50 protein-coding genes and 1 pseudogene are annotated in these 53783 nt (G+C 65.9%); 16 read left to right on the forward strand and 35 right to left on the reverse strand.

Annotated features, from left to right (window positions below; genetic code table 11):
- Positions 1-56: 56 nt before the first annotated feature.
- Complete coding sequence (locus ACFTZB_RS07965) at positions 57-254, reverse strand: hypothetical protein (RefSeq protein WP_378430923.1); 198 nt, start codon at positions 252-254, stop codon at positions 57-59.
- 664 nt (positions 255-918) lie between these two features.
- Positions 919-1275 carry a hypothetical protein gene (locus ACFTZB_RS07970; protein WP_378430924.1) on the reverse strand — a complete coding sequence of 119 codons (357 nt, stop codon included), beginning with the start codon at positions 1273-1275 and terminating at the stop codon, positions 919-921.
- Positions 1276-1733: 458 nt separating this feature from the next.
- On the opposite strand from ACFTZB_RS07970, the gene ACFTZB_RS07975 reads away from it, so the two are divergent.
- The 3 genes from ACFTZB_RS07975 to ACFTZB_RS07985 are packed head-to-tail and all read left to right on the forward strand — an operon-like array spanning position 1734 to position 5389.
- Complete coding sequence (locus ACFTZB_RS07975) at positions 1734-2072, forward strand: plasmid mobilization protein (protein WP_378430999.1); 339 nt, start codon at positions 1734-1736, stop codon at positions 2070-2072.
- Positions 2069-3763 carry a relaxase/mobilization nuclease domain-containing protein gene (locus tag ACFTZB_RS07980; RefSeq protein ID WP_378430925.1) on the forward strand — a complete coding sequence of 565 codons (1695 nt, stop codon included), beginning with the start codon at positions 2069-2071 and terminating at the stop codon, positions 3761-3763. Before ACFTZB_RS07975 ends, ACFTZB_RS07980 begins: the two co-directional genes overlap by 4 nt.
- A gap of 57 nt (positions 3764-3820) precedes the next feature.
- Positions 3821-5389: a hypothetical protein gene (locus ACFTZB_RS07985; RefSeq protein WP_378430928.1), complete on the forward strand. Its 1569-nt coding sequence runs from the start codon at positions 3821-3823 to the stop codon at positions 5387-5389.
- A 156-nt stretch (positions 5390-5545) separates the two neighbouring features.
- On the opposite strand, the gene ACFTZB_RS07990 is transcribed toward ACFTZB_RS07985, so the two are convergent.
- From ACFTZB_RS07990 to ACFTZB_RS08060, 15 genes are all read right to left on the reverse strand, one after another.
- The gene (locus tag ACFTZB_RS07990; protein WP_378430930.1) at positions 5546-6082 is read right to left on the reverse strand and encodes a hypothetical protein; all 537 of its coding nucleotides are present in this window, start codon (positions 6080-6082) and stop codon (positions 5546-5548) included.
- A 1117-nt stretch (positions 6083-7199) separates the two neighbouring features.
- A complete protein-coding gene (locus ACFTZB_RS07995) occupies positions 7200-7772 on the reverse strand; it encodes a DUF4913 domain-containing protein (protein WP_378430932.1) in 573 nt (190 codons plus the stop codon).
- Entirely contained in the window at positions 7769-9496 is a 1728-nt protein-coding gene (locus ACFTZB_RS08000) for a type IV secretory system conjugative DNA transfer family protein (RefSeq protein ID WP_378430934.1), read from the reverse strand. The genes ACFTZB_RS07995 and ACFTZB_RS08000 overlap by 4 nt, the downstream gene beginning before the upstream one ends.
- Positions 9497-9512: 16 nt before the next feature.
- The gene (locus ACFTZB_RS08005) at positions 9513-11114 is read right to left on the reverse strand and encodes a hypothetical protein (protein ID WP_378430936.1); all 1602 of its coding nucleotides are present in this window, start codon (positions 11112-11114) and stop codon (positions 9513-9515) included.
- A 3-nt stretch (positions 11115-11117) separates the two neighbouring features.
- Complete coding sequence (locus tag ACFTZB_RS08010) at positions 11118-12605, reverse strand: SCO6880 family protein (protein ID WP_378431000.1); 1488 nt, start codon at positions 12603-12605, stop codon at positions 11118-11120.
- A gap of 68 nt (positions 12606-12673) precedes the next feature.
- The gene (locus tag ACFTZB_RS08015) at positions 12674-12961 is read right to left on the reverse strand and encodes a transposase (protein ID WP_378430938.1); all 288 of its coding nucleotides are present in this window, start codon (positions 12959-12961) and stop codon (positions 12674-12676) included.
- A 93-nt stretch (positions 12962-13054) separates the two neighbouring features.
- On the reverse strand, positions 13055-14518 hold the full coding sequence (locus tag ACFTZB_RS08020) for a hypothetical protein (RefSeq protein WP_378430940.1): 1464 nt from the start codon (positions 14516-14518) through the stop codon (positions 13055-13057).
- Between the two features lie 35 nt (positions 14519-14553).
- Complete coding sequence (locus ACFTZB_RS08025) at positions 14554-15318, reverse strand: hypothetical protein (RefSeq protein WP_378430942.1); 765 nt, start codon at positions 15316-15318, stop codon at positions 14554-14556.
- Positions 15319-15327: 9 nt separating this feature from the next.
- Positions 15328-15681: a hypothetical protein gene (locus ACFTZB_RS08030; RefSeq protein WP_378430944.1), complete on the reverse strand. Its 354-nt coding sequence runs from the start codon at positions 15679-15681 to the stop codon at positions 15328-15330.
- A 101-nt stretch (positions 15682-15782) separates the two neighbouring features.
- Positions 15783-16265 (reverse strand): hypothetical protein, encoded by a 483-nt coding sequence (locus tag ACFTZB_RS08035; protein ID WP_378430946.1) that lies wholly within the window; start codon positions 16263-16265, stop codon positions 15783-15785.
- Positions 16262-16867, reverse strand: a complete 606-nt coding sequence (locus ACFTZB_RS08040; protein ID WP_378430948.1) for a hypothetical protein — start codon at positions 16865-16867, stop codon at positions 16262-16264. Before ACFTZB_RS08040 ends, ACFTZB_RS08035 begins: the two co-directional genes overlap by 4 nt.
- On the reverse strand, positions 16864-17916 hold the full coding sequence (locus ACFTZB_RS08045) for an NlpC/P60 family protein (RefSeq protein WP_378430950.1): 1053 nt from the start codon (positions 17914-17916) through the stop codon (positions 16864-16866). The genes ACFTZB_RS08040 and ACFTZB_RS08045 overlap by 4 nt, the downstream gene beginning before the upstream one ends.
- A 27-nt stretch (positions 17917-17943) precedes the next feature.
- Positions 17944-19905, reverse strand: coding sequence for a cutinase family protein (locus ACFTZB_RS08050; RefSeq protein ID WP_378430952.1), 1962 nt, complete (start codon positions 19903-19905; stop codon positions 17944-17946).
- Positions 19906-19916: 11 nt separating this feature from the next.
- Positions 19917-20621: a hypothetical protein gene (locus tag ACFTZB_RS08055; protein WP_378430954.1), complete on the reverse strand. Its 705-nt coding sequence runs from the start codon at positions 20619-20621 to the stop codon at positions 19917-19919.
- Positions 20622-20710: 89 nt separating this feature from the next.
- Positions 20711-21796, reverse strand: coding sequence for a hypothetical protein (locus ACFTZB_RS08060; RefSeq protein ID WP_378430956.1), 1086 nt, complete (start codon positions 21794-21796; stop codon positions 20711-20713).
- Positions 21797-22374: 578 nt separating this feature from the next.
- Between ACFTZB_RS08060 and ACFTZB_RS08065 the strand changes: the two genes are divergently transcribed.
- Both ACFTZB_RS08065 and ACFTZB_RS08070 read left to right on the forward strand, forming a co-directional pair.
- On the forward strand, positions 22375-22968 hold the full coding sequence (locus tag ACFTZB_RS08065) for a helix-turn-helix domain-containing protein (RefSeq protein WP_378430958.1): 594 nt from the start codon (positions 22375-22377) through the stop codon (positions 22966-22968).
- Entirely contained in the window at positions 22961-23329 is a 369-nt protein-coding gene (locus tag ACFTZB_RS08070) for a hypothetical protein (protein WP_378430960.1), read from the forward strand. The genes ACFTZB_RS08065 and ACFTZB_RS08070 overlap by 8 nt, the downstream gene beginning before the upstream one ends.
- Here the strand turns inward: ACFTZB_RS08070 and ACFTZB_RS08075 are convergent.
- From ACFTZB_RS08075 to ACFTZB_RS08100, 6 genes are all read right to left on the reverse strand, one after another.
- Complete coding sequence (locus ACFTZB_RS08075; protein WP_378430962.1) at positions 23286-24305, reverse strand: hypothetical protein; 1020 nt, start codon at positions 24303-24305, stop codon at positions 23286-23288. The two genes, ACFTZB_RS08070 and ACFTZB_RS08075, sit on opposite strands and share 44 nt — an antisense overlap.
- Positions 24302-24766: a hypothetical protein gene (locus ACFTZB_RS08080; RefSeq protein ID WP_378430964.1), complete on the reverse strand. Its 465-nt coding sequence runs from the start codon at positions 24764-24766 to the stop codon at positions 24302-24304. The genes ACFTZB_RS08075 and ACFTZB_RS08080 overlap by 4 nt, the downstream gene beginning before the upstream one ends.
- Before the next feature lie 71 nt (positions 24767-24837).
- Entirely contained in the window at positions 24838-25722 is an 885-nt protein-coding gene (locus ACFTZB_RS08085; protein WP_378430967.1) for a nucleoside hydrolase, read from the reverse strand.
- Between the two features lie 3266 nt (positions 25723-28988).
- Complete coding sequence (locus ACFTZB_RS08090) at positions 28989-30080, reverse strand: hypothetical protein (protein ID WP_378430968.1); 1092 nt, start codon at positions 30078-30080, stop codon at positions 28989-28991.
- Positions 30081-30200: 120 nt separating this feature from the next.
- Positions 30201-30575, reverse strand: coding sequence for a hypothetical protein (locus ACFTZB_RS08095; protein ID WP_378430970.1), 375 nt, complete (start codon positions 30573-30575; stop codon positions 30201-30203).
- Complete coding sequence (locus ACFTZB_RS08100; RefSeq protein WP_378430971.1) at positions 30572-31210, reverse strand: AAA family ATPase; 639 nt, start codon at positions 31208-31210, stop codon at positions 30572-30574. The genes ACFTZB_RS08095 and ACFTZB_RS08100 overlap by 4 nt, the downstream gene beginning before the upstream one ends.
- 1393 nt (positions 31211-32603) lie before the next feature.
- Between ACFTZB_RS08100 and ACFTZB_RS08105 the strand changes: the two genes are divergently transcribed.
- Positions 32604-33110: a hypothetical protein gene (locus ACFTZB_RS08105; RefSeq protein WP_378430972.1), complete on the forward strand. Its 507-nt coding sequence runs from the start codon at positions 32604-32606 to the stop codon at positions 33108-33110.
- Positions 33111-33279: 169 nt separating this feature from the next.
- On the forward strand, positions 33280-33522 hold the full coding sequence (locus tag ACFTZB_RS08110) for a hypothetical protein (RefSeq protein ID WP_378430973.1): 243 nt from the start codon (positions 33280-33282) through the stop codon (positions 33520-33522).
- 421 nt (positions 33523-33943) lie between these two features.
- Here the strand turns inward: ACFTZB_RS08110 and ACFTZB_RS08115 are convergent, their stop codons facing one another.
- The 3 genes from ACFTZB_RS08115 to ACFTZB_RS08125 form a co-directional block, all read right to left on the reverse strand.
- Positions 33944-34816 carry a ParB/RepB/Spo0J family partition protein gene (locus tag ACFTZB_RS08115; protein ID WP_378430975.1) on the reverse strand — a complete coding sequence of 291 codons (873 nt, stop codon included), beginning with the start codon at positions 34814-34816 and terminating at the stop codon, positions 33944-33946.
- Complete coding sequence (locus ACFTZB_RS08120; protein WP_378430976.1) at positions 34816-35529, reverse strand: ParA family protein; 714 nt, start codon at positions 35527-35529, stop codon at positions 34816-34818. The genes ACFTZB_RS08115 and ACFTZB_RS08120 overlap by 1 nt, the downstream gene beginning before the upstream one ends.
- Before the next feature lie 731 nt (positions 35530-36260).
- Positions 36261-36572, reverse strand: coding sequence for a hypothetical protein (locus tag ACFTZB_RS08125; RefSeq protein ID WP_378430978.1), 312 nt, complete (start codon positions 36570-36572; stop codon positions 36261-36263).
- Between the two features lie 321 nt (positions 36573-36893).
- Here ACFTZB_RS08125 and ACFTZB_RS08130 point away from each other — a divergent pair, with 321 nt between their 5' ends.
- Positions 36894-37229: a hypothetical protein gene (locus ACFTZB_RS08130; protein ID WP_378430980.1), complete on the forward strand. Its 336-nt coding sequence runs from the start codon at positions 36894-36896 to the stop codon at positions 37227-37229.
- 319 nt (positions 37230-37548) lie between these two features.
- Here the strand turns inward: ACFTZB_RS08130 and ACFTZB_RS08135 are convergent, their stop codons facing one another.
- A complete protein-coding gene (locus ACFTZB_RS08135; RefSeq protein WP_378430981.1) occupies positions 37549-39423 on the reverse strand; it encodes an RNB domain-containing ribonuclease in 1875 nt (624 codons plus the stop codon).
- 319 nt (positions 39424-39742) lie between these two features.
- On the opposite strand from ACFTZB_RS08135, the gene ACFTZB_RS08140 reads away from it, so the two are divergent.
- Positions 39743-40390, forward strand: coding sequence for a TetR/AcrR family transcriptional regulator (locus ACFTZB_RS08140; protein WP_378430982.1), 648 nt, complete (start codon positions 39743-39745; stop codon positions 40388-40390).
- A 283-nt stretch (positions 40391-40673) separates the two neighbouring features.
- On the forward strand, positions 40674-41186 hold the full coding sequence (gene hadA, locus ACFTZB_RS08145; RefSeq protein WP_378431001.1) for a (3R)-hydroxyacyl-ACP dehydratase subunit HadA: 513 nt from the start codon (positions 40674-40676) through the stop codon (positions 41184-41186).
- An 887-nt stretch (positions 41187-42073) separates the two neighbouring features.
- Here hadA and ACFTZB_RS08150 read toward each other — a convergent pair.
- Entirely contained in the window at positions 42074-43036 is a 963-nt protein-coding gene (locus ACFTZB_RS08150) for a ferritin-like domain-containing protein (RefSeq protein WP_378430983.1), read from the reverse strand.
- 377 nt (positions 43037-43413) lie between these two features.
- Positions 43414-43899 carry a hypothetical protein gene (locus ACFTZB_RS08155; RefSeq protein ID WP_378430984.1) on the reverse strand — a complete coding sequence of 162 codons (486 nt, stop codon included), beginning with the start codon at positions 43897-43899 and terminating at the stop codon, positions 43414-43416.
- Between the two features lie 210 nt (positions 43900-44109).
- Here ACFTZB_RS08155 and ACFTZB_RS08160 point away from each other — a divergent pair, with 210 nt between their 5' ends.
- The 3 genes from ACFTZB_RS08160 to ACFTZB_RS08170 all read left to right on the forward strand — a co-directional run bounded on the left by ACFTZB_RS08160 (position 44110) and on the right by ACFTZB_RS08170 (position 46185).
- Positions 44110-44607: a serine/threonine protein kinase gene (locus ACFTZB_RS08160; protein ID WP_378430986.1), complete on the forward strand. Its 498-nt coding sequence runs from the start codon at positions 44110-44112 to the stop codon at positions 44605-44607.
- A 481-nt stretch (positions 44608-45088) separates the two neighbouring features.
- Entirely contained in the window at positions 45089-45259 is a 171-nt protein-coding gene (locus ACFTZB_RS08165; protein WP_378430987.1) for a three-helix bundle dimerization domain-containing protein, read from the forward strand.
- Positions 45260-45900: 641 nt separating this feature from the next.
- Positions 45901-46185, forward strand: coding sequence for a hypothetical protein (locus ACFTZB_RS08170; protein ID WP_378430989.1), 285 nt, complete (start codon positions 45901-45903; stop codon positions 46183-46185).
- Positions 46186-46578: 393 nt separating this feature from the next.
- On the opposite strand, the gene ACFTZB_RS08175 is transcribed toward ACFTZB_RS08170, so the two are convergent.
- Entirely contained in the window at positions 46579-46803 is a 225-nt protein-coding gene (locus ACFTZB_RS08175) for a hypothetical protein (protein ID WP_378430991.1), read from the reverse strand.
- 493 nt (positions 46804-47296) lie between these two features.
- Between ACFTZB_RS08175 and ACFTZB_RS08180 the strand changes: the two genes are divergently transcribed.
- Positions 47297-47746 carry a DUF4190 domain-containing protein gene (locus ACFTZB_RS08180; protein ID WP_378430992.1) on the forward strand — a complete coding sequence of 150 codons (450 nt, stop codon included), beginning with the start codon at positions 47297-47299 and terminating at the stop codon, positions 47744-47746.
- A 170-nt stretch (positions 47747-47916) separates the two neighbouring features.
- On the opposite strand, the gene ACFTZB_RS08185 is transcribed toward ACFTZB_RS08180, so the two are convergent.
- From ACFTZB_RS08185 to ACFTZB_RS08195, 3 genes are all read right to left on the reverse strand, one after another.
- Positions 47917-48225, reverse strand: coding sequence for a hypothetical protein (locus ACFTZB_RS08185; protein WP_378430994.1), 309 nt, complete (start codon positions 48223-48225; stop codon positions 47917-47919).
- A 101-nt stretch (positions 48226-48326) separates the two neighbouring features.
- A complete protein-coding gene (locus ACFTZB_RS08190; protein ID WP_378430995.1) occupies positions 48327-49103 on the reverse strand; it encodes a TetR family transcriptional regulator in 777 nt (258 codons plus the stop codon).
- A gap of 261 nt (positions 49104-49364) precedes the next feature.
- On the reverse strand, positions 49365-49493 hold the full coding sequence (locus ACFTZB_RS08195; RefSeq protein ID WP_378430996.1) for a DUF6131 family protein: 129 nt from the start codon (positions 49491-49493) through the stop codon (positions 49365-49367).
- Between the two features lie 269 nt (positions 49494-49762).
- Here ACFTZB_RS08195 and ACFTZB_RS08200 point away from each other — a divergent pair, with 269 nt between their 5' ends.
- Positions 49763-50017, forward strand: a complete 255-nt coding sequence (locus ACFTZB_RS08200; protein WP_378430997.1) for a hypothetical protein — start codon at positions 49763-49765, stop codon at positions 50015-50017.
- 22 nt (positions 50018-50039) lie between these two features.
- Here ACFTZB_RS08200 and ACFTZB_RS08205 read toward each other — a convergent pair.
- Positions 50040-50337, reverse strand: a pseudogene (locus ACFTZB_RS08205) (hypothetical protein).
- A gap of 480 nt (positions 50338-50817) precedes the next feature.
- Between ACFTZB_RS08205 and ACFTZB_RS08210 the strand changes: the two are divergent.
- A complete protein-coding gene (locus ACFTZB_RS08210) occupies positions 50818-52008 on the forward strand; it encodes a lipase family protein (RefSeq protein WP_378431002.1) in 1191 nt (396 codons plus the stop codon).
- A gap of 73 nt (positions 52009-52081) precedes the next feature.
- Here ACFTZB_RS08210 and ACFTZB_RS08215 read toward each other — a convergent pair whose 3' ends face one another.
- Positions 52082-53653 carry a hypothetical protein gene (locus tag ACFTZB_RS08215; RefSeq protein ID WP_378430998.1) on the reverse strand — a complete coding sequence of 524 codons (1572 nt, stop codon included), beginning with the start codon at positions 53651-53653 and terminating at the stop codon, positions 52082-52084.
- Between the last annotated feature and the right edge of the window lie 130 nt (positions 53654-53783).

The raw sequence follows: 53783 nt of genomic DNA on the forward strand, positions 1-53783 counted from the left end.
AACACCCTCCGCGCCTGCGTCCCGCACGACACACCTCGTGTCGCGCGGGCCGCGGTCTAGAGCAGACCGCGCAGCGCGTCCGGGTTCGGAAACGTGATGTCGACGCCGGCGGCGGTGCGGTGCAACGGGCCGGCGGACTCGCCCGCAACGATCGCTTCCAGATCTGCATCCGACACCGACCAGGTGTGCTTGGTCGCCTGATACAACGCGGCCTCGACCGTCGAACGTGGTACGACTGCTTCGTTCTCGCTCATGCTCTTCCCTTCTCACCTAACGCTTCCGACGTCGGTCGGGTGCGTGTCGTTCAGAACAATGTCGGGACGTCGCTGTGCAAGAGGGCTTCCTGCACCTTTTCGTCGTCCCATCCGTTTCGCACTGCCTCCCGCAATGCTCGCGACCGGGCGGCCCGTGCGGCGCGGTCGGGTCCGTACCAACGCCATGTCTGGCCGCGGCCACCGCCGCGGCCCTTTGCCCCCATCCCCGCGAGGTTTTGTGCTTGCGTCCCGAGCACTACGTGCGGGCGCCCCGATGCTCCCGAGGCGCGCACACAGATCGGGTTGTCACACACTTCGTGCAACGCCACCTCGTCCTCCAGGAGGGGTCGGCCGAGTTCGATTGCCAACGCGTATCTGTGGGGGCGCACCACCCGTTGCTTGCCGTTGCGCGAGATCCAAAAGCGTCCGTACGAATCCGTTGATATAGCTCCGGAAAACAGCCAGCAGTCAGTATCGCGCGGTCCGCGGACAATGAACTTCTCGAAGCGTAACCGTTCCGCGCTGCCCGGGCCGGGAACCGTTAGGGACTGCGCTGACACGGCTCCGCCTCCTCGCTGTTCACGCCACCGCCAGGGGATTCCGCGGGGATGACAGCGAACGCTAGCGGTGCCCACCGACATGTCAGCGGTTACCGGGTACGCGCCTATGTGTTGGAGACCGCCTTGAGCGCGGGCTCGCCCGTCTCGGCCGTGCTCCGATTGTCATTGGTGGCGCGCTTCGTCCGGCGGGTCCCGGTCTTGCGGGCTGCACGCTTGGGTTCGTCGTCGGCCCGCCACTCCTTCAGCTCGGCGTCCGTGAATCCGGCCGCCTTGGCTTCGGCGAGTGCGGCACCGAGCGCCCGCGAGTTCTCGGCATCGGTGCGTGCGAAGTCTTCCCGCGCGGAGGTCAGCGTGCGGTGCGCGGTGGCGACGCTACGAATGGTCTTCATCTTCTGTTCCGCCTGCTGTCGGATCTGTGCGTCGAGAGCGGCGAACACGTCATCGAGCGGCTGTGTTTCCATGCCCCGATCGTATCGGTCGCAACCGCGAATCTCGAGCCGTACACGCGGGCTCGTCGCCAACGGAACGCGCGCTCGATTCCGTTGTCCCCAGGTGAGTGTCCGGGTAGGCGTTGTGTGCACACGACACAGCGGAGCGGAGAGATGTCGTGTGTGCCCAAGGCCGTCAAGCCCGGTGCCCACCTGGGAACAACCTCCACGGGGTCGAGTCGAGTGACACGCGGTGCCCTCCCAACACACCCTTGTCGGTGCCCTCCCAACACACCCTTGTCGGAGCAAGCTAGAACTTACCTATGGTAAGTGAGGAGATGGGTGGACTCCGGCGGCGGAGTCCAGCACACTGTGGATGACCGGTGCGGCGGCGCACCGGATTTGACGGGGAGGGGAAATCGGTGCCGGACGACGCTGCACCTGGTGCGAGCAACGCTGCGCGATCCGCGCGTCGACGTCGCCGGAAGAATGTGGCCGGCGGCCGCACTCATTCACATCAGATTGTTGTCTCTCCCGAGGAAGAACTGGCGCTGCGTCGGCGCGCTGACGCGCTGGGGGTGACGATCCCCCGGCTGCTGGTGGAGTCGGCGTTGACTCCGGCGGTGCAGACACTCCCGGAGCGGCGCGCGAACGCGGCCGCGTTGTTGTCGGCGATGGGTTTGCTCGGGGCGGTATCACGGAATATCAACCAGATCGCCAAGGCCACGAACGCATCCGGTGAGGTGTCCGAGGACCTGAGTGCGACACTCGCTGCCGTGCGCCGGATCGGTGACCGGATGAACCAGCACGCCGAGGACCTCATGCGATGATGCCGAACATCACCAAGGGTGCGCGGATGAGTGGTCTGCTCGTGTATCTCGCCGGTCCCGGCGATTCGAACGAGCACACCAATCAGCACGTCATCGCCGGGCACTCCGCGATCCTGGGACGTGACGATTTCCTCGGCCAGTTGGACCGTGCCACGGCGCTGGCAATCGCACACGAAGTGGACCTCCCTCGGAAGATGTTCGGCACGAAGGTCGAACGGATCGTGAAGGGAAAGGCGCAGCACGCCTACGACTCCGGCACGTCCAGTTCGGTCGCCGTGCTCGAGGCGACCGAGGACATCAATGTCTGGCACTGCTCCCTCTCGCTGCGAGCGGAAGAAGGACAGCTCACCGACGAGCAGTGGGCGCAGATCACCGGTGACTTCATGGCGAAGATGGGGTTTGCGGCAACGGCCTCCGGTGCCCCGGGGGCGCGGTGGGTCGCGATCCGTCACGGCCGGTCCACTGACGGCAACGATCACGTCCACATCGCTGCCTCACGAGTACGGGAAGACGGCACGATCGTGTCAGACTTCCGGGACTATCCACGGGCCCAGGCGGTCTGCGGCGAACTCGAGAAGAAGTACGGCCTGGAGGTCCTCGAGTCACGTCAGCTCAGCCGCCAGGACCGACGCACCAGCGCCAGCGTCCCGACGCGGGCGGAAGTCGAGAAGGCCGCGGCGCGTCGCGGACAGCCCTCACCATTCCAACGCGGCGCTGCCAAGCCGCCGAAGCGACGCGGCGGCACCGACGATCCCGGCCCGGAACGCGCGGAGCCGAACCAAGCCGCACGCGTGCAACTACGTCAAGTGGTGGCCGAAACCGCGGCAACCACCGACTGTCCCGAAGCCTTCCTCCGCGAACTCGACGGCCAGGGAATCCTGGTGTACCGCCGCGTCGACGAGACCGGGCGCATGACCGGCTATGCCGTCGCGGACCGCAATGACACCAGCTGCAAAGGCAACCCGATCTTCTTTGCGGGAAGTACGCTCGCGCCGGAGCTGTCCTGGCCGAAACTCAACGCCGAGTGGCGGGTCCGGGCGACACCGGAGCCGGTGCCGGCAGGCCACCGCGAACGCACCGACGCCGTTGTTGCACGCCTGGAAAGTACGACCGATGTGGTCAAGGACGCCACCGCCGCGGTCCGTGACCGCACCGAGGATCCAGCCCCGATCGCGGCCGCCACGCAGGCGTTGCTGTCGCAATGGGCGAGAGCCAGTGAACGGCAGAGCGACCGCCGCGACCTCGCGCAGGTGTCCTGGCGGCATGCCGACGCGGCACGTTGCGCCGGCGCCTACGGTGACCCCACCGCGGCCGGGCGCTGCGCCACAGCGTTGCGGCAGGCGTCGTGGTCGCTGAGCGTGCTGCGCACCTTCACGGCGGCAGGCCGCGTGCACGCGCCCACGATGGACCTGGCGCTGGCGGTTGGCGCGTTGCTGATGGAACTGGCCGCATGGCATGAGCAATCACGACGCGGCGCCCACGCCCGAGCCACCCGTTCCGCCGCCGACGGCTGCCAGCAGTTCACCCGCACCTACCGCACCGTCGATCTGCACGGGCAGCCCAAGGCGGTCCCGTCCTTGGCGGTGGCACCGAGTCGGACGACCTCGGCATCACCGATGCCAGGGCTCAGGATCGATCCCGCACCGAGATCGGACGACGGCAGGGGCAAGGGCCGCGGACCGATCCGCTAACGGACATCCGACCGCGCAACGCGCGCGGTCGAGGGGAGGAAGAAGGGGGTGGCCCCGGTGGCCGAACCGCACGAGGCACCAGCGTTGACGGTGCCACGGGAAGACATCTTCAAGGCAGCGATCTCACTGCGTCTGATGGCCGGCGCTCTTTCGCGAATCCGCGAGCGACACGGCCGCGCCGCTTTCGACGACAGCGAGAGCGCCGCCCGCAAGACCGAGGCGTCGCGGTTGAACGTCCTGCACTGGTTCACCCACCGCGACGCTCGGGACTGGTCCCGTGCGGCGGAGTCCGGTCGAGTGTTCACCGACCGTGACCCGGCCTCCGGAATGACGGTGCGGGTCGCGCCACTCGACGCGGGCCGATTCGGGGTGCAGGCCGGATGGCCCGACAACCACGCCGACGTCGTGACAGGATCACGCGAAACCGCCCAAGACCTCCACCGGTGGCTGCTCGACCAACCCACCCCCGAGCGCGTCGCGGGACTGCGGGAATGGATCACCGCCCGGCACGCCGAGGCGCAACGCGGTGCCGAAGTCGAGCAGGCGAAGGCGTGGGCCACCGAACACGACCCGGACTGGTACAGCTCCTGGCAGGTGGCGCACACGATGTCGGGCGCCGCGACCCAGATTCGGGCCGAGGGTGTGCTGGTCGACCGCATGCACGCCCACCACGCCGCCGCACGAGAGCAAGCCGCTGCCGACGGCGGGCACGCACTGATCGCCGCCGCCGACCGCGACTGGGCCGACTTCGTCTCCGGACTCGCGGACAACGGGGCCGCCGTACAAGACGCGTGGGTACCGCTCTTCGGCCGCGACGTCAGCCTGGCCGACCGCGTGCGCGGCCGTGTCCCGGAGACCATCCTCGACAATCCGCGGTGGCCCACGGTCGAGACCCGATTCCGCGAACTTGTCGACGCCGGCGCCGACCCCACCCGACTGGCCGGCGCAGTGCGGGAACTCGACTGGGCGGGCACCCGCTCGCCCAGCGGCTACGCGATCTGGGCCCTCGACGACGCCGACACCCGTGCACGCACCGAGCGCCGCGAGCTCGCCACCGAATGGTTGCTGAACACCGACCCGACCGACCCCCGCGACCGCGCGGAAGCCGCCGAGCTGCTCGGCCAGATCGACGACACGTTCGACGCCCAACTCGGCCACCGGTTCCCCGGCCTGCTCGACCCGACCGCGACAATGCTCGAGCGCCGGGCAGCAGCCGAACTCGCCGCTGCACAGTCGGACGAAACCCTGGCCGTGCACGTCGACGCCGAATCCGACCACACCGACACGATCGCGTCCCTCGCCCAACGCGCAATGAGCTGGCACAGCACCGATGACGTCGACGAAGAACCCATCGCAAACCTGTGGTCCGAGCTGTCGGTGTTCGCGTATCCCAACGACCAGCAATCCGCAGATCAACTGCAGGCCGACGACGACGACCGTGCACACGCCGACCAAGACGAGGCGCAGGCCGACTCAATCGCCGCAGACATGCTGGCCTCTGCGCAAGCCCCGCTCACTCCCCCGCGCAACGGAAACACCCGATCGAACATCCGACGAACACCCCGGAAAGCCGCAACACCCGCCGCTCAACGTAACCACAACCTCCACCGCGGGCGCGGGCGATAGAAGGATGCGGAAGCGATAGGAGAGGATCTTCACTCGGTCCTGTGGGGTGCCACTATGAAACGGCTGGGTGCTAACATGTAGGCGTCTTGGTGAAGAGCCAAGAAAGTGAGGCCGGGAGCCCGCACGCTTTGCGTGGTCGCCCGGCCTTTGCGCTATCTACCCAAGGTTGTGCACCTGGACGACTGGCATCACCATGTCGCGGTTGCGACCCCCATCTGCATAAGCCCACACCACGAGATCCGCTGCCCAAAGCATCTCGTTGGACGTTGGTACGTCGATAGCGACTCGGACCTGTTGCAATGCCCCCACTCCTTTCAGTGAGTCGGTCAGAATCCGAAAATCCTGCCGATCCTGTGAGCAGGATTCGACCAAGATTCGGTTAGCTCCGAGTGCGGCGGACGTACGGGCGAGTTCTGCCAGGCAATCGTCACGTACTGCCCGTTCTCGCCGCCCAGCAATCGGGGCGATGAAGATGTGAGCCGCATCGATCGGGCACACGCGCATGAATTCTTTGACAAGCCGTGCTCGGTTCGCGGGCCGCTCGTCATGCATGTGGAGACGGTCACGGTTCTTTGGCTTGAGATCCCGCATTGCCTTCTTGCTCTGTGTCAGCCTCTGGGAAGCCACGACCGCCCCACAAAGCAGGTACCCGCGTTCCTTCGTTTCATCGACGAAGACCTCGACCGCTGCCACTAGCTGGACCCTTTCGATTGCTGCGCCCGAGTCCGTGCGGCCGTGGCGTCTTGGAGTTGCTTTCGAGAATCCGTCGCGAATGGTCCACGGAGGGCACGATGGTAGATCTTTCGGTACACGCCGGGTCCGAGCCGAGCCGAGGGCACCTTTTGGATGTGCGTCTGTATGAGCCCCTGATCGAGCAACTCGGCGTAACCGCGCTCTGCTGTGCGTTCGGATATGCCGTACCAAGCTGGGGCGCGCTCGACCGGCATGGTGAAGACGGGTGTCCCCTGGGTTTCCTTCAACATGATGAGCAACATGGCTTTCCCTGGGAGGCGTAGACGGTCCGCGTACCCGTCCGTCCAATACTGATGAGGTATTACGAAGAATCCGCCGGTATCGCTACTTCGGCTTCGTGGTCTGGTCCACTCTCGGCCGTCCCCACTCTCATGCAGCGGCGTCACTACCAGCTTCCGTCCTTCTCGACGGCGAGTAATGAGCTTGAGGTCCTCGAGAACTCCAAACGACTTCGATGCCGTGGTAGGGCCACACTTCTTGCGTGTGCTGAGGAGGTGGGCCCAGGCGGCCAGTGGAATTGGGTCGTTGGCGAGTACCGGCCACGTCGCGTGGAGAACGAGTAGGGCATCGACTGAACGCTCGTATCTACCCGAGACCAGTTTCGATAACGCCGCCGCGCGCTCGGGTGCTGTCGGCGGATGCTGTACCACGTCATTCCGTATCGGAACGAACCCACGCTTGGCGCTGTCGAGCAACTCTTTGAGCGCGTCGCTCGAGGTAAGGGACGGCTTGTCCTCAAGGCCTGCGAATGGATCCGTCGTCATGGCGCATACGCTACACGGTCAGGCGGACCCACCAGATCTGATGCACCTCGATACCCATGACCTGCCAGGTGCCACTATGAAATGGCGTGATACATCGATGAAACGTCCAATGATACGTAATGAAATCGCCTAGCTACGGGCGATCGGGCGGTCGCGAAAACCATCGCGCCTGAAGGAACGGTCGATCTGGTGACAGCTCATTGCGCTACTTTTTGGTGAACATTGCCCCGTCGGGGCGAAGCCGCTACAGCGGCTGGCCCCGGAGTCGTGGTGACAGCACCGCCATTCGCGGACTAAGGACCCTCTGGCTCGTTCTCCCAAGGTGCCGTCGCGATGGGAACGAACTCGGGTTCCCGGTGGCTGGCGGGGCTGCACGCGTGGAACGGGCCGGTCTCGCTGGTCAGTGCATCCAGGGTGCGGTCGTAGAAGTCGCGGAAGTACACCGCCATTGCGGTCGGGTCTTTCGCCGCGACGTAGGCGGTCCAGGCGCGGCGGAGGGCCTCGAATCGGCTGACTGCCTCGGGGTGATGAAACCACCAGGGGCACCACCGAACACCGGATGTGCCGGTGGCTGACCTTGGGATCTTACGTTGAGCCCACTGTCCGACGTGGGTGTGGACCCAGTCGTAGAGCACCGCCATGTCGATCTTCTCGGGCTGGCGATCCTGCTCCGTGTCGTCCGTGTCGTCAGCTGTCGGCGCCGTGATATCGACTGCGGCGGCCGAGTGGACGGCATCCTCGAATGCGTCCAGGGCCTGGGCGAACATGTCCTGGCGGTCGCCCGTGGCTGCCAGGCGTTTTTCGAGGTCCGCGATCCGGTCGAGTAGTTCGGCGACGTCGACCGGGGTGGGGCCGTCGGCGGTCACAGGGCCTTCTCGACCTCGGCGGCGTTGACCGGTATTGCGTCGGACAGGTGCCTGGCGACCGGGTTGGCCGGTCCGAGTGCCTCGACCGCGGCGATCCGGACCTGCTCGAGCGCATCGGCGTTGGTGGAGGCGATCTCGTCGCGGTCGTTCTCGCGGTACCAGGGTAGGAGGTTCATCAGGACCGGCCGATGGCTGGTGACGTGCCAGATCGCCTTGGTGCGGACGAGGTTGATGATCTCGTCGACGGGCATGATCGGTTCGCGGATCTGCGCCACCGACGTCGACGTACCACCGGGCCCGTAGCTGTCGGTGGTGCGTTTGACCAGGTGCTCCCCGATCGAGGTCGACAGGGTGCGTGCGAAATTGACGTCCTTGGTGCCGGCGCCAACGATGTTCAGCGTCGAGGCGCTGTAGAGCGTTTCCATCCCGGTCTTGCCCCACACCCCTTCGCCTTGGGCGTAGGACTGCAGCAGCGTGGTCACCGAGACGCCGACGGATCCGAACCAGGAGTAGTACGCCGGAAGGTCGGCGATCCGGCAGATGTTGGCGGCCTCGTCGAGCATGGCCGTCAGGACCGGGTCGAGGCGACCGCCCATTGCGGTCGCCGCCTGCTTCGCGATCCGGAACAGCCGGTCGACGAGCGCGGCCACGACCGGCCCGGCGGTCCCGGCACCTTCCTGGGTGAGCAGATACAGCGTCGGGTATTGCCCGTCCTCGCGTGGTGCGACGAACTCCCACAGGTCGAGCTGGTCGATCTTCTCCCCCGCCTTGGGCGGTGTCCGCCACGTCGTCGGAGGGGTGACCCAGCGCAGCACCTTCTCGCTGGTCAGGCAGGACACCGCTTCGGAGGCGGTGAGCACGAACCCGGACCGGGTTTCGGCGGCGCCCTCGAGGGTTGTGGCGAGCTTGGCGGCCTCGAGCAGGTGGCCGGAGCGTTCGAGGATGCCGATCGGCTCGTCGGATCCGGTGTAGAGCCAGTTCAGTGAATCCCGCAGGCTCCTGCCAGATACGGCGGCCGCCAGGAACAACTGCCCGAGCAACGATTTCGCGGCCGGCCCCCAGATGTCACGGTTGTTGCCGGCATCGACGGTGGAGACGAAGTGCCCGGCCAGCTTCTGCGCGTCCTCCGGTTCTTTGACGTCGGCGAGGGGATTCCACCACCAGGTCTGCCGCACGTAGGCGATGGCGAACGGGTCGAAGGTGAAGACCCGCCCGACCCGGGCCCGCAGGCCCGCGGTGAGCATCCACAGGTCGGGTTTGTTGCTGGTGGCCACCACCGGTCCCGGCGCGGACAGGACCGTGGGCACGGCGATCGCGCTGGTCTTGTTCGACCGGGGCCCCATGAACACCAGGCAGACGTCCTCCCAGGACTTCCAGAGGGTGGTCCGCCCGACCCGGCCCATCCGCACGGCCAACTCACGCATCTCGACGTTCATGGTGTCGGTGAGCGAACTGCGTAGGCCGCGGCCTTTTTCGGCGGCACCCTTGCCGGTGTAGTCGTTAAGAGCGCGTACATCGGTGAGTTTCTGCTTGGCCGAGGTGTGACGGACCGTGCGCCACATCCACCAGCCCAGCCCGGCGACCGCGGATACGGCGAGGAGTATCCCGGTGATCAGCGCCCACCACGGCCAGCCCTGCTGGTGCAGGTCCTGCAGTTTGCCCACCCCGAGGAAGATCCCGATTGCCGCGCACATCAGTAGCGGCGCAAACGCTTCCCGTCCCATCGTGTTTCCCTTCTGGTCAGGCCGCGGCGGCGGGGCGGAGCCGGTTGACGACGTCGCTGCGGGTGATGTCGCTGAATGCCTGGTCGGTGTCGTAGAGCACCTTCTCGGTCTCGGTCAGGGTGACCGCCACCGGAAGGCCCAGGCGGGAGCCGGATTTGATGACGTACTTCCCGCGGCCGGGATGCGCCTGGCCGGGCACCCAGGTGGGCGGTGCCTGCCAGGAGGCGAGCAGGGCCCGTTCCCGGCTGGTCAGCGGGCTGATCTCGTGCACGCGTTTGAGCTCGGCGTGGTCCATGCCGCCGTAGACCTTGATGCCGTTGCGGGCGGCCAAGCCCTTAGCCTTGGCCCGGTCGGACTCGGTCGGTAGGGCGTCGAGGTCGGTGAGCGAGTGGGTGAAGTACCCGGTGACGACGCCGTCGTTGCGGTCCATGCGCGAGCCGCGGTCCATCAGCTCCACCAGGCCCGACCCGGCGCGCAGCGCCCGCCACATCTCATCGCGTGGCATGTAGATGTTGCGGCGCTTGCCGACCGCCTGCTGGGCGTCAATCACCGACGAGCACCAGGACTGGGCGCAGAGCATCGCGGCGGCGACGACGTCGGCCGAGTCCCGCTCGATTGCCTGCAGCCCGAGGGAGATCGCCGGGGTGTCCCGGGTGATGTCGAAGCTCGAATGCCGGTCGAAGATACCGCGGATGGGGCCTTCGACCATCAACTGCAGGGTGTTGCGGAAGTCGCGGGTCTCGCGCAGATAGGCGAAGTCGTCGTCGGTGACCACGACGTCGTGCAGGGCCTGCGGGCCGACGTTCATCACCCGGAGCACATCGGGGATGACCGGGCCGCGGGGATCGGTCGCTGCCTGGTCGGCGAGGTCGACGGCACGGGCGAGGTAGAGCCGCCACGTCGGGTCCAGGCGTTTCGATCCGCCGATCACCAGCAGCGCTTCGACCAGGTCCAGGCGGCGGCTGCGGGCGGTTTCGAGGAGCTGTTCCTTACGGGCGCCGGAGGCGGCGGCGATCGCCTCCCGCAGCACCCCGAGGTCGAGGGGATTGACCGAGTGCAGGCCGCGGCCAAGTTCGAACACGTCGCCGCCCATGGCGGTGACCAGGGCGGTGTATTCGTTCTTCAGATCGCCGGGAACGAGCATCATGAACCCGTAGCCGACCAGCCCCATGCCGAGCCGTTTGGAGAAGGCGGATTTCCCGGCGCCGGGCTGCATCTGGCACCAGATGCCGGTGTTGGTGACCAGGCCGTCCTTGAGCCACTGGGCGGGGTCGATGCCGATGGGTTCGGCGGTGTGCAGGTGCCGGCCGAACGGGACACCCCGCACTTGGGCGCCGGCGGCCGCCGCAAACGGGTACAGGCCCGCGAGCTGGGCCGTGGTGCCCTGCCAGAGTGCGCCGCGGTCGATGTTCGGTTGGTGGCCGCCGAACGGTTCGTTGTAGCCCTTGGCCGGCGGCACCTCGCCGTGCAGATAGCCGGCGGGCAGGTGGTCGAAGATCGCGCTGTCGTCGCTCAGGTCCCGGGCGGCCTGGTTGTGCTTGCGGAACTCCGGTATCACCCCGATCCGGGCGAGAAGCCGCTCCACCAGTGGGGCACCGGCATGGTGATCTGCTCGCATGGCCTAGCCGTCCCATCTGTCGCCGGCCGGGCGGCCGAGGGCTTGGGTGGGGTCGATCCCCCAGCCGAGGGACACCGCGAACATCGCCGCCTGCGAGCCGCGGGCGCGGCGCAGACGGATCTTCGACGATCCGGCCCGCTCCTCCACGTCGGCGACGGCCGCGTCGAGCAACTCCGGGTTGGTCACGGTGGTGGTGATGTACAGGGTGAATCGGCCGACACCGGCACCCATGGATTCGTCGCGGGTGTCCGCTCGGGCCTTGGCCCGGTCGTCGCGTTCGCGTTGGGTTTCGTCGACGTGGGTCTTGCGGGCCCACAACGCGCGCAGGGTGCCACCGGTGACTTCGTTCTCGAGGACCTCGGCGGCCTCCGACGCTGGGTACGGCCGGTAGACCATCGACACCCGCCGGTAGAACGGCCCCGGAGCGAGCAGCGGCAGCAGCACCGATGCGGTGAACACCCCTTGCGGCGGTGCCTCGAGCACCCAGGACACGTGGTGACCGGAGTCGGTGCGATACACGTGATCGTCGCCGCCGGTGCGGATCGGCCCGGCATCCCGCCAGGTCAGCAGCTCCCCGTCGGAGTCGTGTGGGGAGTCGCTGGAGAGGACTTCACCGCGAACGGCGGGGTCGTACTGGGCGCGCAGGCGGCGGATCACCCACGGTGTGCTGGCCCGCCCGAGCACGGCAGCTCCGGAGGACGCCAGCGCGGACTCGATCCCCGGCAACCATCGCACCACCTGAGTGCCGACCTCGCTCAGATCAGCGGGCTGCGGAGTGAACTGGGCCGGATCGAAATGCACGGTGACACAGGTGGAGACGTCCGCGGTGGTGGCACCCCGCTTGGGCACCAGCTCGTGCAGGATCTCCTTGCAGACCTGCGGGGCCGACGGTGAGATCCGGTCGAGGGTGTAGTCGCGCTGGTTGACTCCACCGGTCGGTGAGGACTCGATGTCGAAGCTGACATGGTCGATGAAGCGCTTGTAGCCGAAGTCGGCGAGCATCGCCCCGTACGAGGCGATCCAGGTGTTCTGATCGGCCTCGTCGGCCAGCGCGAGCCCGACAGGTGAGACCCGCAGCCGTGCAGAGACCAGACCGGTGCGGCGATTCCACATCAGGTTCTGCCGACCCCCGCGACCGTTCTCGATGTCCAACGGCATCAGGGCACCGGCGACGCCCGGCAGGTTGTCACCACGATCGACCGTGGTCAGGGGCCCGGCGGCGTACTCGTCGCTGCCGGAGGAATGGGCGAGCCACCCGCGCACGTGCCAGATCCCCCGGTCGGTCAGGGTGCGGTTCGACTTGCCGAACGGGACCACCGCGACCGCCAGGATCGGCACCGACACCAGCGACAGCACCAGCGCACCGATCCACGAAACCTGCAGGACCGCAAGAATCAGCACCAAGGAGACGATGACGATGCTGGTCTGTCTTCCCGTCCAATTACTGATGAACGACCGGCCCCTTGCCTGCCGGAGTCGCCCGAACGACATCGCGCTCACCGGTTGCTCCTCTCACTGCACTGTGTCCTGGTCATGGCTCTCCTGAGGTTGTCGGGTCGCTATCGGTCGAGCAGGGCGCGGGCGAGAGCCGAGTTGGCGGTCTGCGCGGCGACGAGCTCGGCGCGCAAGCGGGCGATCTCGGCGTCTTGTTCGGCGGGCAGCAGCGGCCGGGGATCGGCGGTGCCGTGGGCTGCCCGCACCCAGCCACGCACCGAGTTCGGGTGAACGCCGAAGTGCGCCGCGACGGCCTCGATCGCCGCCCATTGACTGCTGGCCGAATCCAGCCGGTCGGCGACCATCTGCACTGCGGCGGCACGGGTCTCGGCCGGATAGCCGCGACCGCTCATGCCCGCTCCCCGGTCCGGGCCGGGCGGGGTCGTGCCGATCGCTGCCCCTTCTCACGCTTACGCATCTTCTGTCCTCCGCGTTCTGTCGTGTACTCAGTTCTGATCGGGGTCGGAGCCGGTCATCGCCTGGGCTCCGGCGTTGGCGGCCTCACCGACCCGCTGCGTGGCCTCGCCGATCGCGGCAGCTCCTTCTTTGGCGGCGACCGCGACACCACCGGTCGCCGCGCCGGCCGCCGCCTCGGTACCGGCCGCAGCGGCCGTGGTGCCCCCGGATCCCGCTGCCGAGCCGACGTTCTCGGCGTCCTGGGCCCCGGTTCCCGCCGCGGGTGCTCCATGGGGTCCGAGTTGCTCGGAGGTGGCCGGGTTCTCCATGCCCGGGTCGGTTCCGGAACCGGGTGCCCCGGCGTCGGGGGCTGCCCCACCGGGGGTTTCCCAGGGCTGCGGGTCGGGCAGGTTGTGCGCTCCCGGCCCCGGGTCGATGTCGTTCGGGCCGCTGCCCGGTCCGGTGTTGTGCATGTACGACGCCAGCGGATCGGATCCGCCGGTCATCGCCTCCCCACCGGCGCCGCCCCAGGAATTCATCTTGCTCATCAAGTCCGCACCGCCGACGCCGACCGCGCCCAGCTCCGCAGCCGTGGCCGCCGACGAGACACCCGGCGAGCTCGGCGATCCCACCCAGGCGAAGAACGCCATCATGCCGGGTAGGGAGATCACCGCGATGACCAGGACCATCGCCCCGACCATCACCGATTCGAGGACGTTGTCGGTGCCGGCGGCCCCCATCAACTTGAACCCGACGGTGTAGATGATCGCGGCCATCGGCTTGTAGAGCACCAGCGCGACGAGCATCGAGGCGATCCGCGGGAACCACTGCCGCCCCCACGGAAACAGTTGCCCCGCCGCGGCGATCGAGATCATCCCCGCCAGCACCGCGATCCCGCCCTGCCGCAGGAACCCGAACACCCACTGAACGAGCGAGAGGAACCAGCAGACCATCGCGACCAGAGCCAGCATCGCCGGATTCGAGATGGCCTGTAGCCCCAGCATCTCCGACACCCGCGGACCGAAATTCTCGGCCCCGTTCGCGACCAGGGCGGCGGCCGCGACGTCCCCCCACCGCAACGCCTGGGACAGCACCAGCAACGCCAGCGACTGGATGATCATGTACTTCGCGGCACCGGTGAGCATGTCGACCAGCGGTTTCCCGCGTCGGGTCAACGACATCATGATCGCGGTGCACAGCACCCCGGCCATCAGAATGAAGGTCACCAGCACCTGGACCGGCCGCTCACCGGCGAGGACCTTGCCCGCGTCGATGTTGATCGAGTCCGTCGACAGCCACCACGTCATCGACGAGACCAACAGATCCCCCGCCGCCTGCCCGACCCAGGCCGCGAACTTCTCGAAGACGCCGTCGGCGGCAGCGACCGCGGGGGCCGCCGCCGCGTCCGCGGCCTTCTCGATCGCGGCTCCGGCCGCGTCCCTGCAGGCGCCGAGATTGGTGCCGAAACTGCCGCCGCACACGGCGCCGTTTCCGATGGTGTCCCACCAGCTCACGAATGATCACCCCTTGAGGATTGGTTGCGTCGCGGTCAGAACGGGGTGAACCCGTCGATGCTCGACAGCGCCTTGGCGGACGCGGTGTCGTTGGGCGCGACAAGCTTCCAGTCGCCGTCCACCCACACCACCGTGAATTGATAGGAGTTGTAGGTGCCGTTCATCGGGTTCGGCATGGCGTACTGCACGGTGGCCTGGGTGGGCAGGTAGGCCAGCACCTTGAACGCCGACGAGTGCGTGGAGCCGTCGAGGGCGGACGGATCCGGGGTGCCGCGGTGCGCCTTGACGTCCGCGGCCGCGGCACTGTCGAAGACCGTCTGCGCGTCGACGACCCTCGCGTAGTCCGGTCCGAGGGCGATGCGATTGCCGATCTGGTACGCGGCCAGCACCGCGCCCTGCGGGGTGTGGCTGTATCCGGCGGCGGTCCCCGCGTCCTCGTCGATCGTCCACGGCCCGTCCGCTGCGCCGAACGGCAACGCAATCTTGTCGACCTGCCGCCACACCAGACCGGCGGGTGCTCCGGTCATCCACTCCGGGTCGGTCGGTGCGTGCTGCCTGCTCGGATCACGCTCGGGGATCTGCGGATTCACCGGCTCGGCCGCCGGAGGTTCCGGCGCCGGACCCGGCGTCTGCTCGTCGGTCCCCGTGCCGGTGAACAGGGCCACCAGCAGGGTGATCACCAGCAGGAGGGCGCCGGCGCCGCCGAGGAGAACCGGGCCGCGGCGAAGCCACGGCGCCTGGGGTTTCGTGGCGAACTCCTTCGTCATGAGGGGATTGTTGCGACCGATCAGCTTGGTCATCGTCTTCCCCTAGGAGACCTGGACGATGAGGGCCGCGGCACTGCCGGCAAGGACGGCGCCGCCCAACGCCCACGGGGCGTGCCCGAGGGCCCACTTCGCGGCGTCCGAACGGCCGCGGATTCCCACGCCCATCATGATTGCGGCGCACAGTATCCCGACGAATGCGGAGATCCCGCAGGCCCACTTGAGGTAGCCCAGCCACTCGTTGACCGGCTCCTCCAGGCCGGGAATCGGCTTCGGCGGCGGGTTCGGAACCACCAAGTCCTGCGCGAGGACGGCGGTGTCGTCGGTGAGATGGAGCGGCCCGGCGGACCCTGCCGGGGGCAGGTTGGCTGCCATCTCGGCGAACGTGTGCAGCATCATCGGTGTTCCTCCTGGTTGTTTCTGTCTGGAATCGAAGAACGGGGTCGTGGGTCGGGTGATTGCCCGGGAACGGTCGGCGTGTGCCGCGGTCGAATACGCGGTCACGGTGATGCGTTCGGGTCGGTGAGCAGACCGGTCACCGCGGTCACCAGCTCCTGCGCCGCCTTCTGCGCCGGCATCGCCCACCGGGGCACCTCGTCGAGATAGTCATGCCCGTGCAGGGCCTCGGCGAGCAGCAGGTGCGGGTCGTCGACCGATCTCAGCTGCTCGATCCACGGCACCCGCACCACCGCAGGCAAATTGGGCCGCGCCATCTCCACCCGCTGGCGGGCGGTCTTCGGCCAGCTCTGCCCGCAGTCGTCGACGACGACCAGCACCGGCGGGACGGGCATCGCCATCGTGGTGGCGATCGCGCGAGCGACCTGCCCGGTCACCGACCGGCACACCAGCACGTCCACCTGCTCGGCGGGCGCGCGTGTGCCGCCGTCGAACGGAACTGCGAGCATCGTGGCCACGAGCGATGTGCCCACTCCCCCATCGATCCCGGCGATCCGGGGCACCGGGAACCCGACCGCGGCGCTCATCGGGCCACCACCGATTCCGCCCGCCACCCGTCGAAGGTGCGGCGCAGCACCACCGACACGATCCGCTGGGTGCGGGGCGGCGGCGGGGTTCCAATGAACTCCTGGGTGACCTCCCGCAGCCGATAGGCGCGCAGGTCGGTATCGGCCGGTGCCCCCGCTTCGTGGGCCGGGGTGCTGCTCACGTGCGCGATCGCCCCCGCCGCAGCCAGTGCGAGCCAATCCGCGCCGGGCCCGGAGATCGGCGGGTGTGTCACCAGATCGGTCACCGTGGCAGGGTCCAACAGCGGCAGGGCCCGCAGCTTGGCGTCGTACGGGCCGGAATCGCGGGTGGTGTCCCAGCCGTACCAGAGCTCGGTGACCGCGGCCGCCACCGCGTCCGGCGAGGACCGATCCACCTCCCGGTACGGTGCAGGCAGCTCGGACGGCGGCGACACCGGCGGTGAGGTCGGCACCGTCTCGGCGGCTCCGGGCGCTGCCGGCACGAGGACCCCCGGCACCGCTCCAGTGCCGTCCTCACCGTCGTGCCCGCAGGCGGCGACCGTCAGTGCTGCCACGGCCGCAGCCGCGACCAGCAGTGGTCTGCGCAATCCGGTCGGGATCATCCGAACCTCCTCGCGTCGGGATTTGATCCGACGGCCTCGGCCATCGGCTGGATCTTCACCACATCCCCGGATTCCGGGGCGGCAACGACCAGGCCGTCGCCGATGTAGATCGCCACATGCTGCGGGGCACCCCCGGCCGGGAAGACCACATCGCCGGGTGCGAGGGCATTGACCGGGACCGTTTGCCCGCGGGGGTCGGTGAGTTGATAGCCGGTGAAATGCGGCAGCACGACCTGGTGATTCGACGCCTGCGCGACCGCGTAGATCACCAGCCCCGAACAGTCGAAGCCGACCTTGTCGAAGTCCCGGTGCGCATCCGCCGCACCGCCCCCGTCGCTGACGCCGCGTGTCGGCCCGTCCGCGTTCCCGCCACCCCACGCATACGGCAGCCCCTGTTGCGCCACCGCGGCAGCCACCACGTTGTTTCCGAACGGTCCGTCCGGCACGAAGCCCGGCGCCGACGGCGCGGTGAGCGTGAGAATGTACTTCGGCAGTGCAGCTTTCACCTTGGCCGGATACGAGTCCGACTCCGCTCCGCCGGAGGTGCCGTAGGGGCTGCCCCGATCCAGGATGCAGCCGTACCCGCAGTTGTAGGACACCAACATGATGTCCGTCAGGTCGCCGGTGATCCGCCTGGCCTCGAGGTCCTTCTTGCCCTGCTCGGCCGCCGCGCAGTCGAATCGGCCCTGCGCCATGATCGCGTCGGCCGGGTCGAACGGACTGATCCGGCCGTTGCCGTCCTCGTCGCGCCCGTACGTCGGCCAGGTGTAGGGCATGAACTGGCTGAATCCCTCGGCGCCCGCCGGGGACACCGCCTGCGGATTCCAACCCGATTCGACCTCGATCTGAGCGGCGATCAACGGTGGACTGACCTCCGCGCACATCGACCCGGCCTTGATCACCCAGGCCTCGTACTCCGGCGGCACCGACCCCGGCAGCAACTGCCCCGCATCGAATTTCGGTGGCGGATTCGATCCCATAGCCGCGGCGAACAGCACGAACATCGCCACCATCGCGGCCGCGAAGCCCGCGATCAGCCACTTGCCCATTCACGTTCCCCTCCACAAGTGCGCGGGTCATGTCAGGGCCTGCACCTTCGCCGCAGCCCACTCGGTCAGCCACGACACGGCGGTGTGGCCGGCGGCGTCGACGGGCTTGTCGGTGTACGCACTCACATGCACCCCGGAGGTCAGGAACGCGGCAGCGTCGAGTCCCTCGGCGGCGACGTCGGCGAGGGTGTCCGCACCGGAAGACCCGGCCAGGGACACGAACTGCGACGCCAACGACGTCAGATCTGCCGAACCCGCGGAGGGCACATTGAGTGCCGACGTCGGGGTCTTCTCCCCCGAACCGAGCGCCCGCAATCCCACCGACACGACGCCCAGACCGGCCCCGGCGGCGCGGCCAGCGGCCCCGAGCCAGTCGTTCGTTTCGATGCCGTGCCACAACGCTTCCTGCAGATCCCCCACACTCTTGGCCAGGCCGACCACATCGACCTGGGAGAGGAGGTCGACGATCAGTGCCGCGATCAGGGAGGCACCGGATGGGTCGGGGATCATCCGCAGCAACCCAGACGCCAGTTTCAGGTCCGCATCGGCGGCGAGTACCACGAGCGGGCGGAACAAATTGTTGAGATCGCCGCTGAGTCGGTGCGCCTCCCGGATCAGCAGTTGCTGGGCCGGACCCGGCACCAACAGCGCCGGATTGGTCAGAACTTCCCCGAGCCGCCGCAGTGCGTCGCCGATGGCTGGCACATTGCGGGCCAGAGCAAGCCCGTTCGTCCCGACATTCGTGATCTGGTCGATCACCACAGACGGCTTGAGGATCGAGAGCACCTGCCCCGCCTGCGAAAGAACATCGGCGGGACTGGCTGCGATCGGTGCAGTGACCGCGGCGAGGTCCTGTGCGGGCTGAGCGAGCACCCCGGCGGGTGGCCTACCCCCGGCGGCGATGGCCTGGGCAGTGTTCGCGATCGACGCCGCACCGTTGACCGCGCCGCCGAGATCGAGCTCGGACAACGTCCCCAGGAAGGAGTTCGCGCTCTGCTGCACAGATCCGGGGCCCCCTGCGGCGAGCTGCTTTTGGGCTGCCGGGTTCTGCCGCACCCACGACGCCGTGTCCTCCAAGCCCTGCAACGTTTGCCCGGTCCGCGCTGCAGCTTCGGCCAATCGCGGCATGTCAGCAGACCCGCTACCAGCGGTAAGGTTGGTGATCGTCGACAGATCACCCGGCAGTTGGGTGAGCTGACTGCTCGAGAGCCCGGAGGTCATAGCGTCGGTCAGCGCCGCAGATCCGGTCGCCCCCAGTGGCTGGGTCACCAAGCGGCCGATCGAGCTCAGCAACGGATTCTTCGTCGCGTTTGTCGAGCAGTACATGTCCGAGTCGTCGCACTGCTGCGCCACTCGGGAGGTCAGCTTGCAGAATCCCTGTACCCGGCCACCGGCAATGCCTTGACCGGATACCTTGGGGCCCACCACCTGGCCACCGGTATTGGCTTGCTGCGGATCGGCAATCAGCCCGACTCCGAGCACCCGGTCCGCCGGTATCGGCGAATCGTTGCAGCCGATCTGCGAGGCCACGTCGCCGGCAATGTCCCCACCCTGGGAGTACCCGAAGATCAGCCACCGAGTGTTCGCGCACCCCGCCAATGAGGCGATGTCGTCTGTCAACGCCTGCTTACCGGCGGCGGCGGAGGTGCCGTATGCGAGCCCGCCGGTAAAGGCCTGCGCCGGATACGCCGGAAAACGGACCCGGATCTTTCCCGGGAACCGCCGGTTCAGCTCATCCGCGATCGGCCTGAGTAGCCCCACCGCCACCGAGGGATCCGCGTTCGCATTCGTCTCCCAGGTGCCCGGAACGAATTCGGCGGCGACCTGCGGGCACCCACCCGCGGGAGTTGAACTGGGTGCCGCTAATGCTGGTGCCGCCGCGACGGTTCCCGTCCCCACCGCAAGAGTGAGCGCGGCGGTGAAACCGATCCCAGCGGCCCGCCCGCAGCGGCCGCCGTTCATGCGGCGACCTGCGACTTTTGTCCTCACGCTGTCCCCTTTCATGCCTTGGATATCCCTGTGATCCACACGTGCCCCGTCTCGTCGGTGCGTGTGGTGACGAACTGGTTGTGGACCTTCCGCACCCCCGCGGGCTGAAGTTCCGTCACGGTCACCGCGAAGCGGCCATCACCCACCGCGACGACCGTCACGCAATGGGTCGTGCCGACAGGAACCTTTTTGTCGATTCCGGCCTGGAGGCTGTCTGCCGCGAAATCCGGAACCTCCGGAGCGACGAACGCCCGCGCGGCAGCCCCGGACCGGGCCACGTAATACGCGTGCTGGAACCCGAAAATCGCAGCGGACCCCGAATCCGTGCCGCCCGCCCCGTCGCCCTGAATCACGGGCCCGTCGGATTTCGCCTCACACGAACCGGTCGGGTTCGCCTGCGCAGCGATCGCCGTCGACGACGGGGACGAAGTGGACGGCTCCTCGCGCCCGGTCATCGTTGCCACGCCGACGCCGATAACTGCCAACGCCACCAAGCTGAACGCGCCCACCCGAACTGATCGCGGCAGAGTCGCCCCCGAACGAGCCTCGGCGACCGCCCGAGCGGACTTGCGTTCGATCTTCGCCTTCGGCTCCGGCGGGGGACGCTGCGGCCAGGACGGCGGAACCCACATCGGCCCCGTCTCGTACAGTCCCCCCTCGAACTCCACCATCGGGGCCTCATCGAAGTGCCCCTCTCCGGGTTCGTGGTCGCCCATCGGTGCTTCCTGGCCCGGAATCGGGGCCCCGGCCGGGGGCCGTGAACCCGAGTGCGGAACTCGTATGGCAGTCATCGGCACCAGGCCTCCTAGCTTGTGGTTGCGGCGGGGGTCAGACCCGCGTGTGCCGCCGCGAGGACGTCACCGACCTGAGTCGCGATCGGGGCCACCGCCTGCTCGACCATCGGGGCAGCATGAGCGACCGCAGCATCGACCGCGGCCACCGCATCGGAACCACCCGGACCCGCAAGCGCCGCCGTGCGAACGGCCGACATCTGCTCGGCCGCCACAACATTGGTGTGCTCAACCATGGCGGGTGCCTGATCAGCTGCCGCCCGGACGGACTCAATCGCGGCGGAACCACCCGGCATGGACTCGACCTGCTCGACCACCGCAGCAGTACCCGCGGTAACCGCGGCAGTGTCGAACGGTGCAGGTGCAGGTTCCGGTGCGGTCGCTTCCGGAGCCGGTCCCGTTCCCTCGGACGGCAGCGCAGGCAGGTCCAGTTCGATCGGATCCGGCCGGGTGTCACCGGCACCGAATGCGGTTCCTGCCGCACCACCCAGCGCGCCGCCGACGATCGCACCCCCGATCGCGAACGGGATGCCCACCGCTGCCGCTCCCGCCGCTGCGCCGGTAGCGGCGCCAACCGCCGCGCCTGCGGCGATGCCGGGTACGGCACCGATGACGGGGACGGTGACCGCACCCATTCCGGCCCCCACCGTGGCGCCGATACCCGCACCCGCTCCGCCACCTAACGTGCCTCCGATCAGCGCAGCGGGGACACCCGCCGCCGTGGCTCCGACCAGGCCGCCGCCGACGACACCGGCGATGGTTGCGCCGGCCACTCGATCAGACCTGCTCGCCTCGATACCAACGGAGCGGTAAACGGTTCCGACCCCGGCCTCGGCGGCCGCGAGGGTGTTGTTGGTCCTGTCGAGGACCGGTTTGCTCATCCCCGGGTTGTCGAGGATGAAATCGCCGGCCCGCAACTTGTCCGCCGGCGCAATGATCGGTGCGACCGGCTCGACCGGTACCGGCGCGTGCAGCTCCTCGACCCGCACCGAAGGGGCCGGTTCCTCGTACACCGGCACCTGCCGACGCGGAGCATTCCGAATCTCCGGAGTGGGTTCGATCCAGTACGTCTGCTCGCTCGGAGTCGGCTCCGTGTACACCGGTGCCGACGGTTCCGGCTCCGAAGGGGCTGGCACCGGTGCTGGTTCCGGGGCAGACGGAGTGGTAACACCCGCCTGACCGGAATCATCAGAAACTGTGGGCTCAGGAGTATCCGTGACCCCGGCCTGCCCAGAGTCGGGGTCAGTGACACCCGCCTGACCGGAATCCGATGTCGACGCAGCCGGCGACGATCCCGGCGCGGCAGCAGCAACACCTCCACCCGCCATCAGCACCATCGCCGTAGCGGGCACCATCGCGGCCCCCGCTATCACTCGACACCGGGCCCTTCTGTGATCTGCCATCAGTCGTTCTCCTCTCGATACGTCGTGGTCCCCTGAAGTTGGAAAGACGGAGCGCCGCTGGTTTGCGCCGGTAGGTCGCAGGAACTATGTCGAGGCAAGACAGGTCCGCCACTTGCTTCAAGCGCTGGCGACACTTACGTAGAGTACATACATTAGCGGTATGAAGGTACAGAACACTTCTGTGTTTGCGCAACGCTTATATAGCATGGGTGTTTGTGACGTGTCGTGAGCTTGCGGTTCGAAGAAGCCCTGCGCGCTTTCAGTACGCTGCCTTCATGCCCGACATGCAGCAGTTCGCCGATGTGGTCAATCTGCGTCGACGTCAGTTGGGGCTGAGTCTCGCCGCGGTAGCTACCCAGGGCGGCCCCTCTGAGCCGACGATGGTGCGGATTGAAAGCGGGGAGTCACCGCCACTGCGTGTCGCGACGTTCAAGAAGCTCGACCACGTGCTGCGGTGGGCTGAGGGAAGTGCTGCGACCGCGTATGAGGGCGGTGAACCAACACCCTTGGGCTCCGATGAGGTCGGTGCCCCAGCTGGTGAAGTCTCGATTACTTACTCAGCATTGGGCGAACTTGTCGAGGTGAGCGCTGAGCTTCGTCGGCTTGCCAACGATATTGACGAGCCAGAGCTGTCTGCTGCTGTCGACCGTTTACGGACTTTGATCTCACCGCACATAGGCAGAGTCGCATCGGCCATGCTCCGAGACCGAGGAGAACAAGGGCACATGAGCCCGACATGGGTTGCGCAAGCGCTTGAAGAATTTTGGTCCGTCCCTCCGGACGACATCACCCCGGCCCGAACGAAGGCCAATATACGACGACGTTCTCTGGCCCACGACCTGACAAAGGATGATGATGCAGATGTCTGAGGAAGTCACCGACCACCAAAAAGTTGAGTTGCTTCTCAGCGTCACGGCGCTGAGTAGTGGTGAAGTTGCGGCGACGCTCGGTTGCAGCGAGCAGGCTCTCTTGGCTGGCGAGCTCACAGCGGACCAGCAGCAACGTTTCGTTGAGATCAGTGGCGTCTTCAACGACAGAAGCACCGCTCACGCCACGTACTTCGGAACTCCTGGCGAGAATGACGCCTACACCGAACTCCGGCTGTTGAAGGTGCTGGTCGCTGCGGGGCCCGAGTGCGTGATGTTGCGCGGGTCTGCTGACGCGAGTCAGCGTAAAGCCCTGCTAGTCAGTCTCGAAGAGATTGGGACTCCCAGCGTCGCGCAAGATTGATGACATCAGTTGCGGTGACGCGGGAATCAGTGAGGGTCTTCAGGCTCGGCGCGCTAGGGCTGGAGTGTAGATCTGTAATGGTGACTGTCGCTGGGTCTAGTCCGAGGTCATAAAGGGTGTCAATGCACTCCGTGATCATTCGAACTGTGCGCGCGTCTGGGTCGAGGTCCTTCATATCGAGCTTCACGTGCGGCGCGGCATCGGTCAGGTCTCCCCACAGAACTTGAAGTTCGGTGACGTTGACGGATGAACGGTTGACGGCACTTTCACCACTCGTTCGTCGAATCACCGCTGCTGCACCGACCAACGCCACAACCAACGTGAAATACGCGAAGAGGTTTCCGTTTGAGTTCCGCTGGAATTGCTCTACCGGTCCAATCTCGCCAGCGGCGGCACGAATTGCATACCACAACAACGTGAACGCATTGAGACCTGTGGCCAGGAAGAGGGCAACGACCGTAGCCGAAGGCGCGAGCAGCCCGCGGTTCGGCCTATCGGTTCGGATCGCGGCGGCGAGAACTGTCGCGGCATACGCTTCGAACACGACGATCGAGCCTGCATAGATTGTGAAATAAGCGACCGCGATGCCCTGCGGATGCACCGCTTCAATGACATGGTCACGTTGACCAGCCAGACCATCGAGAGCGATCAGGCCAGCTGATGCAGCGACTACCCCGGACATGAGGCGGCCAGGTCGTAGACGTTTCGCTGCACTTGCGGCTGCCCAAGCTGCAACCGCGGCTGCTACTACGCACAGGACGTGTGCAGCCAACCGGACCGTGCGGGCATCGAGGTAGAAGGTGAGCGCGTCGTTGATGGGGCCAGCCTTGAGGGTGTCTACCGCGGTGAAGCACAGGATGAGCACGGTGACGATCCGTGCATGTCGGCTGCGGACCAGGCAGAAGCGGGAGATCACAACGATCCAGGCAAAGATGAGTATGCCCAGATCGAGAGCGAGTGGCAGGTGGTTTCTCATCGGCTCGCGTAGGCCTGAATCATGTTGTTGGCACACACGATCTGTAAAGAGCTACGCAACGCTTTGAAGTCCAGATCATCGAGTAGGGTCAGAATCAGCAGTTTGGTAGCCAAGTACTCGGCTCCGTACTCGGCGATGGTGTCGTATTCGGTTCGTTTGAGTGCGTCCTTGAGAAGTTCCGGAGACAGTGACGGGAACCAAGCGGTCAGCATTTGGTCGTCCAGTACTTCGGTCATTCCGCAGCTGTGGTCCAGAAGAATATGTGCTAGTTCGTGGCAGATGATCAGTGTGGCCCGCCACGATCCTGCTCTGTGATCGTAAAACACGTAATCGGTGTTGTTTCGGGCTCGCAAGAGGAAGCCGGAAGGACGATCCTCCAGACCGGAGACCGGGAAGGGGACGAGCAAAACGCGCCTGCCGGTGCGGTCGGAGCAGAATTGGCGCAGGTCCTCGACGGTCACTGCGTGGTGGCTGAGGGCCTGCGCCACAATGCGCCGCGCCTTCAATCGAGTGAGATACCGTCTCAGCCCGATCATTGAGTCCCCCGCCGCAACATCGTGCGGACTGCTTCTCCATCAATTCCTGTCGCGATCTGGTGAGGACCCGGTCCTACAACCTTCAGTACAGGTCCGGAATCAGATCCGTCGACCACGCTCAGCCGGCCGGACTCCGTCACAAGGCCAGCTGCCGCCGCGTCCACCAAGCACGCGGCAGTGACGCCATCGTGTGCCGGAACCCGCCAGCACTCCTGAGGGTCGTACCCGTAGGCCGCTCCTCGGCTGACCCCGTAGTCCTGATGGACTCGGCGAAGAATTCTTCCGGACGCACCACCGCCGAAGTCCCCGTTTGCGAGCAGCACGGTGCGAGTGACATCGATTCCTATCCAGAGTGCATGCAGTTCCGAGGACGCGACATGCTGGGAGGCAACCGGATCATGTCGAGTATTGGTATCTCCGACCTGCCGCAACCATTCACTATTGCTCGCACCGTGACCACCCATGATCACTACGCGTTTGAGCATCTCGGGTAACCGTGGCTCACGCGTGAGAGCTGCTGCCAAGTTCGTCAAGGGCCCGATACATAGCAATTCACCTTCACCCCCAAGGTCACGAGCGAACCGGACGATCATTTCTACTGCATTCGTGGGACCGGCCCACCGCGGCCGAGGCGCTTCGGTCCCACCGAGGCCGTCCGGCCCGTGAGCGTCGCCGCGCCGCCATGAAGTGTGTGGATGAGACCCGCTGGTCACCGGTATGTGGTTTGCGTCCACCGCATCGAGCACGTATCGGGCATTCGCTGCCGCTTCTTCTGCCGTGCAATTTCCCCAGGTCGACGTGACACCTACTAGCTCGATGTCTGTCGAGCCGGCGAGAAAGGCCAACGCCAGTGCGTCGTCCACACCGCAGTCGCTGTCCACGAGAACGTGTCGCAAATCGAGTCTCCCAGATATAGATAAGTGCCATATCGCTCATGTACCGCTAACATAGGTAGAGGAACGGAACGACTTGCTCGGATATGACGGCAACAATATCTGGATTTACCCAGCGTGTCGGAGCGCCTTGGCGGTCCAATCTGGACCAGGATGGACGCCGTAGAGAAGCTTCAAGGCAAGGAGATTCGGATGGCTATGCCAAGCAAAGGCGATCGTGGCCGTTTGGGCCGTGTTCCGACTGCCGTGTACAGCGATCTCGAAAAACTGGCCGAGAAGGCTGGGGCAAGCTCAGTTAGCCAGTACGTCTCTGACTTGTTGTCCCTGCATACCGGGCATCCCGAGCTAGTGCGCGAACTGGACCAGGGGGTGTTGCCACTCTCCGCATAGGACGCGAAAGCGAGACTCCGACACCAAAGGATGACTCGCGAGCCGCCACATACTTATCCGTGGTGCCGCTGACCAGCTGAGAAACCAAAAACCCCCGGCGGGTAGGCCGAGGGTTTTCGAGGTTGGTGAGATTCGAGTTACCAGCTCGAATCTCAGTGGTACTGCATCTCCCCGAAGGGACAGACTTTGCCGGTCTGGTCTCAGGGTATCTCACGCCCTGATGCAGGTCTAGAAACCCATGCGTGTGTCACCCCGTCACGTGGTGACCCCGATAACACACAACGGCTCTACAGCACGTGTACTCGACTGTGGTCGCCGCGCCGACGAGTCCGCATCGATCCAGATCGACAACACAACTACAGTGCCACTGTCTCCATCCCAGCGCAGCTGCCGGAGTTTCCGTGGGCGGTCTACCTCGCAGACTCCGACCGGCGGTTTCGCCTGCTCGGATTCGACTTCGACAGCGGCCGCCATGGACGCGGCATCGCGCTCGAGGATTCGGAACGTCTCGCCTCTCAGCTGACCGAGCTGGGAGTGGCGCATCTGCGAACTCACTCCGGACCCACCGGCGGGCAACACGTATGGGTCCGGCTTGCCGAAACCGGCGCTGACCCGGACAACGTTCGGCGACTGGCGCATGCCCTCGCTCAGCACTACCCCAGTCTCGACACCTCGGCCCTGACAAATCCGGCGACAGGCGCGGTGCGCCCGCCGGGAGCGCCACACCGGGCAGGAGGCCGCTCGACCCCACATCTGCAAGGCAAGGCCCTCTCGGCGGCGCTCGATGAAGTCGGCCGCGGAACGACACCCGAAGTCGTTACCTGGCTACTCGCGCGCCATCCCCACAGCGAACCGTCTCCATCCGCCCTCGCCCGTAGCTCGCTCGCACTGCGGATCGTGGAGGACGCCGCGGGTCCCCGGCTCGACCGCCCCCGCCGGCCCCTTCCCCACCGAACCGCAGCCTTACTAGGTGCCGAACCGGCACCGGGCACCGACCGCAGCGCCCTGGCCCACACGATCTTCCTGTCCATGGCGCGGGCTGGGCACTCACTGGACGACGCCCGGGCCGCGGTTGCCGCAGCCCCGGGGCTGATTCGGCTTCGTGAGGACGCGGCCCGCGGCCGCGGCGACACAGAACGCCAATGGTCCCGTGCCCTTACCCGGGCCGCTACCTTTCCCGCTGACCCCGGCCAAGCTCCACGTGAGACGATCGACGACGAACTCGACGGCGTGGAATATGCCCTCGCCGCGACAACGGCGCGCTGGGGCCGGCGCGGCGGGGCTAGTGACGAGCGGATCCTGTACGCGCTGACCAGCTTGGCGCGCAGTGCCCGGACTCGGGTTCTCGACATCGACTGCCGACGTCTGGCGCAGGCGTGCGCCCTGGACGCCTCCACGGTGTCGAGAAGGCTGCGTGTGTTGGCAGGGGAAGGCTGGATCACGTTGACCACTCCCAGCGCCGGGACGCGAGCTGCGAGGTGGACCCTCAACTTGCCCTCAGATGTGGGTATAGACACCTCTAATGCAACACAAGGGGAACCCGCCCCCGCCTCTGGAACCGGGCTTTCCCTTCTGACTCACCACACCCATGATCTATGGAACTCGTCGATGTGCGGTGGGTTGGGTGCGGCGACCGCACGGGTTCACTGGTTCTACCGGTCAGGGGTGCAGAGACCGAACGACTTGTCAGGCAAGACCGGTTACACCACCGAGTTCATTGAAAGAGCTCTCAGCCGCCTTCACTTGGCGGGACTGCTCATCTCGGCGGCCACGGGCGAGCAGTTGCTCCGGGTGTTTGAGTCCGCCGCAAAGACCCGTGGGGTGACGGGTATCAATGCACGGCGTGCGTCACGACATCTGGTGGACCGAGAGCTGTTTACCTGGTGGAACGAAGAGCAAAAGTGGCGGACTACGCGGGGTAAGAAGCGCGGGACACGCCGAACGAACTTGACCGGGGCGTTTGCACTACCAATTTCGGCGCCGGCGAGGGTCCGCTACGGCAGGTTCCCCACCAGATCGAACGGACGAGCCGATTACTCCACTGCCCGGGCCATCATCGTGGCTCAGATCAATTCAGCCGGTCGGTCGGCCGCATGAGGGGTGGGAACCGAATAGACCGGAAAGGGGCCGCGGGTTGCGGTAGGCCCTGGTCTGGCATCGTTGTGGGTGAGTGTTCGGTAGAGAGAGGCGACCCTCTATCCAAGGTGGTGGGACGTCCGAAGGGTGGAGGCGGGCCCTCGACATGACGAGCACCACGATGCTGGGCGTATATCCGTAGATGCGGATATACGGATATACGGAAGTGGAGGGGTGGGATTGCACTGTCATGACATCGGGGCGCGTTAGCGCAATGTCACTGTGGACCCGATCTGTGCGCCGGGCTACGACATCAAGATGACGGTCCTGTGAGAACCTGAAGCTCGCGCACCGTGCGCGAGCAAAGTCTCGGCACCAGATGCGGGGTTGGCGGAGGATGAACTTTCAGCCTGAAAGCCGGAGGGGCCGATTGAGAAGCGGCCCCAACGAATCGAGATGAGGTGCCTCGACTACGGGACCACCTACTGATCGCTAAGGCCGTTGCGCAGCTCGGACACCCATTCGTCGCACGCAATTGACCGGAACTCAGTGCCGGACGCTGCGGGGTTCGACAGGACGAATGAATGCAAGCGATCAGCGTGGTTCTTTACCATTGCAGGGCGATCACTCGAATCCGATTCCGCGAGTATGACTGACACCGCATCGAGAATGCTCACCGCATCTTCCATCGTCCGAATGTCGCGGACTGAGGGCGCCGTAGCCCGTTCGGTATCAGAGCGATCGCTCAATCTCCCCATCGTCTCCTACTCCTTCTGCTCACGTGATCTCTATACCGGGATGAGTTCGTGGTTGTCCGAGAATGCTTCTGCCTCCGCCTTCGAAGGGTTCAGGGGCAAACGAGGGAGTGGAGGAATGTCGAAGCCTTCGTCGATGGCGGCGTTCTTGAAGCGGTGCCAGCGACGGCAGACGGTGGACTCGACTGGCTCGTCCGGAAGCATGTCTGCAACCTGCGCGTAGGTGAGAGTGGGCTGCTCGATGAGCAGTGCAGCGACTTCCTTCTCTTGCGGACGGAGGTTGCAACCCGCAAGGAAGGCCTGCAAACCCGATTCCGTTTGCTCGTATCCGTTGCGTGTGGTTGGCGCAGAGAAGTGGAGGTCGTGCACCGCTTCCAGTCCGGGTGAAACGACTGCGCCCAGCACATTGTGATCCGACGCATCCGCGGCACCAGTCTCCTCGTCAGGATCGAAGGAATGGGTCGTGGGTGTAATCGTTGCCTGTAGATCTGGAATTGGTGCGGCCAATTCGTCACCGCTGCCAGGGAGCGGGACGGTCGGAGCATGGGACCGATCGCCAACGGGTGCGCTTCGTTCTGCACTTTCCTTCTCGCGCTGCAAGTGTTCGGAGACAACGCGGAGGTAGCGTGCACGCTCGTTCACGATTGCACGCAACATGAGCGTGAAGAGGTGCATCAGCGCCAAGAACAGAAGAGGCGCGATCGTCGCGATGAAGGCGGCAACCTTCGCGGGCTGCGGGTCGTATCCGACGTCGATTCCTGCAGCGGCCTGGTCAAGCCGGACATTGGCGAGCCCGAAGGCATGGTATCCATTGCCTGCAACGCTCAGTAGCACTGTGGCAACCGCGAACGCTCTGCAGTAGACACGGGCCGAGTGGTACTCCTCGTCGTCGGCAAGGACGGTCAGTCCGAGTAGTGCGGCAGTAGTCGTGATGTCGAGTGCGACCGGCGCCATCCATGCGTATTCGGGTTTGACACCGATCTCGAGGATGAGCTGCCGTTGGGCATCGAACGAGAGTGTGAAGACAAGGGCTGCAAGGGCCAACGTCATTGCAGTGATTGCAAGCAATGCGGCTGACTTCGAGTTGAGCCGGCGGCGAGCCGCCTGCAAGCTATCGTCGATCATGATCGGGTTGTCCTTCCTAGGGGTGTGCCCGGTCGAAGGGGTCCCGTCGGTGCGCGCCGGCGGGACTTCCTCATATCAGCGTTTACGGATTCTCGCGTTTGCGGATTTACGGAATTGCAGCTAGAAACGGGTGTTGTGCAGGTCTTTCTTGACTTGCTCGCTCAGGTCGGGATCTGCAAGGAGTCTTTCCACGAGTGCAACAAGCACGTCCTGGGCCGTCACTCGGGCCACGCCGAGTTCTCTTGCTGCGGCGCGCTGCCAGTCCCCCAACCGGTCATTCTGATCGGGCGAGAGATCAACGTTCTTACGGATGTCCTTCTGACGGGGAGCGATTACAGGGACCGCACGAACGGCAGGATTGCGGTGCGTTTCGTCTTGCACCTTGGCCGGAGCAGTTGCTGCCGACTCTTGCTCCTCCCCCGGTTGGGGTTGCTCCACCGGATGCACTCGCGCGCGCGCAGCACCGGCGCGGATTCTATCTGCTGCGGATGTCATGCGATCTCCTTCTGCACGTCGAGGTCGAGGAGCTCGATCACCGCATCCCCGTATGCTGAGTTGAGAGCATTCTCGATCGGCATCCCGAAGGCCTGGGCGTAGCGCTCGAGACGACCAACGGTTGGCTTGAGTACGTAGTCACCGTCTTCGGCGACCATTTCTCGATACACCTCTGTCGAGGCCGCATTCGAGATAGTGCGGGTGAACAGGACTGCAAAGGCAGGGGCGTCCCCATCCCGAAGTTCGGCGACGTCCACAAGCAATTGTCGCACCGCGGGCAGACGGTTGTACTCCATCGGCGTCGGGGCCATCGGGCAAACCACGTGCGTTGCAAGTCGTGCAGCCGAGAGCACGATGCTTCGCTGTTCCTTCATCGGCGGCGTGTCGATGACTACCGCGTCGTACTTTCCGTTCGCGATACCCGGAAGCTGCCTGTGCAAGTTCGGGACGGCCATGCCGATGGTCGGGAACGGCCATTCACCGAGACTCCCCCACTGCAGGAGGGACTCGTTCTCTCCGTCTGCGTCGACGGCGAGGACCTTGAGCCCCGAATCATGGAGTGCGTGGGCGATGAAAGCGGCTGACGTGGTTTTCGAGGAACCGCCCTTGAGGTTCAGTGTTGTGATGACAAGCATGTCTCCTGCTTCCGCATGTCCGCTCCTGCGTATTTCCGTATTTCCGTCTGTCCGCACGGATTTGCTCTGGTAGATCCCGAATCTCGCGGGCATGCAAGCCGAGCCGCACGAACTGCAAGATGCGAAATGGCCGGATCTACGGAGGTCAGCGTACGCGGATCTCAGCATCTACTGATGAACTGACACGCGGAAAAACGGGTTTCCGTTTTTCCGTAAATCCGTATTTGCGGATCAAATCTATGCAGCAGCGCCCCCTTGAACCGTCGCTGCAACGTGATCCAGGAGCTTGCACGATCCTTGCGGGCCCGCCACGCCCCCACCGCGCGCGATTGCGGCCGCCGCAGCCGGAGCTGTGCAGTTCACCTGCACTCCCGCATGTGCGGATCTACGGATCTACGGATCTATGGAACTTGCGGAACTACGGACAGCGCGCGTTCCGTAGTTACGGATACGCGGGATTGCGGAATGTGCAGCGATGTTGCATGCCGGAGGTCGCGGCGATGCATGGCGCTCGTACTGCTCCGCATCTACGGATTCACGGATCTACGGACTTGCGGGCTGGGTGCAACCGCGACGGCAAGGTCCTGCAGCGGATCTTGGTAGCGCCTCCGGTGAGGGAGGCTTGGTCCTGCAATCCACCAAGGTTGTTTGCACGACCGGGGGCGGGCCGGGACGCAGGACTTGTCGCGCGTGCAATCTGCCGTCACCACTTCGCCTCTACGGATCTACGAATCTACGGATCTACCGAGGTGGTCGGGTTTGGTGATCACGAACTCGTGGCCGCCGCGGCAGACCTCGAGCGCGTGAGCGAGTGCCGGCCGTTTTCGGTGCGTCCGGTGTAGCCAGCCAAGCCGAACATGCCGAGCCATGGAACTTGGCCGGCGAGATCTTGTCGGGGCGGTCGAACACAGTGCATAGCCGATTTCAAGCTCGTCATATCGCCGCACGGGCCGACATCTCACGCGTTCGCTTTCCAGCGCGTCTTACCGGATTCTTCAATCGGACATCTATAGCGAACGGATCGAAGCAGATTCACCAGCCGCGGTTTCGCCGTGGAGCGCCGTTCTCCGGTGTACCGGTATGTCCAAGGCCAAAACGGACCCTGATGACCGCAGAACGGAACTCAGCCCGTTTCGCCTCTTCGGCAGGTTCGGTAACAGCCTCAGGAGCCGATGGCGGGGACCGTTGGACACTGCTCACCCCCGGCTCTATCAGCGCGAGTACCTCTGCGAGTTGCCTGCTGAAGTCATGGTTGCGATCAGCTCTTCGCCGTAGGCGCTAGGAGAACCCTTCATTCCGTGAATTCTCCCTTACCGGAGGAAGATTCCGGCCCCAAATAGTCCGATGCAGTGGGAAGATCGTCGCGGATTCTCTTGCGCCCAGAGGAGGCACCATGAAGTCTGATCTTGGTATCCGCAGTTCTCTTCGCATCCTTGCTCGTTCGCTCCCCATGGCAGCCCTGATTCTCCTGCCCAGCGCCGCAGCTGCCCTACCTGCACAGGCAGAGCCGGCGGCGGTCACCGAAGACACCTTCACTGATACCTCCGACCGTGTCGGACCCGCCTCGTACTGCTCGGATGGGCCGCTCTACAACCTCACCGAGACTTTCAACTTCTCGGAGCGCACTGTCGACACGAGTGCAGGCGTTCAGCGCCTCAACTTCCGGTACACGGTGCTGGTGACAGGGACTCCCGTCGATCCGGGTTTGCCCACCGTTACCGCCACCGGAGCCGGCGGTGGGGGGCTCACCAGCGGCCCAGCCGAATCCAACTCTAGTCAGCTACTGATCAAATGGTCGTTCTCCGACGGCACTCAGCTGACCGAACGATCCCTGTTTCACTACACCTTTGCCAACGGCGATTTCACAAACTTCCGAGTGACCTGCAACAGCGTGCCGTAACCAAAGGCCGAGCAGTGGTCGGCGGTCGCGCTGAACAGCTTGGTCTGGCCGGTATAGGGATGGCCCAAAACGGACCCTCAACGGCCCAGAAAGGCTCTCAGGCGTCAGGAGTCCAATCCCGCCTATCCGAGTAACGCGGTACTTAGCCGATACCGGCATACTGGCTCGTGTGACCAGCTCCGACAGTAGCGACCTTGTAATCAGACGCCGCGACGCCCAGCGACTCGTCAAACATCTGCAGTTTCTGGCCGAGAACTACGTCGACCAAGCGCTCGTCAAGGAAGCCCTTCTTCGGGGACTGTCCCAATCGGAAGTGGCGAAACTTCTTGGCATGAGCAAGAAGACGGTCAACACGCACGCTCGTGTGCCGTTCATGCGCTACGCGTCGGCGATCGACCCCCCGCGCCGATGACCGCGTGCGCAGTGACCGTGAGTTCTTCGCGTACGTGTGGGGTTCTGATGAGGCAATGCATGCGGCCGTTGCACGTTGCAAGCAGTACGACCGTGAACGGCTACTCGTGGAGTCCGATTAACCCATGGCCAAGCTGACCCTGGTGAGCGCAGAACGACGCTGAGCCCGTTTTGCCTTCTGAGGCGGCGCCGGTAACAGCGGACGAAGCGAATGACGCCCAACCGACAGCTACTACTTACAGCAGAAAAGGGACACGTGGGCGCAGCCGCCGAGACATGCGGGCGTCGTCGGAAGCGTTAGGTTCTCCCACGTGGCGCGGCACCGATCGCCACTGCACTCAGTCAGCGGCAGGTGCTTACTTCATCGAGGACGCACAGTGCCGGTGTTGTTTACCGCGGTAAACAACACCGGCACAGGGCGATCAGGATCGGGGACTGGTGAGGACCTCGAGCAGTGAGTGCAAGCCATCCTCGTCGAGGTACTCGAGCAGTGCGTCGGCAAGGATCGCCGGATCGGCCTCCATGCGCCGAAACGCTCGAGTGACCTTCGCGGCAGTCACCGCGGGACGGTCAGATTTTCGATCGGCTGGCGTGCTGTCCTGGTCGCTCGTGTCTGCCTGATCTTCTCGCTGCCGCTCGGAGTGCCACTTGTCGACTTGTTCCGCGTGCGGAACTTGCGCGAGGGAGCGAGCGGTACGGATGGCGAGTTCACCTGTACGAATGGCTTTTTGGAGTTCGGGAGCCAGTTTGAGCAGCGCCCGCCGTTGTGAAATCCATCCCTTGGACTTGTTGAGCTTAAGGGCGGCCTTCTCGACGGTCTTACATTCGACAACCATCAGGTCGACGGCCTTGGCCTCTTCGATGACGTCGAAGTCCCGTCGGCCGACGTTCTCGATGACCGCCGCTGCCAGCAGTGTTATCCGATCCGCGGCGACTTCGTCTTTGACGACGATGTCGAGTGAGGGACGACCGAAATTGGCTGCGGCGGCGAGGCGCCGGCAGCCATTGATCACGATCCAACGGGCGAGACCGATCGCATTTTCGTCTTCGGGGTACAGCCGCAAGTAGGCCGCCCTGGTGACCACCAGGGCGGGCTGAAGCTGGGTTCCGGTGATCGAGACCAGGTCCGCGAGGTCGCCGAGATCGTCACGCGGGTTGCGCGGGTTCGGTGCGAGCTCGCTCAGCGGCACGCTGGCCGGCGTCGCAGCGATACCGTTGTCCGGCCGGTCGACCGGGGAGTTGTCGCCGACCACACCGGCGAGGGTGGCGAGGTTGGTGCGGGTGCCGCGTGCCATCACCGACCACCGTCGATCCGAAGTTCCAGGGCCAACCGGTAGAAGTCCTCGCGAGCCTGCAGCGCCACCCGGTTGGCCGGGTATTCGGTGACCACCAGGCCGTCGGCGCTGGCCCGGGCATGCAGTTTGTAGTGGCGGATGACGGTCTTGGCGAGTGGCCATTTGTTCGCGCGGACGAACTCCTTGGTTTCCTCGAGGTCGGATTTGCCGTCGCGGGGATCCCAGTTGTTGATCACCACGGTGTACGGAATTCCGCGGGGCTCGAGGACCTTTCGGATCGTGCGGGCGGTCGGGTCGAAGGAGAGCGGTTCGGTTTCCATCGGCACGATGACGTGATCGGCAACCTCGAGAACCGTCCGCAAAGCGTCGGCAGCCGGGCCGCGGCCGAGGGGATCGGAGGTGTCGTCGGCGGCATTGAGGTCGATCCAGCCGGGGGTGTCGACATACACGTGGCGGATGCCGGGCAGCTGGCCCAGCTGACGGAGCCCAGTGAGGTCGTCGTGGGCCTGGACGACGTGAAACGGCAGATTGTCGAGGCGGTCGGCCCACCAGATCGCCGAGCCCTGCGGGTCGACGGAGACCGCGGCCACCGGGGAAGTGGCGTCGGGATCATCGTCCTGATTGAGAACGTCCGCGGTGACAGCAGCGAGATTGACGGCGACGGTGCTCTTTCCGACGCCACCCTTCTGATTGAGAAGGACATGAATGGTCATGAGACCCTTTCCGTTTGCTTCACCCACCTCGTGTGGGCTACTTCGGACGGGTATGCACGGTACGGCAGCGGATCGCTCCGGTGCGGCAGACACGCTCAACGGTGAAGTGACTCGGTCGCGGCAGTTGCTGCCGCAGTGAACACCGGTGTCAGCCGGCATGTACTCGCGGATCAGGGCCTCCGCATCAGATGTACTGTGCGGGCGTCGGGCTGACTACCGCCGGCATCACATTCATCGAGGCGATAGCAGATGCACTGTCAGGGCAGTGTTGGTCGGGGTACGAGGTCTCGTTTCGGCTTTTGTTTACCGCGGTAAACAAAAAAGACTGCAGGTTGGTCTTGTTTACCGCGGTAAACGTCGGCGACTGCGCCGCGGGTTGGGGGCCGACTCCGGTGTGGGGGCGGCAGGGCAGCTTGACGGGATGGCTGCTGCTCTCGATAGTTGATGGTGCCCCGGCATAGCGTCCGCGGGAAGTGGACCCGGGAGCTCTCCGGACGGTGAGTCGCCGGGGTTTTGCGTATCTATGGGACAGCGTGCAGGTTCACCATGTTCGCCACCATCTGGCGGTGGTGTCCACCCTTCCCCCAAGCCCAAGCGATGACGTCGGGTACCCACAGCAGGGGCTCGTTGGTAGGGGCGTGCCGGAACGGGAAGCCGGGTCCGCTCGACGCGGCCAGTGCTGCGCGGATGATCTGCCGCCGGTCCTGTCGATCCTGATCGCAGGACTGGAGTCAGAACTGGGTTACCCCCATCTGGCCGAGGTCGGAGACGAGAGCGGTCAACGCTTCGTCGCGTACCTGCCTTTCCGACCGGCCTTGCAACCGTGCGACGTACTGATGTGCCTGTACATCGAGAGCGACGACGCCCCGAATGATCTCGGTGGCTCGTCGACTGTCATGGGACATGTGGATCCGCGATGCCTTCGGCGCCCGCAGTGCTTTCAGGGACTTGCGAGTGGCCGTCAGGTTGGCGGGCGCAATCGTCACGGCGTAGACGAGATAGTCACCCCGACGGGACTCGTCCGCGAATGCGTGCATGCCCACCTGCCTTCGATACCGAGGATGGCTACCCGACCACGCGCGTTGCGCATGTTCCAAACCGGCTGTACGCGACGGGGTTGCACCGCAGCGGAGGCTCCGATTGCGCACCCTGCCCGGCCAGGAAACCGGGTGGCCGGGTGGTACCCGGTGGTCTCGTGCAATGGACGAGGCGAGTCGGGCTGGGTACGGCGGTGAACCAATTCTGCAAGAGGCCGGGCGCAACGTTCTCGCGAAACGATGATTCTCCCGGACCCTCGGACGAGATCGAGCTCATCGGTTGCATCAACCGGGGCACCCCGCGCATGGCGGATCTAGGCTCGGGTGATGGTCCGCGTAGCCGAATTCGTCAAACGGGTGGTCTGTTCGACGCTCTACCACCCGGACGGGACCGTCGAGATTACGAAAGCCCCTGCAGTGTGGACACTGGCCCACCGCGGTTACAGCGGATCCGGCCGTCTCGATGTGTGGGTCTACCGGTCGCAGGCCGAAGCGCTTCGGGCGGGCGCAGAGCTGGCAATGGACTGCGGGATGGACGAGGACGCCCACTCCCGGGAGCTGTTCGCGGCGAGGCGGTGGGCGGCGGTGATGGAACGATACGAAGAGCAGAGCCCACGGGGGGCATCTCCTGCGGGTCCAGGCGGCCTTCCTGCAACTCGATGACGACGAACCCAACCGCTGAACCGGACCGCCGATCGGTGAAAGATTCTTCCCGCGTAGGGGAGGGGTCTTCCTGCGGCGCTGCTCGTCGGATGCGTCGCCGGTCCTGGCCGAGGAGCAGGCCGGGGCGCCGACGAGCTGAGTTGTGCCGCGGTGTGATTCCGGAGTGAGTCTCGGCGAGCTGGACGCGCGCCTGGACTGGTTCGCCGTGCGCACAGTGGCCGCCCATTCCGTTGCGGCCCGTTGTTTACCGCGGTAAACAAAACCAACTCAAGGTACGGTTTGTTTACCGCGGTAAACAAACCGGCAAGGGGCCTTGTGGTCACTGCCGAACGAAGAGCGCCTCCACGAGCGCGGTGGCCGATGCCGTCTTCGCCAAGGTTTTCGTGGTCGCGTCGGCGGTGGCGGCGTGGCCGGCGAGGCGCACGGTGGCAGTGAATCGGGGTGCGTGCGCGGGCCCGTCGGCGTGGAACTCCCATACGGGTGGGCGCTGATTGTTGTTCTGGGCGAGACTCATCAACCAGGCGATGGGGTTGGACAGGGCCTTGGACTTCTTTGCCCCGTCCAGATTCAGGGCGACCGGCGCGGTCGTACAGTGCGGTTCCGCGGACGGAGCGGGCCCGGGATCCTCAGAGACCAGTGGGGGAGTCGTGGGCTCCGGGGAGGGCTCGGTGGGCCAGTCCGGTTCCGTGTCAGGGTGGTCGGTGCCGGTCAGCTGCGCGCGCACTGCCGCCCAGAGGGCGGCCTGTTCGGCCGGTTTCTTCGCCGTGGCGGTGGCCCACGGCCCGCGGACGCCTCGGTGGGTGGCGCGGGCGGCGAACAGTGGGTTGTGGTCGGCGCCGCTGCGCCGGGTCTCGAGGTCGGCGGGCGGTTGGTCGGGGTGGGCTTGGTGCCACACCGACACCACGCTGGGCCCCATCTCCGGGTGGGCATCGGCGAGTGTGTCCAGGACGCGGAGTTGGATGGGACGCCAGCTGGGGTCGGCGGCGCCGATCAGGACCGAGACGTCCGGGGCGGTCATCAGGTCGGCGTCGACACGGCGGGCGAGCTCGGCGGCGAGTTCCGCCCGAACTGCTCCGGCGGCTTCGGCTTTGAGCACCTTGTGGAACCGGCGACTGTCCAGGGCGGTGAGATCGGCGGTGGCCGCCTGTTCGGCGACGATGCGTTGGTCGGCGTGTTTGAAGTGATTCTTCTTCGCCTCCCGGGCGGCGCGGGTGCGCCGGTTCAAATCGGCGCCGAGGGCGGCAAGCTGCTCGCCGGTGTAGGGGGTGGGGGAGTGGTCGAGGTGGGCGAAGATGATCCGCTGATTGATCAGGTCCGCCACCCGACGCAGCGGGGATGTGACATGGCTATAGGCGCTCAACCGCAGGCCGTAATGGCCGTGGACCGTCGGATCGTAGGTCGCGGCCCGAAGCGTCGACAGCAGTCGTCCCCGCAGTTTCGCGAACAAATCCGGGTCCCCGGCTGCGGCGGCGATCTCGGTCATCAGTTCGTCGGTGCTGCCGGCGACCGGGTTGGGTCGGTGGTTGCGGAACAGGATCGGCAATCCCTGCTCCACACACCACAACGCGACGGCCTCGTTGGTGGCGATCATCAGCTCCTGCACGATGACGTAGGCGACGGTCCGCAGTTCGGCGGCGATCGCCACGATGGCCCCGTCCTCATTGGCCGCCCAGCCGCGGGTGAGGTCGTAGAACGCGAGGGCTCCTCCGTCACGCCGGGCGGTCAGCAGGGCCTGCGCGGCCGAATTTGCGGCGGCCAGCTGGGGGTGCAGCGGATGGGCCGGGTCGGTCAGGACGGCGGGCACCTCGGCGTGATCGACCGCCACACACCGTCCCGACGGGATCTGCCCGCGGCCGACGGCAACGTCGACCAGCCGGCCGCCGGTGGTGATAGTGCCGGTGACCCGCAGGCTGGTTCGCCCGGATTCGGCAGTAAGGGTGGCGGCCTGCTCCGCCGTGTCGCCGAGCATCGGAATGGTGCGGCTGCGCAGGTACCGGGTCTCGGCCCGCAGAAACGCCTGCTCGTCGGCGACCGACCCCAATTCCACCATGTCGGCCACACCGGCGATGTGAACCTCCACCGCCCACCCTCGGCCGCCGCCGAGCGGGATGACGGCGAAGGCGTCGTCCCGGTCCCGCGCAGACGCCGAGTCGATCATCAGCAGCGTGGACACGTCGGTGACTGTCGAATTCATTGTTCGTCGCACCCCCTTGGTTCTACAGGCTTCCGACGATAACCAATCCCACCAGGCGACGCGCGCGCCCATCGGGACATCACCTGCCAAAACCGTAAAACCGGCTTTGGGGACGGTTTGTTTACCGCGGTAAACAACTGTCGCGGGCCAAGCCGGTTGACTGCGCTTAGGCCGTCAGGGGCCATCGAACCGAACGAACCGAAAGATCAATCGACGTTGCTCAACGCAGGTGACCGGGCCGTGGGCCGGCACCGGACACCGTGAAACGCACGGCGCTGCGTTCGTCTCATCGTAGGACTCGAACGCATACGATCCGTGGATGCAGAGGCTTCCCGCTGACGTGCGCCGTGGACAGCTCCTCGATGCGGCGCTGGCAATCACCGCGCAACACGGTGTTGCCGCGCTGACCGTCCGTGGGGTGGCCGAGGCGGCCGGGGTGTCGCTCGGGGTGGTGCATTACCACTTCGAGGACAAGGAGGAGTTGCTCACCGAGATGGGGCAGAGCCTGATCCTCGACGTCAGTGAGGCGATGCGCATGGCGTTCAGCCAGCTCGTCGGACCCCTTACGCTGCGCGGTGTTCCCGCTCTTCGGGAACTGTTGGGTGCCGGAATTCGCGGCCTGTGGCCGATCATCGAGGCCACCCCCGATCAGCAGTTGCTGACCTACGAGATCACCGCGCAATCCTTGCGGCAACGCGGCGCCGGCAGCGAGTCGGCGGGGGCGGTCGCGGCCCGCCAGTACCGCACCATGGACATCGAGGCGGTCGCGTTCCTGAACCTGTGTGCGCACCGGGCCGGTGTCACCTGGGGCACCCCGGTCGATCAGGTGGCGCGTTTCGCGCTGGCGGTGATCGACGGTGTGGTGCTGCGCTGGCTCGTCGACCGGGACAGCGACGCTGCCCTCACCGCACTCGACGACCTGGTCCAGATCATCGCCGCGAAGGCGGTCGAGGATTGCTCCTGGTAGTCACCAGCTCGGGTATGCATGCGAAAGCGTTGCTGCACAGAGGTGGTGCACCCGCCGGCGGTCGGTTGACCGTCACTCTCGCACTGCGCTGGAGGAATGAGGATCCCACCGCCCGGTTCCGTGAGCCAGTTCCTTGAGTACCTCACCGGCTCCGCCGGGCGCATCGATGTCACAATGTTCCGCCCGGTCACCTGATGGCCGACCGGGCAGGTGGGCAGATCCGCCGCTACCGTGAACCGATGTGGGTGACACCGTGAATGGGGCAATCGAGGTCGCGGCGTTGATGGAGGGTCTGATCGGCCGCCATCACCGGATCACCGGCTACGAGGTCGGGCGGGAGAAGATCCGCGAATACGCCCGGGCCGTGCAGGATCCGCATCCCGCCCATGATCGCGAAGACGCCGCCCACGAGCTGGGATACGACGGGCTGATCGCACCGGTCACGTTCGTCAGCATCCTCGGATCGCTCGCGATCGAGGAGCTGTTCGTGCGGGTCCTGGTCGGCTACGACCTGAGCCAGATGATGCACACCGATCAGCAACTGATTCTGCATCGGCCGGTGCGGGTCGGGGACCGGCTGGACTGCGACGTCTGTCTGGAGTCGTTCCGGCAGATGGGTGGCACCGACATCATCGTCACCAAGAACCTGATCACCGACCAGCATCAGGATCCGGTGGCCACCACCCGCACCACACTCGTCGCCCGCACCGGCGGGGTGGCCGATCCGGAACTGGCCCGAGCGGTCGCCGCCGTGATGATGCACAAGCCACCACTACCCCCGGCCCCGGCTCAATAAGCAGCCACAACTGCCGAACACGGTGACGACTCCACACGCCCGGGCGAGGGAGACGCCACCGGGAGGGTCACCTCCGTTGCGTGTGCCCGATCCTCGGGGATGCTCGACCGATCACCGCGAACTCAGGGGCATCCTCCCCAGGATGCCGCTCGAACGCGGTGCGTGAAGGATCCTCTATTGGGTCGAGGGTGACCACCACTCGGGTCTGCCAAGTCCGGCCCGTTGCCGTACCGGTTTTGAAGGTGTCGTTCTCCGGCACTTCCGATCTGGCCCATCTGAACTCCCCGGCTCGGCATTGTTCGGCCACCCTACGGGGCCGATCGGTGCCCGGATCCGGGCCCTCCGGCCATCGTCGTCGACGACGGACCACCGCGTGCAGCGCTTGCTCGCCGGCTTTCCCACAGTGGACGATCACGGCCGACTCCGCATCGACCACGGAGCGTCGACTTTCGAGGGACCCGTGGGTCGGCCTGGCGGCCACTCGCCGAGCCCGAGATCGCCCACACCTCGAACGCCCACGGAGCGCGGCCCGATCATTGCGGTGGGCCGCCGTGCGCGCGTACATTGGCGTGTGCGGATCGAGAGAGTAATCGGTAACGGTGAAATACTCGAGAAGCAGAGATCCGGCCGAGAATGCGAGAGCATTCCCGGCCGAACCCCTGTCTGGGGCATGTTCGGTTGATCTCCCGGCGCCGGCACACCCGGAGACGGTCGTGCCGCGACCGCCGGCCTCGGCGGTCGCAGCCCGCGGACAGACTAAGGCCCTCTCACCGGCCCAGCAACGGTCGGTGTGCTGCTGTTCCCGGCGACCATCCCGCAGACCCCTCGATCGCTGCGGATGTTCCCCTTCTCCTGGTGGACTTCGCCTGGCGACGACCGGGGTCCGGTCAGTTGAGGCCGGCGACCTCCTGGGCGATCGCCGCGAGGCGGGTCTGGGCGGCGGAGACGACACCGTGCCGGTTCTTGTGGGCTTCCTCGTACGCGACGATCGCCCGCACGTCCGCCGGCTCGGTGAGTTCCTTGACCGCGGCCACCGCCTGGGTGACGTTGAGGTCGTCGTAGTCGCCGATGGGCAGTTCCTCGGGTTCGAGGACGCCGGTGGCGGTGCGGACCGAGTGCAGTGCGTCGGCGGCGGTGTCGGCGCCTTCGCGGCGGGTGACCTGCTCCGCGGTCTCGAGGGCGGCGTCGCGGGATGCGGTCAGGGTTTTGGCGGCGACATCCCCGGCGTGCGCACCCCGGGCGAGGAGCTCACCGAGTGCGGGTGGGGTGGCGCGGACGGTGTCGAGGGCCCGGTCCAGCCCGCGGGCCGACCACGCGACGGGCACGTTGACCAGTTTCACCGCGACACCGGTGGCGGCCTGCAGTGGGGTGCGGCGCAGCGCCGCAGGCCCGCCGAGAGCGTCCTCGGCCAGGACGGTGGTCAGCCAGTCCACCGTCGCCGAGTGCGCGGTGATCAGCCGATTGGCCAGTGCGACGATCTCGGGCTGCTGGGCGGTGGTGGCGAGGGCCTTGATGTAGCGGGCGCGGTCGAGGAGCTGGTGTTCGAGGGTCAGGTCGCCGAGCAGGGCCTCGTCGAACGGTTGGGCCTGCTCGACCATGGTCTTCACCGCGGCCGCGGCCCGCCCGAGCAGGGGGCCGATCAGCTCGGGGACGCCGCCGAGTTCCCGGATGGCGGCCTCGACGGCCTCCGCGCGGGCACGCCCGTTGTCGGCGTTCTCGGACAACTCTCGGCGCACGGCCTCGGTCCGGGCCTGGGCGATGCGGGTGTCGGCGACCTGGATTTCGGTGTTGGTCAGATCGAGGACGGTGCGTAACTGGGTCAGCAAGGTGGTGGTGTCGAGTGTGCTCATACGGTTTTCTCAACCCTCCTGGTGTGGTGGCATCGGGTCGGCGCAGAGGTGCACCGCTTCCCCGACTACCCCCTGCTACCGCACGGTAACCATCGATGAAACTCGGCGAGCAGCCGGCATCAATGTCTCGGTCCGGGCGGCGACAACGACCCCCGCCCGGTGAGGACAGCGTCGACCAGGTGCGCAGCCTCGGCGCCAAGGAGGTCACTCTCGCGGAGTCAAACAGCCCTGCCACACCATCCGGGCACTAAACTTGGGGAGGTAGCCAGTCGTGACCGGCCCCCTCTCCCGGAACCCCTAGGGGGCCGATCACCCTACTCCCCACGCGCGTTTCAGCTCGGCTCGGCCCGGACGCGTCAGGGGTGGAATTCGATCCTTCACGCCTTCTTCGGTGCTGTTCGGCGCTGCGCCCCGGACTTCGCTGCGGTCCGGCGCTTCGGCGCTGCCTTCGAGGCCGCCGGCACCGGTGCTGTTTTCGGCGTAGGTGCCGGTGGTGTGGTTGTCGAAGCCGCCCCCACCGTGCCGGTGGCCGGCGCATCGGCACCCGATGTCGTGGCGCTGGTACCGGGCTTGTTCTGCGGTGATGTGCGGGGTTGGAGCCGGTCGAGGACCAGCGCGGTCCCGCCGACCGCGGCCATGATCGGCCACTGCACCACACCGGTCGCCGCGACCGCACCCATCGTCAGCACGGCCGCCGGGGTCGAATGACTGCCGCGCCGCGCCCCCTCCGCAGCTCCGGTGGCCGCGCCCTTCATGCTGCCGATCAGGCCGCCGACCGCGGCTCCGCCGATGGCGCCGAGGGTGGCCGTCGCGGCCTCACCCGCCCCGGTTGCCACCCGAGCCGCACCGCTCATCAAGGTCATGACCGTCTCACCACACTCCCCATCGCCCGAAGATCGGTGAACCCGATCCGGACCGGGAGTACCCCAACCGTCGCCGCCTGAACAGGACACCCGCGGATGGATATGCGGCCACACCGGCGGTGCGCGCGAGCCTGATTGCCCTTCATGAGCCGGCAGCTTTCGGGGCGTGTGCATTGCCACCGCAGGGTGTGTCGGGCACCATCGAGGATCATGCGCACACACCGGTGGCCCGAGAACCCGGCACCGGCCTACGGCGGCACCGAGGTGCATGGTCAGCGTCTCCTGGCCACCGGTCACCAGCTGACGCTTCATCTGACCCGAGTCGTCGCGTACGACACCGGCCTCGCCGTGCACCTGGCGTTGACCGCCGCCGCCGACCCGGCCCGGTGGGCCCGCCACCAGAGTCGTCCGTTGACCGACCCGCAGGACCTGTCCGCACGGTGGTCGTATCTCGACGTGTGGCTCGGCATCATCGATCACCTCGCCGTCGCCGACCCCTACCGTCCTCGCCCGGATGTGCACGCATCGGCCGCCGGAATCTGCACGTATCGCACCGAACCCCAGTACTGGATCCCCACGGACCCTCTTGTGGCTGTCCGGGCGATCACCGTCACCGCCGAATGGCTTGAGATCGGGTTGGAGCCCACCGTCGCCGCCATTGCCCTCGACCGCCCCGTCAATCCACAACGCACGCCGTCGCGATTCTGATCAGGTCCGCTCACCGCGCGAGAAGAAGTTGCTCGCCGCCTCGAGTGCGGCGGGGAACCGGAACGCCAGCCGATCCACCGGACTGTGCACCTCATACAGCTGGGCGCGCAGTGTCTGGGCGTCGGCCCGCCGCCTCTGCCCTCACCGCGATCCACGGTGTCCGCCGCCCGTGCGCCTCGGCGATGCCGATGCGGCCGCTCGAGACGGCCATTTCGGCGAGTAGCACACCGAGAAACATCTTTGCCTGGGCAACATCGGGATCAGCATCGTCGGGCGGTGTCATCCGCAGGCCGCAGGCCGCGGGTGCGGCTGTTTGCCCGGCACCCGATGTTTCACCTGGTGGGAGCGTGGAAGGGTGCCCGACCCCGGGCCTGGGGAGAACAATTGTTGTCATGGACGTCACCGAACGACAGCACATCGACGCCGTCCGTACCCGCCTGTGCGAGCGGTACCCGACCTCGACCCCTCCACGGTCGACGGCATGATCTCTGCCGCTCACCACCGATTCGACGGATGCCGGATCCGGGACTTCGTCCCGCTGCTGGTCGAACGCGCCGCCATCCGCGCCCTCGACAACACCCCACCCACCACACGACCGGAATTCTTAGAACTCGGTGACGCCCGCCCCCTGAAGCATCCTAAATTCCTCTGAGGCGTCCTAGTCGAATTCCACGAGTGCTATTGCGAGTCACGTGAACATCTTTGCTAAATGACGTACAACTATTAGTCGAAACCGCCCTTTCGGTGGCACTGCGCCCATACCGGTGGCGGGCGGCGTCGGGACGCCGCTCATCGCTCGGGCGGCGAGTCCTGCTCAGTAGGGTGGCTCGACTCCCACCTGGTGAGTCGAGCCACCGCCGTTCCAGGTCGTATGCGGTCGATCAGCTGATTCCGATGCCGCCTCCGAACGTGATACTCAACCACTTGAGGAACGCCTCGAAGGCGACGGCAAAGTCAACACCTGCAGAACCCATGAACCTTTTCACTCCTTTTGTTTGTTGTTGTCTACGGGCATCGAACCCGCTTACTCCTATATCGCCCGGGGGCGCCTCCGGCGTTTCACGAAATGCGAAATAATTTCTGCCCCGCAAACTGAACGCAAGCCCAATTCAATTTGGACGGTCGATCAAAATGAATTGGACGACTGATCAGAATATTGAAATACAATTCGCGGACTTTTCGCGCAACACAGTGCGCCCCCGTGGCGATACCCCACGGGGCGGGGACCGACGGGGCGGCCGATCGCCGACTGCGGCGGGGTGCCCGAGAACCAAGGAAGTTCGAGTTGCTCGTATGAATGTGTTCTGGATGGTCGAGGTCCTGACGGTCACGTTGTGCGTGGTTGCGGTGTCGTTCGCCGCGGCGGTGACCGCGGATGTGGTGTCGCGCCGCTCTCGCGAGCGGGTGCCGGACCGAGCCGAAGCCGCGGCCTCACCCTCGCCGGCTCGGGTGCTCACCGACCGGGTGGTGCGCCATGACCGGGACTGGCACCGGGTTGCGACACGGGCGTGGGCGATCTGTGTTCTCGCCTCCGTGATCGCGGTCGCCGCCGTCGGACTGCTGATCATCGTGGGATAACGGTCTCGGTGCCGGCGGCCGAGCGCCTTCGCTCGCGAATGGCGAAGATGTTGCCCGCCGGTGAGCGCCGCATCCAACTTCTCGAGGCGGCGTGACGCGAGCGGGCGTCGACGCGCGGACGATGCGCCTACCCGCCGCTGTTGCCGGGACTTCCCCGGGAGTCGTGTTGAGCACGCGCTGCTTCGGAAACTAGGTTGTGTCGCGCAACGCAACAATGGACGGGGTGTTGCGCACCCTGCAGGCGTTCGGCAACTGTTCGTCGTTCATCTACCCCGCTAAGTCCCGCAGATCGGGCCCCCGGCGCCGCCATGGCGCCGCCCCTGGAGTGGGCGAATCTGCAGTTCCCATGAAAAGGACAGTGAATGCTCGACTCCTCGACCGGGGTAGAGGCGGCTAATCGGTGCGCCGGGCGTGCTGGTTCCGCTCGCGGAAACGAGCGCGGTGCCGCTCGAGGACGACGGCGTCCGTATCGCGGAGGATCTGTCGCTGCCTGCGGGCGAGGGCGTAGCGCACGGCGGCACTGCGCCGGCGCAACATCTGTGCGTGGGCGGCCGCGGAGTCGTCGTCGAACAGCACCGCCGCGGCCTCGTCGCACACGATCAGCACCCACTCGTACACCCGCCGGACCGGGGACCATCGTCGAAGAGCACCGGCATCACCGTGTCGTCGAACAACTGAAAGGGCACACGTCTGAGTCGGTACTGGAGACGGCCGGTCGCGCTGCGGCCGCGACTCCCACGACAGTCGATGGTAAGCGGTACGTCGTACGCACGGTTCAATTCCGCTGCCTCACAGTCGAACCCGAGTCCTTGTGAGCGGGTCCACCGATGAGCCGCCGAGGATCGACTCGCGACCGGGTGGGTGACTGTGCCGACAGGACCGGGGCAGGCCACGACGACCCACGTGGATCTGCGGGTACGGCACACGCTCGCTCCAGCCTTTCCTATCGGCGTAGTGCCGGGAAAGTCCTCGAGGATCAGCGGTCTGAAGGCCAGTGGTTCTGGGTTGGAACAAGCACGATCCGGGCAGCGTCGGAAGTGGCATCGAGCACCGAATGAGTGCGGTGTCCTGCCCGAGCCGAATGCGGGTGCCCGACAACACGGAGGTAGCTATGCGCAGTCCACTGACCGGCGGCGCCGGGGAGGACGACCCGCGCCGGGTCGAGCCCGCGGGCGATGGCCGGCCCGTCGCGGTCGAGGAGCGGGTGGTGACCAAGCCCGCGCGCACGAGCGCGGCCGCGGCGTTCGCGCTCGCCTTCGGGGTGGCCGCGTTCGTGTGTGTGCTGATCGTGATCCTGTCCCCGGTCGGGCTGGTCCTGGGCATCATCGGGTTGATCCTCGGTGTCCTCGGCCTGCGGGCGGCCCGCCGGGTGGGGATCACCGGGAAGGGGGTGGCGATCGTCGGCCTGGTGCTGAGCGCGTTGGCGATCGTCATCTCGATCGCGTTCGCCGCCGGTATGGTCACCGTCCTCAACAACGACAGCGCCGTCGAGAGGATCGAGCAGGAAGTGGACAAGATGCGCGACAAACTCCCCAGCCAGATCGAGGTCCCGCAACCCTGACACCCAGCACGGTTGGGATGGCACCCACCGGGCACGGTCCTGGATGCAACTCTCCCGGCTCGACGACCGCCTGTTGAGCCTTGGCCCGTGGTGTGCAACGAGGAAACCGGCATCTGGCAGGCCGGGCCGGTGTGCCGCCGCACCGATTCTCCGGAGCGGGTGTTCTGCGGTCAGCTCTCTCCGGTCGGCGGAACAGTCGACTCGGTGGGGTGGATGCGCGCCGCTCGGACGTTCTCGTATTCGACGATCGCGTCCTGCCACTGCAGATCGGAGCATCCACCGTGGCGTGCGCAGGGATCGGGCACCCCGAGGTGGGCCCCGATCTGCGCCCACGATGCGCCCTGTTTCAGGGCGTCGACCACCGCTCGTGCGAGAAGTTCCTCGCTCAACTCGCCGGGCGTGGGAAGGGTGTCGCGATCGTCGTCGCGGTGCTGCTGTTGCGCCCGGTCCTGTCGGTGGCGGTGTACGGGCTGATCCATCGGGGTGACTGTAGCGAACCCCCGGCCGGCGCAGCGGTGGTATTCACCCGCGGCGGGAACACGAGCCCTATTGCACCCAGACACGCGGTGGCCGGCAACGATCAGGGCTCCTGCCGCCTGCGATTCGACCCGACGTCACGGTGGCCACTGGAGATCGGCCGCGGGCTGCGCGACGGGCGGTTGGCGGCGGCGCGCCGCACGCCCTTCGGGTCCGCGGAGACGGTCTCGCCCGTGTTCGATGGGTGTCGGACAACACCACCCGGTGTAGAGGCCGGTGGGGGTGCCGTGCCGCGGTCACCGACCCGGGCCATCTGTCGTGTCACGAGTTCACGGAAGTAATCGAGTTTGGTGGGGTCGACCAGGCCGGGCAGGAGAAGATCCCAGGTCGCGGCCAGACGGACGGGCAGATCGTCGAGGCGGCCGGTGGCCGCGGCCAGCAAGCGGGCTCCGGCGAGAGTCTCGACCAGGAGAAGGGCAACGGCGTCGGGATCGTCGTGGTTGAGGTCGCCTTCGGCGATGGCCCGGTGGGCGAGTTCGCGGTAGTCGGACAGCCAGGTGGTGAGCAGGGTGGTGCCGGCGCCCGGCCGGTCGGGAACGTCGGTGATCAGCCGGAACGTCGCCCGCACCGTGGCGTCATTGACGACAGGATCGAGCAGGGTGCACGAGATGCCGATCAGCGCGTCGAACGCGGGAATGCCGGAGGTGAGGAAGGGCCTGCACGCGATCGCGAAGCGGGCACTGCCGACGTCGATGACCGCGCGCGCAAGTTCTTCCTTGGAGCTGAAGTGGTCGTACAACGCGCCCTTGCTGACGTGAGCGCCGAAACGGGCGGAATTCACCCGTGCGGCGCTGCTCCAGGCAGCGTCGGTGGTGTTCACCCGGGTCGGCTACGCGCAGGCCCGGCTGAGCACGATCACCACCTGCCTCACATGCCCACCTTCGAAAGCGATTGCCGATTGGGTGCCGGACTCGAGGGCGGAGTTCCTCGATTCGAACCGTGCGGCCGGAAAGTCGATGACCAGCGATCAACCGCGGTACGAACCCGCACGCTAGCGCAGTTCCCGGCGCGAGGACCCGTCCTACCACCGGCGACCATCCGCTCGTGCGGTAGAAGTGCGTGATTCCGGGTCGTCCGAACCTCAGAACCAGTGACGGCGCCCGCCGACGGCGCGGCCGGTGGCCCCGAGCAGCGCGAGGATGACCCCGATGACCAGCAGGATGATGCCGATGGTCCAAAGGATCGGGATGCCCGCCACGAATCCGATCACGAGCTCAGTCCGAGAATGATCACGATGAACCTCGTTTCCTCGCCATGTACGACATTGGCCCTGACCCTGGTTACCCCCACTGGTAGTGCCGAAACGGTCATTACACCCGTCATTGGCGGGGCATACGCCCACAATCCATACCCATATTGGCGTGTCCGCCCTATTTCCGGGACGCCGACCTGACGGTGCGGGGACCGTGATCGCCCGGCGGCCCCGGAGGGGTCACGCCTATGCTCGGCGAACAACGTCGAGCAGAAGGTTCGAAACGCATGCCCGAGAAGCGCGAGACACAACCGGCGAACCCTGCGTTGACCGTGGGTGTCCGGGTGCTGGTCCAAAGGAAGGCCGAGGAAGCGGCACCCGGCGCGATCGTCGAGGACTACGCCCACCTGACGGACACCGCCGAACGTGGGCACGAGTGGGCGCCGGTACATCGGTGGGCGGTCGCCCTCGACGACGGACGCCTGGTCTTCGCCGACACCGCCGATCTCACCATCGATCCCGGCACACGAGAATCCCGCTGAGAACTCCGCTGCGTCGGTCGGGTCACTTCACAGCCACGCTCCCAGTGAAGAAGAACGGCGCCTGATTGCCGAAGCAGAAGACGGTCGCGTTGCCCTTCGCGAAGCCGCTCAGCTTGCCGGCACCTGTCCCGAAGGCACCAGTCTTGAAATTGAACGCCGAGTCGAATCCGAAACAAGTCCAGCTTTCCCCTGCCGGCACCGTGACCGTGACTCACCGTTTGCAGTGGCCGTCAGTGCCGGCACCGCCGTGGCGGTACCCCGCCGGCGAAGACCAGCGCGGAAGCGATGACGGCCGACGCGATGGCCGTGCGCACTGCGATTTCTTCATCATGCTCACCTCATCCTGGAAGTCTCCGACTCCTGCAGCGAACGGGTGGGTGAACAGTCGGCGCATCGCGTCACGACTGTCGAAACTCAGGAACTTCAGAAGTTCCCCGAAAACAGCAGGTCAAACCCCATGAATACTGCTGACACCACGTGGTGCCGAGGTAGGGCTAGGGCATCTCAGGAAGACGGGGGAGTGCCGGTAGCAATCTGTCACCGCGCCGCCCGACACTCGCCAGTTCCACGCTGTTACCGACGAGTAACAGGAAGCGGAAAACGCATTACGAGACCACCGACATGGGACGAGCTGGTCCACAGCCTCGCCGACGCAGACTGTCCACTGATTCGCCCACACACGCGCGCCGCCCACGGCACTGCTTGGATGATGTTGCCAGGATCGCACCGTAACGGAGCGTGTTCCCGCGCGGATACAGTCACCGCGTCCTGACGAGAGGGCGCAGAGGGAGCAGGACGTGATGCGGCGAGTTTTCAGGGGGTTGGTGGCGGCGGTTCTCGGTGTCCTCTTCCTCGCGATTACAGTGCCGGTGCCGGCGAACGCGGAACCGCTGTATCCGTGGCCCGACCCGGACCCGTTCTACCTCGCGCCCGCCGATCTCGGGGCCAAGGCGCCGGGCGAGGTGGTGCGGACGCGGCGGATCGACACCTGGATGTACGCCAACTCCGACGGCTGGCAGATCGCGTTCCGGTCGACCAACTCGGCCGGCAACCCGATTCTGGCGGTCACCACGGTGCTCCTGCCCCGGGGCGTGGCGAATCCACCGTTGGTGTCGTATCAGGCAATCGTGAACTCGTTGGGAACCAAGTGCGCGCCCTCGCGCGCCCTCTTCAACCTGGAGATGCAGGAATCGCCGGGAATGTTGCTGGGCCTGCAGCGGGGGTGGGCGGTCTCGGTGCCCGATCACCTCGGCCCGACCGGCGCGTACGGTGCCGCCAAGCTCGGCGGCATGATCACCCTGGACAGTGTTCGTGCGGTGCAGCGGGTAGCCGAACTGGGTCTGGCGAACAGTCCCGTGGCCCTGGCGGGCTACTCGGGTGGGGGGATGGCCAGCGCGTGGGCGGCGGCGCTCGCCCCGACCTATGCGCCGGAGCTGAAGCTGGCGGCGGTGGTGCAGGGCGGCGTGCCGGCGGATCTCGAGCAGATGGGGGAGGGGCTGGGCTTCAACCCACACCCGGGTTTCGGACTCGCCTTCGCGGCGGCGATCGGCCTCGAGCGGGAGTACCCGGACCGGTTGCCGGTGTCCTCGCAGCTCAACGAGACCGGTCTGTGGTTGCGGGAATGGATGAGCAACGAGTGCCGGCGGTTCCTGCTGTTCCACGGCGCGTTCCGCAACGCCGGACAGCTGGCGGCGTCGACCAGTCTGATGGCGAGTTCGGCGGCGCGGCAGGTGTTGCGGGAGAACAGCCTCCGATATTTCGAGGGAGTGCCCACGGCGCCGGTGTATATGTGGCACGGCACGCTCGATGGGCTCACCCCGTTCGATTCGGTGGCGGAGGTGGCGCACCGGTACTGCGCTGCGGGTGCGAGGTTGACGTTCGTGCCCTATGACATCTCCGAGCACATGACCACCGCGGTGGTGGGTTTCCCGGATGCGTACGAGTTCATCGCGGCACGATTCCGGGGGGAGCCCGCCCCGACACGGTGCTAACCGCTGGCGCGGCTACGCCGAACGATGAATGGCCGCCTCGCCGGATCCCGTCGCGGGGATGCAAGATTTAGAACTATGGACGAAATGGCAACTCAAGCTTCGTCTCAACCTTCAGCATCCAGTACGGGTCGTCGGTTAACCCACCGAATTCGTCGGCCTGTGGACTGTTTGCCAGGTGGGGTGAGTCCTCGCCCCCGACTGCCGATACCACCGACTGTGGCTGGTCATCGCGCGGATCGAAGCTCACCGATACAACGACCCAATCCGAGATCCTGATTTGCCGCTCCGGTGGTTCACCCACGTTGTAAGCGTCCGCAGAATCACGCGCCTTCTGCGGATCGTCGGCCATCGTTGCGGAGAACTGCTCACCCAGGACGGTCGCGGTGGTCGAGGTGGATGCTCCGTAGTGCTCTTCGTCGCTGTAACCGAAGTATTTGATGCGAAACAGCGAGACTGACAATTTCGCGCCATCAGGAAGCGGAACGGTACCGCTCACGGCGACGGACTGTCCCTCTATCTGGACGTTCGTTGTCAGCACGATGGGCGCAAGGTCGGCAGGCGCGGAGGATGCGGCGGGTGTGGTCGTGCCGCTGTCGTTAGGAGGGACCCGAGGACAGAAATCCGTCCTGGCGTAGTCGTTGAGGCGTTGCGCGTCTTCGGTTGCCGCTCCGTGGAAGATGTCCTCGTTAATCGAATTTTCCCATGTCGTCGCACCACTGCTGATGTCCCGGCACAGTAGAACGATTAGGTATGTGAACTCTTGCCGTTGTTGGAGATCGGACGGGGCGGGAATGTACCCTGTTTCTTCGGCAACGACGCCCATTGCGTCCACCATCTCGGGAGTTGCCCCGGCCTGCTCAAGCGCCGCCGCGATGGAACCATCCTCTGCGGTCGGGCTCGTCGAGGCGGCCGTCGTCGTCGTTTGTAGCGGCGTGGTGGTTGTGAGACTAGGTGTGGTGGCCGGGGTGAGTGCAGTCTCTGGACTGGACTTTTCGCTACGCAAGGCCTCTTCGTCAGTTGCTATCGTCCCGACAAGTCCGATGAAGCCAAATACCGCAATGAGGGAGACGATACCAAGCAGGATCTTTCCAGCTTTGGTGGACTTTTGGCCATTAGGCGGTGGAGCTACAGACTGAGCGGCCGCGGCGTGTTCCTCAGCGTCCTTCCGATCGGCGTCCGTCGACTCCTCGGATTTGGGTTGGATAGCGACAACGGGTTCGGCTTCCGACGTACCTGGCTTCGGCTGGTGCGCTCCGCGCATGCCAGCAGGTAGGCCGGCTATGCCTAGTTGGTGGACGAAGTGGCTGACGAAAGCGACGTCTGTGCCCTGGAGTATGCCGAAGTACAACTGCTGGTTGTCCCTGGTCGTGATCACCAGCTGTTTCGCTGCCCCAAATGTTGGAAGGTCGAATCGCGAGATGTTGTCGGCGTCGATTGCTCGCTTAGGCCCCTTGGCCGCTACATCGCGGCCAGAGAACGCAAGCACCCGCGCATTGGTTATTGCCAAGCCATCACACTGCGGGCGCATCACGGTAGTCCGCGCCAGGGCCCACACGAACTCGCCCGGGTAGAGGTGGCCGGTCAGTGCAACCATCCACTGGTCTGCAGTCTTCGCCTTGAGTTTTGGGGCAATTTGGAGCGGCATGATGATCCTGCTCTTTGACGGTTCAGCACCTACATGGGACTGCCCCGGCTCTGGTTGACACCTGACCCGTGAGGGATCTGCCCTCACGGTGGAAGGATGATCGACATGCCGAAGCCGTATCCGGAAGAGT

Source organism: Rhodococcus sp. NPDC057014 (genome assembly GCF_042673295.1).
GTDB lineage: Bacteria > Actinomycetota > Actinomycetes > Mycobacteriales > Mycobacteriaceae > Rhodococcus_F.

Bases quoted from the DNA above. Each gene is read 5' to 3' on its own strand.
- ACFTZB_RS07965 (WP_378430923.1), bottom strand. From the start codon at position 254: ATGAGCGAGAACGAAGCAGTCGTACCACGTTCGACGGTCGAGGCCGCG.
- ACFTZB_RS07970 (WP_378430924.1), bottom strand. From the start codon at position 1,275: ATGGAAACACAGCCGCTCGATGACGTGTTCGCCGCTCTCGACGCACAG.
- ACFTZB_RS07980 (WP_378430925.1), top strand. From the start codon at position 2,069: ATGATGCCGAACATCACCAAGGGTGCGCGGATGAGTGGTCTGCTCGTG.
- ACFTZB_RS08000 (WP_378430934.1), bottom strand. From the start codon at position 9,496: ATGGGACGGGAAGCGTTTGCGCCGCTACTGATGTGCGCGGCAATCGGG.
- ACFTZB_RS08005 (WP_378430936.1), bottom strand. From the start codon at position 11,114: ATGCGAGCAGATCACCATGCCGGTGCCCCACTGGTGGAGCGGCTTCTC.
- ACFTZB_RS08010 (WP_378431000.1), bottom strand. From the start codon at position 12,605: ATGTCGTTCGGGCGACTCCGGCAGGCAAGGGGCCGGTCGTTCATCAGT.
- ACFTZB_RS08015 (WP_378430938.1), bottom strand. From the start codon at position 12,961: ATGAGCGGTCGCGGCTATCCGGCCGAGACCCGTGCCGCCGCAGTGCAG.
- ACFTZB_RS08025 (WP_378430942.1), bottom strand. From the start codon at position 15,318: ATGACCAAGCTGATCGGTCGCAACAATCCCCTCATGACGAAGGAGTTC.
- ACFTZB_RS08030 (WP_378430944.1), bottom strand. From the start codon at position 15,681: ATGATGCTGCACACGTTCGCCGAGATGGCAGCCAACCTGCCCCCGGCA.
- ACFTZB_RS08035 (WP_378430946.1), bottom strand. From the start codon at position 16,265: ATGAGCGCCGCGGTCGGGTTCCCGGTGCCCCGGATCGCCGGGATCGAT.
- ACFTZB_RS08040 (WP_378430948.1), bottom strand. From the start codon at position 16,867: ATGATCCCGACCGGATTGCGCAGACCACTGCTGGTCGCGGCTGCGGCC.
- ACFTZB_RS08045 (WP_378430950.1), bottom strand. From the start codon at position 17,916: ATGGGCAAGTGGCTGATCGCGGGCTTCGCGGCCGCGATGGTGGCGATG.
- ACFTZB_RS08055 (WP_378430954.1), bottom strand. From the start codon at position 20,621: ATGGGCGACCACGAACCCGGAGAGGGGCACTTCGATGAGGCCCCGATG.
- ACFTZB_RS08065 (WP_378430958.1), top strand. From the start codon at position 22,375: ATGCCCGACATGCAGCAGTTCGCCGATGTGGTCAATCTGCGTCGACGT.
- ACFTZB_RS08070 (WP_378430960.1), top strand. From the start codon at position 22,961: ATGTCTGAGGAAGTCACCGACCACCAAAAAGTTGAGTTGCTTCTCAGC.
- ACFTZB_RS08075 (WP_378430962.1), bottom strand. From the start codon at position 24,305: ATGAGAAACCACCTGCCACTCGCTCTCGATCTGGGCATACTCATCTTT.
- ACFTZB_RS08090 (WP_378430968.1), bottom strand. From the start codon at position 30,080: ATGATCGACGATAGCTTGCAGGCGGCTCGCCGCCGGCTCAACTCGAAG.
- ACFTZB_RS08095 (WP_378430970.1), bottom strand. From the start codon at position 30,575: ATGACATCCGCAGCAGATAGAATCCGCGCCGGTGCTGCGCGCGCGCGA.
- ACFTZB_RS08100 (WP_378430971.1), bottom strand. From the start codon at position 31,210: ATGCTTGTCATCACAACACTGAACCTCAAGGGCGGTTCCTCGAAAACC.
- ACFTZB_RS08105 (WP_378430972.1), top strand. From the start codon at position 32,604: ATGAAGTCTGATCTTGGTATCCGCAGTTCTCTTCGCATCCTTGCTCGT.
- ACFTZB_RS08115 (WP_378430975.1), bottom strand. From the start codon at position 34,816: ATGGCACGCGGCACCCGCACCAACCTCGCCACCCTCGCCGGTGTGGTC.
- ACFTZB_RS08120 (WP_378430976.1), bottom strand. From the start codon at position 35,529: ATGACCATTCATGTCCTTCTCAATCAGAAGGGTGGCGTCGGAAAGAGC.
- ACFTZB_RS08130 (WP_378430980.1), top strand. From the start codon at position 36,894: ATGGTCCGCGTAGCCGAATTCGTCAAACGGGTGGTCTGTTCGACGCTC.
- ACFTZB_RS08135 (WP_378430981.1), bottom strand. From the start codon at position 39,423: ATGAATTCGACAGTCACCGACGTGTCCACGCTGCTGATGATCGACTCG.
- ACFTZB_RS08140 (WP_378430982.1), top strand. From the start codon at position 39,743: ATGCAGAGGCTTCCCGCTGACGTGCGCCGTGGACAGCTCCTCGATGCG.
- hadA (WP_378431001.1), top strand. From the start codon at position 40,674: ATGGAGGGTCTGATCGGCCGCCATCACCGGATCACCGGCTACGAGGTC.
- ACFTZB_RS08150 (WP_378430983.1), bottom strand. From the start codon at position 43,036: ATGAGCACACTCGACACCACCACCTTGCTGACCCAGTTACGCACCGTC.
- ACFTZB_RS08155 (WP_378430984.1), bottom strand. From the start codon at position 43,899: ATGACCTTGATGAGCGGTGCGGCTCGGGTGGCAACCGGGGCGGGTGAG.
- ACFTZB_RS08160 (WP_378430986.1), top strand. From the start codon at position 44,110: ATGCGCACACACCGGTGGCCCGAGAACCCGGCACCGGCCTACGGCGGC.
- ACFTZB_RS08165 (WP_378430987.1), top strand. From the start codon at position 45,089: ATGATCTCTGCCGCTCACCACCGATTCGACGGATGCCGGATCCGGGAC.
- ACFTZB_RS08170 (WP_378430989.1), top strand. From the start codon at position 45,901: ATGAATGTGTTCTGGATGGTCGAGGTCCTGACGGTCACGTTGTGCGTG.
- ACFTZB_RS08180 (WP_378430992.1), top strand. From the start codon at position 47,297: ATGCGCAGTCCACTGACCGGCGGCGCCGGGGAGGACGACCCGCGCCGG.
- ACFTZB_RS08185 (WP_378430994.1), bottom strand. From the start codon at position 48,225: ATGGATCAGCCCGTACACCGCCACCGACAGGACCGGGCGCAACAGCAG.
- ACFTZB_RS08200 (WP_378430997.1), top strand. From the start codon at position 49,763: ATGCCCGAGAAGCGCGAGACACAACCGGCGAACCCTGCGTTGACCGTG.
- ACFTZB_RS08210 (WP_378431002.1), top strand. From the start codon at position 50,818: ATGCGGCGAGTTTTCAGGGGGTTGGTGGCGGCGGTTCTCGGTGTCCTC.
- ACFTZB_RS08215 (WP_378430998.1), bottom strand. From the start codon at position 53,653: ATGCCGCTCCAAATTGCCCCAAAACTCAAGGCGAAGACTGCAGACCAG.